The following is a 55,532-nucleotide window of genomic DNA, read 5'->3' as shown; positions in this document are numbered from 1 at the left end:
TAGTGCGTGGGCTCGCCGGGGGCGAGGAAGAACTTGGTGCGGTACGACTCGGCGTCGTCGACGGAGAGAGCGTGCAGCCGTTCGCCGTCCAGGGTGAGCACCCACGTGGACAGGAAGCGGGTGTCGAAGGAGAACAGCCCGGTGGGGAAGTCGTAGGACGGCTCGATGTCCCCACGGCGGTCGCTGACCAGGAAGGTGTTGCCGTCCAGAATGCTGACGAGTTCCTTCACCTGAGTCGTCCGGCTGCTCGACGGGCCGCCTCGCGGGGGTCGCGGGTGCCGGGCGGGTCCGGGAAGAACCTGCGGAAGGCGAGGAAGAGCACCACGTTCCCGCTGAACGTGCTCTCGTTGCGCAGCACCGCCGCGACCCCCTGGGCCTCGCCGGTGATCAGCCGGTCGAAGAGGGCGGCGCTGCTGGACCAGAGGGCGTCGGCCGGGCCACGCCCACGGCTGACCTGCACCGACCCGGGTCGCATCCGGACCAGCCAGTGTTCGGTCCGGTGGTCCTCGCCGAGGTCGATCTGGAGGGTGCCGTCGGCCAGGCCGCCCAGCACGTCAGGAGCGCGCGACGGCAGTGCCTCGAAGAACCTCTCCGCCGCCTCGGTCACATCCGAATCGTAGGCAGCTGTCCGAGATGTCGGGTCGGTATCGGAACTCCACTCGGACCGGCCCAGCGCCGCCGTGCGGTCAGTAGACGAGCGCCTGCGCGCCCTCGGCCAACGCCTCCTCGACGAAGACCGCGGCACCGGCGATCCGCACCCCGGGGAGCACGTCGTCCGGGCCGATCTCCCGTCGGGCCGCGCACTGCGTGCACGCGGTCACCCGGCCGCTGGTCAGGATGACGTGCAACAACTCGGCCAGGGGTGCGGAGTGCGGCAGGTCGAACTGCTGGGCGCGACCGGGCAGTGCGAACCAGGTCGACTCACCGGTCAGCCAGAGTGAGACGTCCACCCCCGCCGCGACCGCCGTTGCGGCGACGGTGAATGCCTGCGCGCACCGCTCCGGGGCGTCCGCCCCCGCGGTGGCCTTGACGACGAGAGTGCGGGCCATGGGCCCAGCATAGGATGGCCGGGATGGTTACCGAGATCGGGTTTGTCAGCCTGCTGGTCGCTGGCCTGGGCGGGCTCGCCGGTGGCCTGGTCTACCTTGCCGTACGCATTTCGAGAGGACGCTGGTGAGCGAGAACCCGCTGCAGCCGCCGTGGCTGAACGCGCCGCCGGTCGAGGAGTACCCGTTCGAGGAGAGTCACGACCTGCGGGTCGGGCCGAAGCTGCACCCCGCGCTGGATGCCCTGCTGCCGTACATCGGTCTGTGGCGTGGTCGGGGCAAGGGTGGCTTCCCCACCATCGAGGACTTCGACTACGCGCAGGAGATCCGGATCAGCCACGACGGCCGACCGTTCCTGCACTACGAGTCGCGCGCCTGGATCCTCGACGAGCAGAGCAAGCCGGTCCGTCCCGCCGGGCGCGAGGTCGGCTGGTGGCGGCCGGTGCTGGTGGATGGGCGGGCGACCGACGAGCTGGAGGCGCTGCTGACCACCCCGACCGGGGTGATGGAGCTGCACCTGGGCAAGCGCACCGGCACGCAGGTCGAGTTCGCCACCGACGCGGTGATCCGGACTCCGACCGCCAAGGAGGTCACCGGCGGGCACCGACTCTTCGGCATCGTCGAGGGCGCGCTGCTCTACGCCCAGGAGATGGCCGCGATGGGGCACGGGCTCAGCCCGCACCTGTCGGCGCGACTCGTCCGGGTCGGCGGCTGACCTCGACTGTCGGCGGCCGGCTAGACGGGGAAACCCAGCAGGGCCTGCAGTGCGGGGGTGCGCGGGCAGCGAGCCCGCCGCACCCCGTCCAGGGTGTGGACCTCGGCGGCTCCGCGCAGTGACGAGGTGAACCACACGCCGTCCGCCGCGTGGAGTTCGGCGGTGCTGACCATCCGCTCGGTGGCGCTCAGGCCCATTTCGCTCGCGTGGGCGAGCAGCCAGGCCGCTGTGGTGCCGGCGAGGATGCCGGTGCTGGCGGCCGGCACCGTGCAGAGCGCGTCGTCGGTGAGCCACACCACATTGGCGGTCGGGCCCTCCAGCGCGTACCCGTCGGAGGAGATCCACAGCACGTCGTCCACGCCGGCCCGGCGGGCCCAGCGGCGGGCGGCGCTGTTGACCGCGTACGACGTGGACTTGATGCCGGCGGGCAGCCAGCTCAGCTCACTCCGGGCGGCGGCGGGCAGCCCGAACGGCAGGGTGGCCACACCGATGCCGTCCCGCCGGGCGGCCCGGGAGGACGCCGGCACCTCGGCCAGCGTGGCGTAGACCGTGGGCGGGCCGCCGGTCTCCGGGCCTCGGGTGCAGACCAACCGAAGCGCGCCCTCCACCTGTGCTGGCCAGCCTGTTCGCACCTCGTCCAGCAGGTCGACGAGCTCGGCGGTGGGGGGCAGGGTCAGCTCGACGGCGGCCGCCGCCGTGGCCAGCCGGGCCAGGTGTTCGTCGCGCAGCCACGGCTGGCCGTCCCGCAGGTGCATGGTCTCGAAGAGCCCGTCGCCGTGCAGCACCCCGAGGTCGTCACCGCGGAGCACCGGGTCGCCGGGCGGCACCGGGCCGCGGCCCAGAACGGCGATCCGCGCGGTCGGGGCGGCCGCGACCTTCCCGACGGACGACCTCACCATGACCGTCGAGCGTAGCGGTGATCGATCGCGGTGCGGAGAACAGCCTGATGGCCGAACTATGATCGGACCGTGTCCGAATCCTCCCTCGCGGAAATGCTGCGGGCCCGTGGGCTGCGGCTGACGGCCCAGCGGCAGCTCGTCCTCCAGGCGGTGCTCGATCTGGGCCACGCCACCCCGGAGCAGGTGCACAACGCGGTCCGGGAGGTCGCCGCAGGCGTCAACATCACCACCATCTACCGCACGCTTGAGCTGCTGGAACGGCTCGGTCTGGTCACCCACACGCACCTGTCGCACGGCTCACCGACCTATCACGCCGCCGGTGAGCACCAACACGTCCACCTGGTCTGCCGGGAGTGCGGCGCGATCGACGAGATCGATCCCGAGCTGCTTCGTCCCCTCGCCGACCAGTTGGCCGCGCAGCGCGGGTTCCGGGTGGACATCGGGCACGTGTCACTCTTCGGCGTCTGCGCACGCTGCGAGAACGGGGACGAGAAATGATCGACATCGCGGGTGCGGTGGCCGTCGAGAGCATCGACGAGGCCAGCCGTGACCAACCGGATCCGGCGCACGTCGCGGCCGGCGTGCGGGGGGTTGCCGCGCACTACGGTGACCCGCTGCGTGAGCAGCGCACCCTCGACACCGCTGTCGGTCTGGTCGACCGGTCGCATCGCGGGGTCATCGCGGTGCCCGGGGAGGAACGGGCCGGCTGGCTGCACACGATCACCTCGCAGCACCTGACCGCGCTCTCCGCGGGCGAGGGCACCGAGTTGCTGGTGCTGTCGCCGCACGGCCACGTCGAGCAGCACGCCATGGTCGCCGAGGACGGCGAGACCGCGTGGCTGGACACCGAGCCCGGCGCGACGCAGGGCCTGCTGACCTACCTGGAGAAGATGCGGTTCTTCAGCAAGGTCGAACCACGCGACGCGACGGCCGAGCGCGCGCTGTTGTCGCTGGTCGGGCCGGCGGCCATGGAGGCGCTCGGCACGCTCGGCGTCACCGGCCTCGCCGCGCCGGACGTGGTCGCGGTGCCGGGTCCGAAGTTCCCGCACGGTGCCGTGCCACAGCGGGCGAGCATCCGGTACGACGTCCGACCGCTGCCGATCGGCGGCTGGGCCCGACGTGGTCCGCTCGGGGTGGACCTGCTGGTGCCCCGGTCGGCGATGGACCAGGTGGTGGCAGAGCTGCGCGGCGCCGGCGTGCCGGTCGCGGGGCTGTGGGCGTACGAGGCGATCCGGGTGGCCGCCCGGCAGCCTCGGGTCGGGGTGGACACCGACCACCGGACCATTCCGGCCGAGGTCGATCTGATCGCGCCGGCGGTGCACCTGGACAAGGGTTGCTACCGGGGCCAGGAGACGGTGGCGCGGGTGCACAACATGGGCCGGCCGCCGCGTCGGCTCGTACTGCTGCATCTGGACGGGGTGACCACCGACCAGCCGCCGGTGGCCGGTACGCCGGTGACCCTGGACGGCCGGGCGGTCGGCTTCGTCGGCACCGCCGTGTTGCACCACGAACTGGGTCAGGTCGCCCTCGCGGTGCTGAAGCGGAACGTCCCGGACGACGCCGCGTTGCGGATCGGCGAGACCGCGGCGGCGATCGACCCGTCCTGAGCGGGCCGTCTAGGATCGCCGGCATGACGACAGGGACGTTGATCACGGTGGCCCCGACCGGCGCTGAGTCGGCCAAGGCGGAGGTGCCGGCGCTGCCGGTGACCCTCGACGAGTTGCTGCTCACCGCCAAGGAGTGCGAGGCGCTCGGCGCCGCCGTGATCCACGTCCACATCCGCGACGACGAGGCCCGGCCGACGCTCGACCCGGTGCGTCTGGCCGACACGGTGGCGGCGCTGCGGGAGAGCACCGACCTGATCGTGCAGCTCTCCTCCGGCGGAGCGGTGACCGACCCGGAGGCCGCCCGGCTCGCCGTGCTCGACGCCCATCCGGACATGGCCTCCTGCACCATGGGCACTGTCAACTTCGGCGACGACGTCTTCCTCAACCGCTGGGAGTTCATCGTCGACCTGCACACCCGGATGCAGGAACGCGGGATCGTGCCGGAGTACGAGATCTTCGACCTGGGCCACCTGTCCGCGTTGCAGCGGTTGCTCGGCAAGTACGGGCTGCCGGCCGGCGGGCACGTGCACGTCGACTTCGTGATGGGCGTGCCGGGCGGGATGCCGGGCAACACCGAGACTCTGGTCGCGGCCCGCCGGATGCTGCGGGACCTGCCCGAGGGCACCACGTTCTCGGCCACCGGCGTCGGCCGGAGCACCATCGCGGTGCTGCTGGCCTCGCTGTCGACGGGCGGGCACCTGCGGGTCGGGATGGAGGACACCGTGACGTACGCGAAGGGTCGCCCGGTGGAGTCCAACATGCAGCTGGTCGCCCGGGCGGTGGGTTTCGCCCAGCTCGCTCAGCGTCCGCCGCTGACCACCACCGAGGCCCGCGCGATGCTCGGGTTGTAAGGCCGGGTCTGTCCCGCGCTCCTGTCACCCGGGCGGTGGACCTCCTGGTCACCCCGCCGCCGGGCACCCCCGGACCGTCGGTACCGTCCAGCGCGTGACGAAGACGTACGAGGGCGGCGCGCCGCTCGCCGAGGTGGTCCGGTCGGGGTTCGTGGAGGGTGCGCACCGCGGCTCGGTGGTGGTGTTGGATGCCGCCGGTGTCGCGGTGGCGTCCGCCGGGGACGTGAATTCGCCGATCTTCCCCCGCTCGGCCAGCAAGCCGATGCAGGCGATCGGGATGATCCGCGCCGGCCTGGCCCTGACCGACCCGGCCGACGTGGCGCTGGTCTCGGCGAGTCACGCGGGCGAGGAATTCCACCTGGCCCGGGTCGGTGCGCTGCTGGAGCGCGCAGGGCTGGACGCGTCGGCGCTGCACTGCCCGCCCGACCTGCCGGTGGGTGCCGCGGCCCGGGAGGCGGTGCTGCGCGCCGGTGGCGGCCCGAGCCGGGTGCAGATGAACTGCTCCGGCAAGCACAGCGGGATGCTGCTGACCTGCGAGGCCGCCGGTTGGCCCCGGGAGGGCTACTGGCGGCCCGAGCACCCGCTGCAGCAGCGGTTGCGGGCCGCCATCGAGGAGTTCACCGGCGAGCAGGCGGCGGCGGTGGGGGTCGACGGCTGCGGTGCCCCGGTGCTCGCGGTGTCGCTGACCGGCCTGGCCGGGGCGTACCTCCGGCTGGTTGACGCCGAGTCCGGCTCGGTGCCGCGCACGGTGGCCGACGCGATGCGGGCGCACCCGGAGATCGTGGGCGGAACCCAGGCGGACGACACCCGGCTGATGCGTGGTGTGCCGGGGCTGCTGGCCAAGGTTGGCGCCGAGGGTGTGATCGCCGTGGCGCTGCCGGGCGTCGGCGCCGTGGCACTGAAGATCGACGACGGCGCCGACCGGGCCCGAATGCCGGTACTGGTCTCCGCGCTGCGGCGGCTCGGCGTGGACGCCCCGGTGCTGACCGAGTACGCCGAGGTGCCGCTCTTCGGCGGCGGGGTCCCGGTCGGGGCGGTCCGTCCGCTCTGGTGATACCGCCGAAGCGCCGGCCCGGCCAACTCCGTAACGAGCGCTGTACCTCAGGGGTAGGAATATGACTCTGAGGTACAGCGCTCGTCGCGCGACGTAAGGCAACGTGCCTGGGCAGTACACCTAGCTCAGGAAGTCGAGCAACGCGGCGTTGACCGGCTCCGGACGCTCCAGCGGCAGCAGGTGGGCGGCGTCTGGCACGTCGGGCAGTCGTACCGCGCCGGGGACCTCGGCGGCGATCCGGTCGGCGAGTCGACTGATGTCCGGCACGTCGGCGGCGCCGGCGGTGACCAGGACAGGAATCTTCAGCTCGCTGAGACGGCCGATCGCCGGCGGCGTCAGCTCTCCCACCTCGACCGCGCCCAGCGCCAGCTCGGCGGCGAGGGCACGTTGGTCCATCTCCTGCGCGAACGCGACAAGCTCCGGGTCGACGTCCTCCGGCTGGCGTCCCGGGCCGACCACCCAGAACCGCACCTCACCGGCCGCTCCCGCGACGAAGTCGTCCGGGTCGACCTCTCCCACCAGGTCGTCCCAGAGGTCGTTCGCCTCGTCGGACCACTCGTTGCCGGAGACCGCCGTGTCGAACAGCGCGAGCGCGCTCACCCGGTCGGGGTGGGCCAGCGCGGTGTCGATGGCGACCGCCCCGCCGAAGGAGCAGCCGACGAGGGCGGCCCGGGGCAGGTCGAGCGCGTCCAGCAGTCCGGCCACGTCGTCGTGGTGCGTGAACGGTGCCGGGGGGAGTTCCGAGTCGCCGTAGCCGCGCAGGTCCGGGACGATCACCCGGTGTCGGGCGGCGAGCGCTGACACCTGCCCCCGCCACATCCGCCGGTCGGCGATTCCGGCGTGCAGCAGGACGACTGGCGAGCCGGTGCCGGCCTCGTCGTACGCGATGCTTGCTCCATTGACTGTGATCTTGTGCACGCTCGGACCGTACGGATCGGCCGAGCGGCGCGCAAACGCGATGCTGAGACCTTGCTAACTATGGTTAGCGTTCTGCTTGCAGGAGCTAGCGCGGGCGATTAGCGTCGCTGCCATGGCCACACCCAAGGACCTTCCCGACGTCGGCGGGTTCATCCGCGATCTGCGGCGCAACGCCAAGATCTCGCTACGGCAGCTCGCCGAGCAGGCGGGGGTCAGCAACCCGTACCTCAGCCAGATCGAGCGCGGCCTGCGCAAACCCAGCGCCGAGGTGCTCCAGCAACTGGCGAGCGCGCTGCGGGTCTCCACGCCGGCGATGTACCTGCGCGCCGGTCTGCTCGACGACAAGGAAGGCCACGGCGTGCTCGCCGCCATCGCCGTGGACGCCGACCTGACGATGGCGCAGAAGCAGTCGCTCAGTCAGATCTACGAGACGTTCCGCCGGGAGAACACCCGGCTGGCCGAGGCCCAGGCCGAAGCCGAGGCCCGCCAGACCGACCAGCCCGCAGATCAGCCCGCCAGCCAGGCCGCCGACCTGGCCAACGTGGCTGCCACCGGCCCCACCACCGCGGGCGGCACCCCGACCGAGGCCGTCCTCGAGTCGGTCGCCGTGACCGAGGCGGGCACCGCTCCCGCCCCGGGCAGCACCAGCATCCCCCAGAAGAAGAAGGCCGCCGAGGCGGCCGAAGAGGAGACGTCATGAGCGAGCCGAAGACCAACCGCATCCCCGCCCCGATCTACGCCGCAGCCGGCGCCGGTGAGCTGGCCATCGAGCAGCTGCGCAAGCTGCCGGCCGTGGTCGGCGTCCTCAGCACCCGAGTCGTCGCCGACCTGGGTGGTCGGGCCGTGCTGACCGGGTTCGAGCTGAAGCAGAAGGCCACCGAGACGCTGCGCACCGCCAACGAGACCGCCGACCTGGCGAAGTTGCGCGAGGTGGCCGACATCGACAAGCTGCGCGCCGCCGCGACCCGCAACGCCGCCCTGGTGGTCGCAGGCGCCCAGGTCGCCCAGGAGCGCGCGTTCGCCGCGTACGGCGCGCTGGTCGCCCGGGGCGAGCGGGTCGTCGGTGCCGGCGTGCTGGAGGCTGCCGAGACGGTGAACGCCGACATCGAGGCCACCGAGGCCGTGACGCCGGCCACCACTGCGGCTGTCACCACCCCCACCGCCGCGGCCCCGGCCGACGCGCCGACCCCGGCCGACGTGGCCGAGATCGCCGAGGCCAAGCCGGCCGCGGTCAAGAAGGTCGCCCGTGCGCCGAAGGCTGCCAAGCCGGTCGAGACCCCGTCGGCGAAGCTTCCCCGGGCCACCAAGCGGACCCGTCCGGCCGCCGAGTAACTCGTCGGGTCGACGACCCCGGCGGCGTCCTTGTCGGACGTAGCCGGGGTCGTGGACATAAACTTGCCGACATGGCCAACGCCGCGCCGATCTTCGCGTTCGAAGTCCGCTACGTGATCGAGCTGATTCTGCTCGTCTTCGCGCTGATCATCCAGGGTGTCGCGCTGGTGCACGCCGTCACGCAGCGCTCCGACGCCTTCCCCGCCATCGGCACGCTGCCCAAGGGCGGCTGGATCGCCATCCTGGCGGTCTGCCTCGTGCTCACCCTGCTCGGCTTCGGTCCGATCAGCCTCTTCGGACTGATCGGCATCGCCGCCGCGCTCATCTACCTGCTCGACGTCCGGGTCGGGCTCCGCGACCTGAGCGACGGCAAAGGGTTCTGGTGAGAGGTTTTCGCTGGCCGCCCCCACCCGACAGCGGGCCCCGCACCTGGGGGCCCGGGCCGGGTGGGCCGCGTACCGGCCGCCCGGCGCTGCCGGAACCGGAGACCGAGTTGGTCACCACCCCGCACGGCGTACGGCTGGAGCGGCTGGTCACCGGCACCGGTGACCCGGTCACCGTGTTCGCACACGGGCTGGGCCAGGGCATCGCCACCACCCGCCCGTTCGGCAGTGGGGTGAACGGCCGCAAGCTGTTCTTCCAGTTCCGTGGGCACGGCCGTTCCGACGCCCCGGACGGGCCGTGGGACTACCTGGACCTGGCCCGGGATCTGCGGGCGATCGCCGACCTCGGCGGCGCCAGCCGGGCGTTCGGCGCGAGCCTCGGCGCGGGTGCCCTCTGCCGACTCCTCGCGGAGAGCCCGGAGCGTTTCGACAAGCTGGTCTTCTTCCTGCCCGCGGTCCTCGACGAGCCACGCGGGCCGATCGCCCGGGAACGCGTCACCGACCTGCTGGAGGCGGTGGAGAGCGGGGTGGCCTCGGAGGTCGCCGACATCGTCACGCTGGAGCTGCCCCCGGCGGTGCGCAACACCCCGGCCGGCTGGGCGTACCTGCGACAACGGCTCGACCAACTGCTCCGCGACGGTTTGGCCGACGGGCTGGCCACGCTCACCGACCAGACACCGCTGCGCCAGATCGGTGACCTGACGGCGGTCACCGCGCCGGCCCTGGTGATCGGTTGCGCGGGCGACGACCTGCACCCGGTCGAGGTCGCCGAGCGGCTCGCCGTCGCGCTGCCCCAGGCCACCCTGCACGTGTACGACCGGCCCGGCGTGCTCTGGTCGGAACGCGCCGACCTGCGGGACCGCATCTCCGGCTTCCTGAACGAGTAACCTGCCCTGTCATGGGCGTCACACAACATGGCCGGACGCACCGGCTGGACCTTGCCGACCCGACAGTGCGCGAATGGACGTGCACGATCCTGCACGCCGATGCGGAGCAGGGCATCGTGCTGGACCGTTCGGCGTTCTACCCGGGCGGCGGTGGTCAACCACCCGACCATGGCGTGCTGCTCTGGCAGGGCGTGCAGACCCGGATCGTCGGCACCCGCAAGGGCGACGACCCGTACCTGATCCCCGCCGAGGGGGACCCGCTGCCGCCGGTCGGCACCGAGGTCGTCGGTGCGGTGGAGGACGAGCGCCGTACCCGGCTGATGCGTACCCACTCCGGGTTGCACGTGCTCTGCGGTGTGGTGTTCCGCGACTTCGGCGCGCTCGTCACCGGCGGCAACATGGAGCCGGGCGAGGCCCGGATGGACTTCAACCTCCCCGAGGTGCCCCCGGACTTCAAGGCCCGCATCGAGGAGCTGGTCAACGCCGAGGTGGCCGCCGACCGCTCGGTCGCCACCCGGGTGCTGCCGCGCACCGAGGCGCTGGCCCTGCCGGACATCATCCGCACCCAGTCCAACCTCATCCCGCCGGACGAGCAGGAGGTCCGGATCGTCGACATCGTCGGGCTGGACGTGCAGGCCGACGGCGGCACCCACGTCGCCTCCACCGCCCAGATCGGCAAGGTGCAGGTGGTCAAGGTCGAGAGCAAGGGCCGGGCCAACCGCCGGGTCCGGGTCCGACTGGTCGACTAGATCGAACAACGAATTCGGACGTCGGTTGTCAGGTATTCCTGACAACGTCGAAGGCATGACACAACCGCTCACAGGAAAGATCGCGCTCGTCGCCGGAGCCACCCGTGGTGCCGGCCGACAGATCGCCGTTCAGCTCGGCGCGGCCGGTGCCACTGTCTACGCCACCGGTCGCAGCACCCGGGCCGGCCGCTCCGAAATGGACCGGCCCGAGACCATCGAGGAGACCGCCGAGCTGGTCAGCGCGGCCGGCGGCACCGGCATCGGCGTTCAGGTCGACCACCTCGTGCCCGAGCAGGTCCGCGACCTGGTCGCACGGATCGACGCCGAGCAGGGCCGACTCGACGTGCTGGTGAACGACATCTGGGGCGGCGACCCGCTCGTCACCTGGGACAAGCCGGTCTGGGAGCAGCCGCTCGACGCCGGCTTCCGTACCCTGCGGCTGGCCGTCGACACGCACATCATCACCAGCCACTTCGCCCTGCCGCTGCTGATCCGCAAGCCCGGCGGACTGGTGGTGGAGATGGGCGACGGCACCAAGGCGTACAACGACGAGAACTACCGGCTGTCGGTCTTCTACGACCTGGCCAAGGTCTCCGTCAACCGGCTCGCCTTCAGCCAGGCGCACGAGCTGAAACCGCACGGCTGCACGGCCGTGGCGCTGACCCCCGGCTGGATCCGTTCCGAGGCGATGCTCGAGCACTTCGGCGTGACCGAGGAGAACTGGCGCGACGGCGCCGCCACCGACCCGAACTTCCTCATCTCGGAGACCCCGGCCTTCGTCGGCCGGGCGGTGGCCGCGCTCGCCGCCGACGAGGAGAAGGCCCGCTGGAGCGGCAAATCCGTCGACGCCGGCACGCTGTCCAAGGTGTACGGGTTCACCGATTTGGACGGCAGCCAACCCGAGGGCTTCCGCTACATCACCGAGGTGGTCGACGCGGGCAAGCCGGCGGACGTGACCGGCTACCGGTAGAGCGCCCCGAGCCGCTCGGCGCTCGCCGCGAACAACTGCCGTAGCTCCGGTGGGTCGAGGACCTCCACCTCGGGGCCGAGCCCCAGCAGTTGGTGGTACGCCACCGGGACCGACTCGACGGGCAGCCGCGCCACCACCCAGCCCTGCCCGTCGGGTTCGCCGGCGGCGGCGACCAGTTCGTCGTACACGAAGGGAGCATCGACCAGGTGCCGGAGCCGGCGCAGGCCGGCGGGGCTCAGCCGGACGGTGACCTCGGCCCGCAGCATGGTCCGCAGGAACGACCCGGCCTGCTCGCGCCAGTGCCCGGCCAGGTCGAAGCCCTCGTCGCGGTCGAAGTGCTCGTCGCCCACCTCGACCCCGGTGACCCGGTCCACCCGGTAGGTGCGCACGTTCTCGCCGACCCGGCCGACCAGATACCAGACACCGCTCTTGAGCACCAGGCCGTACGGCTGGACCCGGCGGGTCACCTCCCGGTCGCCGCGTCGGTAGCGCAGCTCCACCACCCGGTCGCCCCAGACCGCCCGGGCCAGCTCGGGCAGCCAGAGCGGTGCCGCGTTCTCCCGGAACCAGCCCGGCGCGTCCAGGTGGAACCGCTGCCCGGCACGGGCCGGCGCGTCGCGCAGGGCGGGTGGCAGCGCGGCGAGCACCTTCAGCTCGGCGGACGCGACCGCGTCGGCGAGCCCCATCTCGCCGGCCGGCCCGGGCAGCCCGGTGAGGAAGAGCGCCTCCGCCTCGTCCCTGGTCAGCCCGGTCAACCGGGTGCGGTACCCGCCGAGCAGGCGGTAACCGCCGGCCCGCCCCCGGTCGGCGTAGACCGGCACCCCCGCTGCGGAGAGCGCCAGGACGTCCCGGTAGACGGTCCGCTCGGAAACCTCCAACTCCCGGGCCAGCTCGCTCGCAGTCATCGACCCGCGCGACTGCAACAGCAACAGCAACGAGATCAGTCGGGACGCGCGCACCCGCCCATCCTGCCCGGTGCCGCTCACCGCCCGCCGGGGGTCAGCAACCCTCTGTCGTACGCGGTGGCCACCGCGGCGGCCCGGTCGTTGACCCCGAGCTTGGCGTACACGTGCAGCAGGTGCGTCTTGACGGTGGCCTCGCTGATGAACAGGCGGGTCGCCGCCTCCCGGTTGGAGGCACCCCGGGCCACCAGGGTGAGCACCTCCAACTCCCGTTGACTGAGCGGCTCCTCGGCGGGAGCGCGCAGCCGACCCATCAGCCGGCCGGCGACGCTCGGCGCGAGCACCGACTCACCCCGGGCCGCCGCCCGGACCGCGCGAACCAGATCCTCCCGAGGGGTGTCCTTGAGCAGGTAACCGGTCGCACCGGCCTCGATCGCGGGCAGCACGTCCGCGTCCGTGTCGTAGGTGGTCAGCACCAGCACCCGGGCGGCGCTGCCGGCGCGAGCCAGCCTGCCGATGGCGGTCACCCCGTCCATGCCGGGCATCCGCAGGTCCATCAGCACCACGTCCGGCCGCAGCGTCGCCACCAGGACCAACGCCTCCGCACCGTCCGCCGCCTCGCCCACCACCTCGAAATCGGGGTCGCCGGTGAACATCCCCCGCAGACCGTCCCGCACGACCGGATGGTCGTCGACGATCAGCAGTCGGACCGGGGCGGTCAACCGGCACCTCCGGGGAGCGCGGGGACGGACGCCGAGATCGCGGTGCCGCCTCCCGGCTCGGATTCGACTGCCAACTCGCCACCGACCCGGGTCACCCGCTGCCGCATGGCAGTCAGCCCGTACCCGCCGCCGGGCTCGCGGGGCGCCGGCCGGTCGGTGATGTCGAAGCCGGCCCCGTCGTCACGGACATCGAGCGTGACCACGTCCGCCATGTACGACAGGGTCAGCCCGACCCGCGACGCGGCGGCGTGCCGGGCCACGTTGGACAGCGCCTCCTGGGCGGCCCGCAGCAGGGTCACCTCCACCTCCGGGTGCAGCGGGCGGGGCATTCCGGTGGTGGCCACGTCGGCCCGTACACCGTTGAGGGCCGACCAGCGGCCGCCCAGCTCGACCAGTGCGTCGGGTAAGCGGGCCGTCTCCAACGGTTCCGGACGGACCGCCTGTACCGAGCGGCGGGCCTCGGTGAGGCTCTCCCGGGCCAGTGCGAGCGCGTTGTCGACGTGCCGGCGCCAGTCGGCGGACCGGTCGCGGCTCTGCTCGGCGGCCTCCAGTTGGGTGATGATGCCGGTCAACCCCTGCGCCAGGGTGTCGTGGATCTCCCGTGCCATCCGTTGCCGCTCGTCCAGCACGCCGGCCTCCCGGGCCTGGGTGAGCAGTTGGGCGTGCAGCCCGGCGTTCTCCCGGGCCGTCTCGGTGAGTTGGTGGTTGGCCTCGCCGAGTTCCGCCACCAACCGGCGGCGTTTGGCGTCCTCCTGTTCGGCGATCATCGCGAACCAGCTCACCGAGCCGGCCACCACCAGGTTGAACAGCACCAGCACCAGCCAGAGCGGCCAGTGCGACACCACCACCGACAGGCCTCCGCCCTGAGACGTGGCGACCAGGGCGGCCGTGGTGACCACGCCGGCGACCCGCCAGCGCCCGGGCAGCACCGGAAAGGCGTGGATGTAGCCGATCCAGGCGAAGAAGCCGTACCACGGACTGGCGGCCACCAGTGCGGCGGCGAACGTGAGCAGCCCGGCGTAGTAGACCGCCATCAGCCCACGCCGGCTCTGCCAGCCGGGGTGCAACGTGACGAACCAGGCGACCCAGCATCCGGCCGCCACGGCGACGGCGAGGGTGGGCAGCGCGCCGAGATGGTGGGGTGCCGGTGCGACGAGGGCCAGCAGGGTGCCCAGGGCCAGCCCGCCGAAGGGGAACACCCGGTAGAGGCTCGCCTCGCGTTCCCGCCAACTGGTCAGACGGTCGTGCCCACCGTTGCAGGTCATCGCATCTCCGCTCACTCCCAGCGGAACATTTTCGCCGCGCTGGCGCCGGCCGCCACGGCGATCACCGCCATTATCCCCAGGTGCAGCGGCCGCGGCGGGGTGCCGGTCCAGGCGTCGAGGAGCGCCTGCACCCCGGGCGGCGTGTAGTCGCCGATCCGCGCCACGACGTCCGGGAGCAGGAACCGGGGGAGGTAGACCCCGCCGAAGAACATGGTGACCAGGAACAGCGGCACGGCCAGGGCCTGTGCCGCCTTCGTCGTCCGGGCCACGGCGGCGACGAGCAGGCCGAGCGCCAGCAGCGCCGCCGTGCCGAGGACGAACGCCAGCGTGAAGCCGAGCGGGTGCCGGGGGAGCGGCACCCCGAACGCCAGCCGGGCGACGATGATGAGCAGCAGTGCGCTGGCCAGGATCCCGGCCAGGGCCAGCACCAGTTGGGCGGCGAGCAGGGCCGCCGGGTGCGCCGGGGTGGTCGACAGCCGGCGCAGCACGCCGCGTTCCCGGTAGGTGGCCAGCACGGCGGGCAGGGTGTTCACCCCGACCATGGCGAGGGTGACGACCAGCAGCGACGGGGCGAAGTAGCTGACGAAGGTCTGCCCGTCGAAGGTCGGATCCGGCTTACGTAGCGAGGGGACCAGCCCGAGCACCACCAGGATCAGTGTGGGCAGCCCGACGGTGACGAGCAGCGTCGGCAGGTCCCGCAGATAGAGCCGTGCCTCGACCTTCAGGATCTGGCGGAAGGCGTGCATGGTGGCTCCCTCTCAGTTGGCGGGCCGGTGCCCGGTCAGCTCGACGAAGGCGTCGTCGAGGGTGGACTGCTCCAGCCGCAGGTCCGCGGCGACGATCTGGTGACGAGCGAGCACCGAGGTGACCGCGTGCAGCAACTCGCCGGTGCCGGTCACCACCACCTGGCTGCCGGTGCGCTGCACGGCGGAGACCTCGGGCAGGTCGGTGAGGAGCCGGTCGTCGACCGGGGCCGAGGGCCGGAACCGAATCCGCTGCTCCGGGGCCACCGTCGACACCAGGCCCGCCGGGCTGTCCAGGGCGACCACCCGACCCCGGTCGATCACCGCGACCCGGTCGCAGAGCCGCTCGGCCTCCTCCATGAAGTGGGTGACCAGCACGACTGTCACCCCGCTGTCACGGACCTGTTCGATCAGACCCCAGGTGTCCCGGCGGGCCTGCGGGTCCAGCCCGGTGGTCAGCTCGTCGAGGATGGCGATCTCCGGGTTGCCGACCAGGGCGAGCGCGATGGAGAGCCGCTGCTTCTGACCGCCGGAGAGCTTCTTGTAAGAGGTGTTCCGCTTGTCGCCCAGGCCTAGCTTGTCGATCAGCTCGGCCGGGTCGGCCGGGTTCCGATAGAACGAGGCGTACAGCTCCAGCGCCTCCGCCACCCGCAACCGGTCCGGCAGTTGGCTCTCCTGGAGTTGCACCCCGACCCGCTGGCGCAGCTGGGCCGCGTCCCGGCGGGGGTCGAGCCCGAGGACCGACACCCCGCCCCCGTCGGGGACGCGTAGCCCGGCGACACACTCCACGGTGGTGGTCTTGCCGGCGCCGTTCGGACCGAGGACGCCGAAGATCTCCCCGGCCTCCACGGCGAGCGATACGTCGTCCACCGCCACCAGGTCGCCGTACCGTTTCTTCAGGTGGGTCACCTCGATGACCGGCATCGTGCCGCCTTCCGCCGCCGCTGACTTCGTACCCCTCAAGGGTTGTCGTGGTGACGCGGCGGCGAATCGACCGGTCGGCGACGGGTCCCGGCGTCCCCGGTGGATCGCTGCCGTCCGTCAACAGGTTGATGTGTACGCGGCGAGCCGCTGCTAGCGCTCCGCCCGGCGGATTCGATGACCGCTCGTTAGGCTGCTCGATCGTGGATGCCAGCAGAATCGCCAGCCCGGTGACCGGAGTCGTTGGACGCTTCCTCGCCGGGGCGGGGCTACTCCTGCGCGGGTTGGGCCTTTACGTCCGCAGCCCGGGGTTGATGCTGCTCGGCATCGTGCCGGCGCTGATCTCCGGCGCGCTCTTCCTGGCCGCGCTCGGCACGCTGGTGTACTTCGTGGACGATCTGGCCGCGCTGGTCACCCCGTTCGCCGACGACTGGTCGAGCACTGGCCGCAGCCTGGTCCGGGTGATCGCCGGGTTGGCCTTCCTGGGGCTGGGCGGCCTACTCGGGGTGCTCACCTTCACCGCTGTCACCCTGGTCATCGGCGACCCGTTCTACGAGAAGATCTCCGAGCAGGTCGAGCAGCGGTACGGCGGCACGCCGGGCGCGGTGGACGTGCCGTTCTGGTCGTCGCTGCGCCGCAGCCTCGCCGACTCGGTACGCCTGGTGGCGCTCACGGCGCTGGTCGGCATCCCGCTCTTCCTCGCCGGTTTCATCCCGGTGGTCGGCCAGACGGTCGTCCCGGTCATCGGGGCGGCCGTGGGCGGCTGGTTCCTCGCCGTGGAGCTGGTCGGTGCGCCGTTCTACCGTCGCGGGATGCGGCTGCCGCAGCGCCGGACAATCCTGAAGGCCGACCGGCCCACCGCGCTCGGCTTCGGCGTGGCCGTCTTCCTCTGCTTCCTGATTCCGCTCGGCGCCGTGCTGATAATGCCGGCCGCGGTCGCCGGTGCCACGCTGCTGGCCCGCCGCTCGATGGGCCAGTCGATCGACGGCCCACTGTCCGCGCCGCCCGGCGGCCCCTCCGTCGAAAGGAGCTAGCCGTAAAGATCACCCTGGTCGAGGGGGACATCACTGCCCAGCGGGTGGACGCCATCGTGAACGCCGCGAACTCGTCCCTGCTCGGCGGCGGCGGGGTCGACGGCGCCATCCATCGGCGCGGCGGGCCGGCGATCCTGGCCGAGTGCCGGGCGCTTCGGGCGTCCCGCTACGGCAAGGGCCTGCCCACCGGGCAGGCGGTGGCGACCACGGCCGGGGAACTGCCGGCCCGCTGGTTGATCCACACCGTTGGGCCGGTCTGGTCGGCCAGCGAGGACCGGTCGGCGCTGCTGCGCGACTGCTACGCCAACAGTCTCGCGGTAGCCGACGAGGTGGGCGCGAGCACGGTGGCCTTCCCGCTGATCTCCGCCGGCATCTACGGCTGGCCGGTCGACGACGCTGTCGGTCAGGCGCTGGCGGTGCTGCGCTCGACCACCCCCGCCACCGTCACCGAGGCCCGCCTGGTGCTCTTCGGCGCCGACACCCACGCGACGGCACGCCGGGTCTTCGACGACACCGTCGCGTAGGGGCATCTCCCCTTGATCATTTGATGGTGAGTAGTTGTCAGGAGCGGCTCTGAACTACTCATCATCAAGTGATCACCGCAAATCAGGCAGGTGCAGTCGGGACGGGTGCTAATCACGCGGCTTAAGGCGGTTACGGTCGCTCGGACAACTCCGCGACGAAGGCGCGCCAGGCTGCCGGCCCGAAGGTCAGGGTTCCGCCGTCACGGTCCTTGGTATCCCGGACCAGCACGCCGCCGGGCAGGTTGTCGGCGACCTCGACACAGTTGCCACCGTTCGTCCCGGACTTCGTCGACTTGCGCCAACGGGCGTCGGTCATGTCCTTGTCTTCGCCGCTTCCTTGATCAAATCTAGAGAGGGTCGGCGGGGGAGTGCGTCCCGAAGTACGGCCTCCCACGTCTTTTGGAGCGTAGCAATCTCGCCCGCGCCGCTAACGGTCTGCGATCGCACCTGGTAGTCCGTATGCCCGACGACCGTGTCGTCGGGCATCGTGGCGAGGATGAACCCGCCTTGAAGGCCAGGGTAGAGCCCCGCATCATCCGGCACGACATGGATTTGCACGTGCGGCAGCTCGGCGACGGCCGCGAGGTGTTCGAGCTGTTCACGTATTAGCGTGCGGTCGTCGTTCACCGTTCGCCGGAGCACTGCCGCATCAAGCACGATCACCAGGTGAGGCGGATCCTCGCGATCAAGTACCGCTTGCCGGTCCATTCGTGACCGGACCCGCCGCCTGGCTTCGTCAGTAGTGAGAAGCCCACCGGCTTGAAGTGTCGCCCGTGCATACGTCTCGGTCTGCAAAAGCCCCGGTACGGGACCGGTGAGGGTCGGATGACCGCCCGCCCTCGGCCGCACCTGCCGATGCGCCCCGCATGGCTGTGTCGCAACTGCGCCGCGCCCTGGCCCTGCGGTCCGGCTCAACTCGACCTTATTGCCGATTATTACGGTCACTCGATCGCTCTGGCGTTCTACCTAGCCTCGTCAATGCAAGAGGCCGTCGACGACATGTACGGCCTGGGCGGTCGCGCGGATCTCGCCGTGATGCACACCCGCTTTCTCGGGTGGCTGTCCCTGGCCCGCCGATCGCGCCGGGCCGATCGCTATTGAGGAACGGGTTCCTGGTGGACGTCCACCTTCGCCTCAAGGCTGACTGCTGATCACGTCAGCTCGGCCAGGCAGGACCACTGGGATGCCACCGGTCGGTAGCCCAGTCGGGCGTTGATTGCGAGCATCGGCCCGTTCGCCTCGTCGTTCGAGGTGTACGCGACGCGCACGCCGTTCGCGGCGGCCCGGTGCAGCGCCGCCTCCTTGGCCAGCCGGGCCAGCCCTCGGCCCCTGTACGCCGGGACGCTGCCGGTGTAGTCCGACCACATCCGGTCGCTGTCCCGCTTTACCAGGCTGAAGGCGACCACCACACCATCGACCTCGGCCGCCATGCTGGCCGCCTTGTCCAGCCCGAGGTTGTTCCACACGTCGTACTGCCAGCTCTGGTAGCTCTTCGCGTCGACCGGCACATCGCCCGGTTCGTCGACGGCCGAGGCCACGTCCGCCGCGTACAGAAGGTGCGGGTCCAGGTCGGCGATCGGACGCAGCCGCACACCCGGGGGCGGTTCCGGTAGCGCAGGTGCCGGATTCAGGTCGAGCGCCGAGTAGCGCACCTCCCGACTGGGCTCGTAGCCGTGCTGCCGGGCGTACGGCAGCGCATCGGGCTGTGCCATGGCACGCACCCGGCGGATTCCCAACGGGCGGAGGTAGTCGGTCGCGGCGGTCAGCAGGGCGGTGCCGATGCCGCGCCGCCGGTGCTCCGGGTGCACATGCAGCAGGTTGATGCCACCGAAGTTCGCCGCCGATGTCGAGCCGATGCGTTCGGCGGACACCCAACCGACCACCTGGTCGTCGACCTCAGCCACGAAAGCGGTCCAATCCTCCTCGGGTGGCGGCTCGGTGATCATTTTCCGGGTCGACTCGACGCCACGCACCAGATACGGGTAGACCATTGCCCGCAGCGCCACCACGGCTGGGGCGTCGTCGGGCTGCGCCACACGAATCCGCATGTCAGGCCTCCATCCGTACGGCGGCGACGGCCTCGACCTCGACGAGTTGGTCGGTGTAGCCGAGCACGGCCACGCCGAGCAGGGTGCTGGGCGGCTCGTGGTCGCCGAACGAGTCCCGTACCACCTCCCAGGCCTTGACGAGATCGGCCTGCTCGGACGACGCGACGTACACCGTGGTCTTGACCACGTCGGTCAGTCGGGCGCCGGCGGCCCCGAGGGCGGTCTCCAGGTTCGCCATCACCTGCCGGGCCTGCCCGGCGTGGTCGCCCGGCGCGACGGTCCGACCCTCCGCGTCGAGCGGGCAGGCGCCGGCGGTGAACACCAGCCGGGCGGGCGGCTCGACGGTGGCTGCGTACGCGTACTCGGCGAGATCGGAGAGGGCGGGCACGTGCAGCAGCGTGACGGGATCCGGCATGCCGGCGAGGCTAACGAGGATCGGGTGCCGGGGCGACGCATTAACCCGGCGGCGGCAGGCAGCGACTTCAGGGAAAGAGTGGCCTCCGAGGGCCGTGAGGGCATATTTCTCTGAAGTTGCGCGGATCTTGCGAGCGCGGCGCCGCGCCAGCTGGCGCCGCCGGTCAGCAGGCTGAAGGCGGGCCACCTTCCCGTCGCGTAGCCGCGATCCGTCCGCCTACCCAAACCACGCAAATCACCCACAAGCAGCCCGAGGCCGACTAACTTTCATAGTCGGTAAGAAACCTCTTTATCAACCACAAACCATGGGGAAAACATGAGAGCAGCACTCGTCAAACTCGTCGCCACCGGTGTGGCAGCCGGTGCGTTCCTGGCCGGGGCGGCGAGCGCCGCCCAGGCTCAGCCGATCCAGCCGCCCGCGCCGAGCACGATCGACATCAACCCCGGCAACGTCCCCACGACAGCGGCCGCCTTCACGCAGAACTGCGATCCGAACCTCGGCGGTGGGCCGTTCCCGGACCAGGACGTGTGGGTGTTCAACCTGCCAGGCAACCCGGAGACCTCCGGTCAGTTCGTCACGGTCACCGGCACCTGGAGCATCCCGAACGACGGCACCGTGACCCGGACGATCCCCACCGACGGCGGGGCGATCGTCAACAACATGGGCACCAGCAAGGCGTGGATCCGGCTGCCGGCCGGCTGGACGCTGACCGACGCCACCGCGGTGATCACCGGTACGGCAGAGTTCTTCGTGCTGACGCACACCTGTGCCGCCAGCGGTCAGCCGACCACGCCGCCGCCCACCACGCCGCCGCCCACCACGCCGCCGCCCACCACCCAGCCGCCCACCAGTGCGCCGCCCACGGCCACCCCGACGAAGAGCCACCTGCCGATCACCGGCACGTCGGCGAGCGACGGCCTGATCCCGATGGCCATCCTCGGTATCGGTGCGGTGGCGCTCGGCGCCACGCTGATCGCTGTGCGCCGCCGTCGGGACGCGGAGAGCTGACCGGCCAGCACGGGCATCGGACCTGGCACTGCTAGCGGGTCCCGGGGGCTCTCCTCGTCGAGGAGGGCCCCCGGCTACGCCGAGTCGCGCAGGATCAACTCGGTGGGGAGCATGACCGCCTGCTCGATGGTCTCCCCGGCGGCCAGCCGGAGCAGTTGGCGGGTCATCCGGCGGCCAAGCTCCACGATCGGCTGCCGGACGGTGGTCAGCGGCGGCTCGGTGTAGGCGGCGGTCTCGATGTCGTCGAAGCCGACCACAGCCACATCGTCCGGCACCCGCCGACCGGCCTCGCGCAGCGTCCGCAGGGCGGCGTGGGCCATCAGGTCGGAGGCGGCGAAGACGCCGTCGAGGTCGGGGTGCTCGGTGAGCAGGTGGCGCATCGCCGCCGACCCGGATTCCCGGGTGAAGTCACCGATGGCGATCAGCTCGGGCAGCCCCGCGTCGGCGACGGTGCTGCGGTAGCCGCTGAGCCGTTCGATCCCGGCGACCATGTCATGTGGCCCGGCGATTGTCGCGATCCGTCGACGACCGCTGTCGATCATGTGCCGGACGGCTGCGGTCACCCCGGCCACGTGGTCGACGTCGACGTACGGGACGGGCACGTCGCCGAGTGGTCGACCGCTGACCACCACCGGGATGCCGAGCCGGGCCAGCGTGCCGGGCAGCGGGTCGGCACCGTGCAGCGACGCGAAGAGCACGCCGTCGACGTGCCGGCCGGTGGTGTACCGCTCGACCCGCTGGTGCCCGGCCGGCGAGCCGGCGAGCATCAGCACCAGTTGCTTGTCGGCCGCCTCCAACTCCTGGCTGACGCCCCGGATGATGCCGGGGAAGACCTGGTCGTCGGAGAAGACCCGGGTGGCCGCCTCCGGCATGACCAGGGCGATCGAGTCGGTGCGCTGGGTGACCAGACTGCGGGCGGCCAGGTTGGGGACGTACCCCAACTCGGCGACCGCCCGGGTGACCGCCTCGCGGATCGGTTCGGCGACGGTGGTGGAGCCGTTGACCACCCGGGACACGGTGGCGCGGGACACCCCGGCCCGCGCTGCCACCGCTTCGAGCGTCGGCCGCTGCGCCGTCGTCATCGCGCCTTCCCCCCGCTCGTCACAGCCCGTTCCGGGAGATCACCTCCTGGTACCACCGGGCGCTGGCCTTCGGTGTGCGCCGCTGGGTCAGGTAGTCGACGTGCACGATCCCGAACCGCTTGCGGTAACCCTCCGCCCACTCGAAGTTGTCCAGGAATGACCATACGAGATAACCGCGCAGGTCCACGCCCCGGGAGATCGCTTCGTGCGCCGCACGGAGGTGCCCGTCGAGATAGGCGATGCGATCGGCGTCGATCACCTGCGCCGGACCGTCGGGCGAGTCGGCGCCGGGTTTGTCGGGGAACGCCGCACCGTTTTCGGTGATCAGCAGCGGCACCCCGGGGTAGTCTGCGGCGATCCGCTCCAGCAACCGGGTGAGCCCGGCCGGTTCGATCATCCAGCCCATGTCGGTGAGCGGCCCGGCCGGTGGCAGGAAGTGCACAGCGCCCTCGGTGCCCGGATAGGCGCCGTTGCCGGCGCCGTCGGGCCGACCGGCCACGTAACTCGGGGCGTAGTAGTTGATGCCGAGCAGGTCGATCGGGGCAGCGATCAGCTTCTCGTCGCCGTCGCGGATGAACGTCGGCTCGACGATCCGGGCCACGTGCTCGCGGACGTCGTCCGGGTAGCCCCCGGCCAGCAGCGGGTCGAGGAAGATCCGGTTGTGCAGGCCGTCGACCAGGCGGACCGCGGCGGCGTCGGCCGCGCTCTCCGGGTCGGCCGGGCGTACATCGGCCGGGTTGACGGTGACGCCCACGCTGCGCGCGCCGGCCGCGCGCAGCGCCCGCGCCGCCAGGCCGTGCCCCAACAGCAGATGGTGTACGGCGGTGAAGGCCGCCGCCGGATCCTGCTCGCCCGGCGCGTGCAGGCCGTTCGCGTAGCCGAGGTAGGCCGAACACCACGGCTCGTTGAGCGTGGTCCACACGTCGATCCGGTCGCCGAGGCGGGCGTACACCGCTGTGGCGTAGGTGGCGAAGTGCTCGGCGGTGTCCCGGTTGGTCCAGCCGCCCCGGTCACCGAGGGCCTGTGGCAGGTCCCAGTGGTAGAGGGTGACGATCGGGTCGATTCCCCGGTCGAGCAACGTGTCCGTGAGCCGGTCGTAGAAGTCCAGCCCACGGGGATTGGCCGGGCCGGTGCCGTCGGGCTGGATCCGCGGCCAGGCGACCGAGAACCGGTAGGCCCGCAGGCCCAGCTCGGCCATCAGCGCCACGTCGTCGGCGTACCGGTGGTAGTGGTCGCAGGCGACGTCGCCGGTGTGGCCCTGGTACACCTTGCCGGGCGTACGGCTGAAGGTGTCCCAGATGGACGGACCGCGACCGTCGTCGCGGGCCGCACCCTCGATCTGGTACGCGGCGGTGGCCGCCCCCCAGAGGAAGTGCTCGGGAAACCGGAGTGCGTTGCTGTGCCTGTCGGTTTGCTCGCTCCGCTCGTTCACGCCTTGACCGCACCTTCCATGATCCCGCCGATGATCTGCCGGCCGAACAACACGAAGACCAGTAGCAGGGGCAACGTCGCGATGGCCGTTCCGGTGAACACCTGCGACATGTCCTGGTAATACCCGTCCGACAGTGCTCGTAGGGACAGCTGCACTGTCGGATTCGCCGGATCGTTCAATACAGCGTACGGCCAGAGGAAGTCGTTCCAGGTGGTCATGAAGGTGAGCAGACCGAGGACGGCGGCGGCGGGACGCAGGGCGGGCACCACGACGTGCCACCAGGTCCGGGCGGTGCCACAGCCGTCCATCCGAGCGGCCTCGATCAGTTCGTCGCTGATGGCCTGGCCGGCGTACTGCCGCATCATGAACACACCGAACCCGGTGACCAGCACCGGGACGATCACGGCGGGCAGCCGGTCGTTCCAGTGCAGCTTCGTCATGAGCAGGTAGAGCGGGATCACGCCGAGCTGCGTCGGCACCATCATGGTCGCGATGATCACCAGCAGCAGGGCGTTACGGCCACGGAACCTGAGTTTGGCGAAGGCGAACCCGGCCAGGCTGGAGAAGAACACCACCGAGACCGTCACAGTGGTCGCGACGATCGCCGAGTTGATCAGGCCGGTCAGGAAGTACGCGTCGGTGTTGTCGAACAGGCGGGCGATGTTCGCGCCCAGGTTGCCGCCGGGGGTGACCGGGGGTGGCAGCTGACCCATCGCGTCGTTGCTGCGGCTGGCGACGACGAACATCCACCAGATCGGAAAGACCGACAGGCCGGCGGCGACGATCAGGGCAAGGTAGGTGAGCGGGCTGGCCCGCCAGAGCCGGCTCATCGGGTGGTTCCCTTCTTGGGGCGGTTCCCGCCGCCGAGTCGGCGCAGGATCAGCACGTTTACCGCCGCGACGATCGCGATGAGCGCGAAGAGCAGCCAGGCCACTGCCGAGCCGTACCCGAAGTTGTAGTGCGGGGCGAAGGCGTTCTCGAACATGTACATGGTCAGGGTCTGCGACTCGCGCAGCGGCCCGCCGCGGATCGGGTTGGTGCCGGAGTGGAACATCCGGGGCTCGGTGAAGAGTTGCAGGCCGCCGATGGTGGCGATGATGGCGCAGAAGATGATCGTCGGTTTGAGCAGCGGCACGGTGACCGACCAGAACTGTCGGGCCCGGCTGGCGCCGTCGATAGCCGCCGCCTCGTACAGGTCGCGGGGGATGGCCTGCATCGCGGCCAGCAGGATCAGCGCGTTGTAGCCGGTCCACCGCCAGTCGACCATGGCGGAGATGGCCACCCAGGAGGCCAGCCGGTTGGACTTCCACTCGATCGCGTCCATCCCGACCAGATCGAGCAGCCAGTTGATCATGCCGAACTCGCGACCGAAGAGCACGCCGAAGACGATCGCCACGGCGGCCGTGGAGGTGACGTTCGGGACGAGCACCGCCATCCGCCATCCGGTGCGGGCCCGCAGCCCCCGGTTGAGCAGGTTGGCCAGCCAGAGCGCGGCGAGCAGTTGCGGCACCGTGGAGATCACGAAGATGCCCAGCGTGTTGACCAGCGCGTGCCAGAAGTCGACGTCGGCGAGCAACCGGGTGTAGTTCTCCGCGCCGACGAACGGATGGTCGGTGCCGAGCAGGTCCCAGTCGTGCAGCGACACCCAGAAGGTGTACGCCAGTGGGTACGCCCCGAAGACGCCGAAGATCACGAAAAACGGGGCGATGTAGAGGTACGGCGAGAAGCGGGTGTCGAATCGGCTGAGCCGACCCGAGGACTGGCGGGGGTTACCGGTTGCCGGTGTGGCCGGCGGACGGGCGTCGAGCTGGACGGTCATGCCCGAGAACTCCTTTCCGTCGCGCGGGCGGGACCTCTGCTTCCGAGGCCCGCCCGCACGCATGCTCGGGCTACTTGGCGGCGGCCTTCTTCGCGTTGGTCACCGCGTCGGTCCAGCCCTGCGCGGGGCTGCGCTGACCCAGCTCCACGGTCCGTACGGCGTTCTCCACCTCGGTGCGGACGGCCTGGTTCTTCGGGCCCATGTAGACCGGCTTCAGGCTCTTCGCGCCGGTGCCGAAGATGGCCCCGACCGGTGCCCCCGAGAAGTACGCGTTGGTGGCGCCGGTGATCGCCGGGTCGTCGAGCGCCTGCGGCGACGAGGGCAGCGGGCCCTTGGCCTTGAACGCGCCGATCTGACCCTTGGCGCTGGTCAGGAACTTGGCCAGCTCGATCGCCTCGGCCTGGTGCTTGCTCTGCTTGGGCACGGCGAGGTGCGAGCCACCCCAGTTGCCGCCGTTGCCGGGCACCCGGGCGATGTCCCACTTGCCCTGGGCGTCAGTGCCGGCGTTGGCCTCGATGACTCCGGTCATCCACGCGGGGCAGGCGATGGTGGCGAACTTCGACTGTTTGAACGCGGAAACCCACTCCTCCGACCAGGAGCCGTACTTTCCGGAGAGGCCCGAGTCGATGATGTCCATTGTGGTGTCCCACGCCTACCGTACCGACGGGTTGCTGTCGACGACCAGCTTGTCGCTGGTGTCGTAGTAGCTGTAGCCGGTGGTGTTGCCGGCGGTCTGCAGCAGGATGGTGTTGAAGGTGTTTGTCGCCCCGTCGAGGAAGGACGCGCCGGTCTTCGCCGCGGTGAACCGCTCGCCGGTGGCGATGTAGTCCGGCCAGGTGGGCCAGAGCTTGGAGACCGCGTCCCGTTCGGTGGGTAGGCCGGCCTTCTGGAAGAGGTCCTTGCGGTAGCAGATGGCGATGCCGCCGACGTCGGTGTCGAGGCCGATGAGCTGCTTGCCGTCGGCGGTCAGACCGGCGTTCCACTTCCACTCCAGGAAGTTGCCCTTGAGGTCGGCAGCGCCGTGGTCCAGCAGGTTGACGAAGTTGCCGGGGTTGGCCTTGTACTCGACAAGCAGACCCTCCTCGATGGCCACCACGTCGCCGGCACCTCGGCCGGCGGCGAGCCACTGGGTCAGCTTCGGCGAGTACTCGTCAAGGTTGGTGCCGGTGCCGCGCTCGACGATCTTCACGCCGGGGTTCGCGGCCATGTACTCCTGGTAGAGCTGCTCGTAGCCGAACTGGCCGAAGACGTCGACGGTCAGGGTGATCGGTCCGTCGCCCGGCTCATCGCCACCGCCGCAGCCAGCGGTGACGAGCAGGGCGGTGGCGGCGGCGAGGGCCACCGCGGCGAGGCGGCGGCGCGGGAAGGCAGCCATGGGTTATCGACCTCTCTCAAGGCGGGTGGGTGATGGTGAATGGCTAAGAGAGCGCTCTCACGACAGGGTGGTGTGTCGCCAACCCACTGTCAAGAGAGCGCTCTCTCAGCGTTGTGTTCCCGTGATGAACGCTCGCCGGGGTGGCCGCGCCCGGCAGGCGGGGATGCCCCACCATCGACGAGGGCGCCACCCCCGCCGGGGTGACGCCCTCGTTCGTGGTGGGTCGGTTGGTCAGCCGGTGCGCAGACCGTCCAACAGGGCGCGGTCGCCGACGACGTCCAGCGTCTCGAAGCTCACCCGCCCCCAGAGCGCCAGCAGCAGGTCGCTCGCGGTGCCACTGACCTGGGCGCGGGCGTGGTGATCGTCGTGGTCGAAGATGGTCGCGGTGTCGAGCAGCGCCACCCCCTCGCCGCGCAACCGCAGATACCAGTCCTGGGCCGCGTCGGTCGCAGAGAGCTGCACCACCCCGTGCCAGTCACCCGGCACCTGCCGCCGACCCGCGGGCAGCCAGGTGTCCAGCACCTCGCTCACCCCGTCGGCCGCGAGCTTTGCCTCGACCGGGTCACCAGCAGCGATGGCGAGCTGGGCGTCCCAGCGGTGCACAGCCGTCTCGTGCGCCATCCGACGCGGCCAGAAACCGGCCTTCTTTGGCTGCGGGGCCCAGTTCCACGCCGGTGCCTCCGGGTCCAGCCCGTCGAAAAGTGTCATCACCCGGTCGTAGCCCTGCTGCCACAGCTGCAGCGCGTCCACGCCCGGGTCGGCCTCGAGCTTCTCCCGCCGAGGCGGTTGGCTGGTCTGGCCGGAACCGGCAAACGACGACACCCAGTGGTAGATCCCGGCCATGTGCAGTGTGAGGTCGTTGACCGTCCAGCCCGGACAGGACAGCACCGGTGTCTCCGGCGGCGCCTCGGCCAGCGCTGCCGCGAAAGCCGGACCCTCCGTCCGGAGCGCCCCGATCCAGAAATCCTTGCTGCCCTGCAGTCTGCTCATCGCCATCCTCCCGGGGGTGCCGGGCGACCAGTGGGTGCCACGGCTACTTGTCAGCCTAAGGTGAAGGGCGTGCCAGACGCCTCCGCCCAGCCGACAACCGACGCCGATCGTGCCATCCCCGGTCCACTCGCCGGCCACACCACCCTCCGAACGGGTGGGCCCGCCGAGCGGATCGTGGCCGCCGGCAGTGCCGACGAGCTCGTCCAAGCGGTGCGGACCGCGACAGAGCCGGTCCTGATCCTGGCCGGGGGCAGCAACGTGGTGATCGGCGACGCCGGCTTCCCCGGCACCGTCGTCCTGGTGCGCTCCCGTGGCGTGCGGGTCATCACCGAGGACGCCACCTCGGTCACCGTACGGGTCGACGCCGGCGAGCCGTGGGACGACCTCGTCGCGGCCACCGTCGGCAACGGCTGGGCCGGGCTGGAGTGCCTCTCCGGCATCCCCGGCTCGACAGGTGCCACCCCGATCCAGAACGTCGGCGCGTACGGTCAGGAGGTCGCCGAGACCATCACCGGCGTCGAGGTGTACGACCGGGTCGAGGGCACCCGCCAGGTCATCCCGGCCGCCGACTGCGGCTTCGCCTACCGGGGCAGCATCTTCAAGTACTCGGACCGCTGGCTGGTGCTCTCGGTCGACTTCCGGCTCACCCGGTCTCCGCTCTCCGGGCCGGTGCGCTACGCGGAGCTGGCCAGGGCCCTCGGCGTGGAGGTGGGCGACCAGGTGCCGCTGGCGGACGCCCGAGCGGTGGTGCTGCGGCTGCGTGCGGGCAAGGGGATGGTGCTCGACGCCAACGACCCGGACACTCGCTCGGTCGGCTCCTTCTTCACCAACCCGGTGCTCGACCGGGCGACCTACGAACAACTCCTGGAACGCTCCGCCGAGCTGGGCGACCCGCCCGCCTGGCCCGGGGCGGACGGCCTGGTCAAGGTGAGCGCCGCCTGGCTGATCGACAAGGCCGGCTTCGCCAAGGGGCACCCCGGCGAGGGTGGGGTGGCCATCTCCAGCAAGCACACCCTGGCGCTGACCAATCGCAGCGGCACCGCCCACACCGCTGACCTGCTCACCCTGGCCCGCACCATCCGCGACCAGGTCCACGCCCGCTTCGGCGTGACCCTGCACCCCGAACCAGTCCTCATCAACTGCACCCTCTAACCCGCCCTCCCGCGGCCCTTCCCGCGATCTTGCACCGTTTGTGGGGACATAACGGTTGCAAAGCGGTGCGTCGCCAACCCGAATACGCAAGATCGGTGTGCGGGACGTGCGAGGCGTGCCGCGCGCGCGTGCCGTGCGTGCGTGCGGGGCGTGCGGGTCAGGGGAGGGGCCAGGGGAGGGTTAGTTCGCCCTGGCGCCAGCGGGTGGGGTTGTTGAGGATGGGCCAGCCCGTTTCGCGGAGGCGGGTCACCGCGCGCAGCCAGCGTTGGCGGGGGCCGAAGGTGGCGTACGGGGCGGCTGACTGCCACGCGTCGTCCAGGGCGCGGATCAGCGCGTGCACCGGCTCACCGGGAACGTTGCGGTGGATCAGCGCCTTGGGCAGCCGCTCGGCCAACTCGGCGGGGCTGCCCAGCGTGGTGAGCTTCGCGGCCAGGGTCAGCGTCCGGGGCCCCTCGGCGTCGATCAGCAGCCAGCTGGCGAGTCGCCCCAGCTCGTCACAGGTGCCCTCGACGAGCGCTCCGCCGGGGGCGAGCGCGGCGGTCATCGTCTGCCAGGCCTCGGCCACTTCGCTCTCGCCGTACTGTCGCAGCACGTTGAACGCGCGGACCAGCACCGGCCGGAGCCCGGCCAACTCGAATCCACCCCGGGCGAACGTCAGCCCGGGTGGGTCGGCGGCCGGCGCAGCGGCGGCCACCCGGGCGGCGTCGATCTCCAACCCGACCAGCCGTACGTCCGGACGTACCCCGGCCGCCAGCCGAGCGCGCAACTCCACGGCGGTAACCGGGGTGGCGCCGTAGCCGAGGTCGACCACCAGGGGGTCGTCCGCCGCCAACAGCCGGTCGGCGCAGGTGGCGACGATCCAGTTGTCCACCCGACGGAGCCGGTTCGGGTTCGTCGTGCCGCGGGTGACCACGCCGAACGGCCGCCGCCGCGCCGCAGGGCTCATGTCGACCTCCCGGCCAATCTCCGTTCGCGACTGCGGGCTCGAAAACCCGGCCCACTCCTCGCTAGACCCGGTGCACCTTGTGCTGTGCGGCCTGCGCCCGTGGCCGGACCACCAGCCGGTCGATGTTGACGTGCTCGGGGCGGGTGGCGCACCAGGCGATGCAGTCGGCGACGTCCTCGGCGACCAGGGGCCCCGGCACCCCTGCGTAGACGGCGGCCGCCCGTTCCGCGTCGCCCTCGAAGCGCACCAGCCCGAACTCCTCGGTCTTCACCATGCCCGGGTCGATCTCGATGACTCGCAGCGGCCGGCCGCACAGCTCCAGGCGGAGCGTGCCGGCGATGGCGGTCTGCGCGTGCTTCGCGGCGGTGTAACCGCCCCCGCCCTCGTACACGGTCAGGCCGGCGGTGGAGGAGACCACCACGATGGTGCCGGAACCGGAGGCCTCCAGCGCCGGCAGCAGCGCCTGGGTGACCCGTAGGGTGCCGAGCACGTTCACGTCGTACATCCACTGCCAGTCGGCGACCGAGCCGGACTCCACCGGGTCCAGCCCGCGCGCTCCGCCGGCGTTGTTGACCAGCAGGGTGACCGGCCCGGGTGCCTGGGCGGCTGCCTCGGCCAGCCGCGCCACCGACTCGTCCGAGGTGATGTCGCAGGTCACGGCGGTGGCCTGCCCGCCGGCGGCGGTGATCTCGGCGACCAGCTCGGTGAGCCGTTCGGCCCGGCGGGCGGCGGCGAGCACGTGGAAGCCCTCGGCGGCGAGCCGGCGGGCGGTGGCCGCGCCGATCCCGCTGGATGCTCCGGTGACGATGGCGACTGAGGTCATCCCGACATTGTCACAGCGGCCGTACGACAGGCCCCGACCGGGCGTACGGCAGCGATTGGCGGGCGTTCGGTGATGAGGTCCGTCACGCCGGGGGGCCGCGCTGGGGAATTTCCAAAGCCCGATGGGGAAGATGACATCCGGCGTACAGGTTGACCGAGAAGCGCCGGTCGTGCGAGACGGCATCAACCGTGACGAAGGAGCGGATGTGGCGGAAATGCACACCGGTGTCGGGCGTCAGCGAGGTGCCCAACCGTGGCCCCGGCCTCGCCGTATCGCCACCCTGTCGGTACACACCTCCCCCCTGCACCAGCCCGGCACGGGTGATGCCGGCGGGATGAACGTCTACATCCTCGAAGTCGCCCGGCGTCTCGCCGAGGCCAACGTGGAGGTGGAGATCTTCACCCGGGCCACCTCCGGCGACCTCCCCCCGGTGGTCGAGATGGCGCCTGGCGTGCAGGTCCGACACATCACCTCCGGCCCTCTGGAGGGCCTCACCAAGGAGGAGCTGCCCGGTCAGCTCTGCGCCTTCACGGCCGGGGTGCTGCGCGCGGAGGCATCCCGCCCGCCCGGCCACTACGACCTGATCCACTCCCACTACTGGCTCTCCGGCCAGGTCGGTTGGCTGGCCAAGGAGCGCTGGGGGGTGCCGCTGGTGCACACCGCGCACACCCTGGCGAAGGTCAAGAACGCCCAGCTCGCGGCCGGTGACCGGCCGGAGCCGAAGGCCCGGGTCATCGGCGAGGAGCAGGTCGTCGCCGAGGCGGACCGGCTGGTCGCCAACACCCGGGTCGAGGCCAGCGACCTGCTCGACCGGTACGACGCCGACCCGGCCCGGGTGTCAGTGGTGCAGCCGGGCGTCGACCTGGCCCGGTTCCGGCCCGCGCCTGGCGACCGGCCCGCAGCCGCCCGCCAGGCCCGTCGCCGGCTGGGGCTTCCAGTCGACGGGTACGTGGTTGCCTTCATTGGTCGGATCCAGCCACTCAAGGCCCCCGACGTGCTGATCCGCGCGATCGCCGCGTTGCGCCAGCGGGACCCTGCGCTGGCCGACCAGGTGACAGTGGTCATCTGCGGCGGGCCCAGCGGCAGTGGGCTGGACCGGCCGACCGCCCTGATCGAGCTGGCCGCCAAGCTCGGGGTCAGTGACGGGGTGCGGTTCCTGCCACCGCTCACCGGGGACGACCTGCCGGCCCTGTACCGGGCGGCGGACCTGGTCGCGGTGCCGTCGCACAACGAATCGTTCGGGCTGGTCGCCCTGGAGGCGCAGGCCTGCGGCACGCCGGTGCTGGCCGCCGCCGTCGGAGGGCTGGTCACCGCCGTCCGGGATCAGGTCAGTGGCGTACTGATCGACGGGCACGATCCGATCGACTGGGCCCGGGCGCTGGGCACTCTGCTGCCCAACCGGGCGCTCCGGTCGGTGCTGGCCCGAGGCGCCGAGCAGCACGCCCGGCACTTCTCCTGGGACCGTACGGTCGCCGGTCTGCTCGGGGTCTACGGCGAGGCGATCGCCGGGCACCGTGCCCGGCTCGCAGCCGACCTGGCTTGTGACCCGGCGCTGTCCTGCTCCTGGTGACCTGGGGCGGCCGTCGTCACCCGGTGCGCAGGCCGAGTCGGTCGTAGAGTGGGTCCGGTGAGCCCGAAGAGCGATCTTGCGACCCTGATCGAGTCGGTCTGCGCCGAGCGGGACCTGGCCTGGGAGTCGACCGGCCCCGGCTCGTACGCGGTGACGCTGCCGGGCACCCACAAGCTCAAGACGATCTGCAACCTGATCGTCGGCGAGCACGCGCTGCGGATCGAGGCGTTCGTGATGCGCCAACCGGACGAGCGCCGCGAGGAGCTGTGGGCCTGGTTGTTGCAGCGCAACGCCCGGATGTACGGCGTCTCCTTCTCCACCGACGCGGTCGGCGACGTGTACCTGACCGGTCGGGTCAACCCGGCCGGCGTCGACGCCGACGAGTTGGACCGACTGTTCGGCGCCGTGCTCACGTACGCCGACGAGTCGTTCGACACGATGCTGGAGATCGGCTTCGGCAGTTCGATCCGACGCGAGTACGAGTGGCGGGTCAAGCGGGGCGAGTCGACAGCCAACCTGGCCGCCTTCGCCCACCTCTTCGAGCCCTCCGGCGCCGGCCCCGACCCAACCTGACCCCGCGCCCGCGCCCGGCGCCGGCGCCCCCGCCGCAAGATCGTGCTCGAACCTGGAAGTAGTGGTGTCGCCGACGCGGCGATGCCACTCGATCCTGGATCGAGCACGATCATGGTGAGCTGACTGTGGTTCGGAGTGCTCCTGACGGGTATGCCGCACCGCGCGGTGCGGCAAGGGACCCCCGCGCGCCGATGACGGAGTGCCAAGGAGCGGAGCGTCCCATGGCTCAGCGGAACAGCTCAGGTCGCGGCGCGACTGTGACCAGGACGAAGCGACAGGCCGGCAACCAGACGCCGGGTACGCCTGGAGTCTCCGAGTCGGAGATCTCCCGGATGCGGGTGGACGACATTCGCGGGCAGCTGCGCAAACGCGGGGTCTCCGGGATCTCCGCACTGCGCAAGCCCGACCTGGTGAAACAGTTGGTGCGCTCGATGCGGGCCGGCGCGGGTCGGAGCAGCACCGGCCCGTCGGGCCGGGCCACCGGCACCCGGGCGTCGGCGGGTCGCGCCGCCGCCACCAAGAAGTCGGCGGCCAGGCCGGCGTCGAGCCGCGCGAAGGCCGCGCCGGCGAACAAGAGCGCGCCCGCGAAGCGGGCCGCCGCAACGAAGGCGACCGCCACGCGGAAGTCGACGTCGGCGGCGAAGAGGGCGCCGGCTAAGAAGGCGACCGCCGCGAAGAAGACCACAGCGGCGACGTCGACGGCTGCCCGCAAGAGCACGGCCGCGAGCCGGACCACCGCCGCCCGTAAGACCACGGCGGCACGCAAGACCACGGCGGCCCGTAAAACCACGGCGGCACGCAAGACCACGGCGGCACGCAAGACCACGCCGGCTCGCAAGACCACGACGGCGCGTACGGCGCCCGCGCGGAAGGCGCCAGCGAAGAAGGCACCGGCCCGGCCGGCGGCGAAGCGCACGGCACCGGCCAAGAGCACGACAGCGAAGCGCACGGCACCGGCCAAGAGCACGGCGGCCAAGCGCACGACAGCGAAGCGCACGGCACCGGCCAAGAGCACGGCGGCGAAGCGCACGCTGACGCCGTCGGCTGGTGGCGGGACGATGGCCGGCGGGATCCGGACCGGGCGGGGTACGGGCCGGTCGGTCCGTAGCTCGCAGGTGATCTCGTCGCTCACGGACCGGCCGGAGCGGCCGGGGCGGAGTCTGATCACCGCGAACCATGAGGTGATCCAGCGCTGGGCCCGGGAGCGCGGGGCGAAGCCGGCGACCATCGCGGGCACCGAGCGGGATGGTCGGGCGGGGGTGTTGACCTTCAACATTCCCGGATACCGGGAAAGCAGCCGGATTCGCGAGATCACCTGGGATGAGTGGTTTCACACCTTTGACCTGCGCCGGCTGAACCTGATTTATCAGGAACAGTTGCGGGACGGTCGGCAGAGCAGCTTCTTCCGGACCGAGTCACCCGATCGGGAAGACGGTTGAGGTGTTTGCGGGAATGGCCGACGGGTAACCGGCTGTTGCCAACGGACGAGGCCGGAGCAGCGGATACTCGCCAGTTGTGACCGGCGAGACAGCCGTTCTGGGTTGAATCCAGAATCCGGGCGAACTAGCTTTATTGCACCGCGCCACGTTTGGAAACGTTCGGGGGAGCGGCGGATCGATCAGATCCGCGCACCAGACGAGGCGCGAGGGGACGGGTGGATTAACCGTTGGGGGACGGTTCCCACCTGTTTGGACCGGCGGCGTGAGCGGGCGATGCTTACGGGGGTGAGTGTTGCCCGCCGCCGCCGGCCCCGCCGGCGAGCGCCCACCATGTCCTGAGGGACGTGGTGGGCGTTTTGCGTTGTTCACCCGGTCAGTACGCGGTCCGCGGGGGTCGTCCGTTCCAGGTTGGCGACCCGGCGCAGCGCGGCGACGTGCCGCTCCCGGGGTGGTCCGGCGAGCAGGTGCCCGAGCGCGGCCAGCAGACCCAGCCCGGCCACGATCAGCCAGTGCCGGTCGCCGAGGTGCTGGAGGCTCACCCCGCCGAGGGTGGGCGCGACGAACGCCGCGGCCGGAAACGTCAGGTAGAAGACCGACTGGTAGCGCGCGCGTAGCTGCGGTGGTGCCAGGTCCGCGTTGATCTGCGCGTTGGGCGGGGCGGCGAGCATCGAGCCGACCGTCCAGATCACCGCGGCGCCCAGGTAGATGGCGAGTTCGTCGGCGATGGCGAGCGCCCCGAAGCCGAGGGCGAGCAGCGCTGTGGAGGCGGCCAGTACGACGTCCTTGCGGTGCCGGTCGATCAGCCGGGGCACGAACAGTTGGCCGACCACGATCAGCGCGCCGCCGAGCGCCACCACCAGCCCGTACGCTGATGGCCCCAGCCCGTCCGCGCGCATGGCCAGCGGCATGATGGTCGAGGTCTGCATGGTGAGTACGGCGAGCACGAACGTGAGCCCGACGAAGACCAGGAAGGTCCGGTCGGTGAGCGCGGTGTGCAGTCCTGGCCGGCGGGTCCGGACGGGCCTCGGCGCCGCGGGGGTGGCGGGCTGTGGGCCGGCCGCTGGCCGGGTCAGCCGGAGGGTTTCGGGCACCTTCCAGCCGATCACGGCGGCGGCGGTCAGGGTGGCGCCCGCGTCGACCAGGAACAGTGCGGTGAAGCTCGCTTCGGCCAGCACGCCGGCGAGCAGCGAGGCGACCGCCATGCCCAGGTTGAACGCCCAGAACTGAAGGTTGAACGCGCGTGAGCGGCGCTCGGCGGGCACCACGTCGACGATCGCCGCCACGAACGCCGGGCTGGGCATGGAGTGGACCACGCCGATCAGCGCGGAGAGCACCGCGATCAGCAGCAGGGGCCGAGTGAAGGCGAGCGCCACCATCAGGCCGACAGTGGCAAGGTGCGCGGCGAGCAGGGTTGCCCGCCGGCCCCACCGGTCGGCGAGCACCCCGCCGAGTAGTACGCCGGCAGCCCCGCCGGCCCCGTACGCGCCGACCACCGTGCCGGCCAGAGCTTCGCTCGCGCCGCGTACGTCGGTGAGGTAGAGCGAGAGGAACAGCATGGCGAACGCGCCGGCCCGGTTGATCAGCAGGCCGGCCCAGAGATACCAGAAGGTGGCAGGGAGTCCGCCTGCGGTGTCGTGCCACCAGCGCCGCAGGGCGTGCACCCGACCTCCCGACAGTTCAGATTGTTAACTGTTTCCCGTGCACAGTAGGAACTCCGGCTCCGCCGCGCCACTCATTACGCCTCGGCGGGCTGCGCCGTTCGGGAGGCGGTGGCCGGTGCCAGTGCCTCACCGGAGCGGCGCAGCGCTGCCGCCCGCCGTTCCCGGGCCGGCCCGGACACCAGGTGCGCCACGGCGGTCAGGAGGCCGAGTGCGGCGCAGCCGTACCAGAGCGCGTCGTTGCCCGCATGCTCGCGCACCAGGCCGCCGAGGATCGGCGCGCTGGCCCCGGCGATCTGCCAGGAGAGCGAGAACACGCCCTGGTAGCGACCGCGCAGCTCGGCCGGGGACAGTTCGGCGATGAGCGTGGAGTTGGAGGGCGAGTTCAGCATCTCGCCCACCGTCCAGATCAGCACGGTGAGCCCGTAGAACCAGGGGGTGCCGGCGAACGCGGTCAGCCCGAACCCCACGCCCATCACCACGGACGCCAGCGCGAGCACGTGGGAGCGGCTCCGGCCTCGGATCAGTCGGGGTACGAAGAGTTGGCCGACCACGATGAGGATGCCGTTGAGCGCGATCACCGAGCCGTAGGTGGCCGGGCTCAGACCGTCGTCGCCCATCGCGATGGGCAGCATCGAGATGTGCTGGAGGAACACCAGCGCGGCGAACAGGTTGAGTGCCACGAAGCCGAGGTAGACCCGGTCGGTGAGGATCGTACGCAGAGCGCCGCGTGGGGTTGCTTCTGCCACTGCGGCGGTGGCCGGGCCGGCCTGCCGGGTCTCCGGCACCTTGCTGAAGATGATCAGCGCGGTGATCAGCATGGTGGCCGCGTCGACCACGAACAGCAGCAGGTAGTCCGCCTGGGCGGCGAGGCCGGCGAGGACGGCGGCGCAGGCGAAGCCCAGGTTGATCGCCCAGTAGTTGAGCGAGAAGGCCCGCAGCCGGTCCTTCGCCGGCACCACGTCGATCATCATCGCCCCGAACGCGGGCCGGGCCGCCTCGGCGAACATGCCGAGCAGCAGCGCGCCCAGCGCCACCGCCCAGAGGTCCCGGGCCAGCCCGAGCGCGAGCATCATGGCCGCCGCGCCCACGTGGGCGGTGAGCAGTGTCGGTCGGCGACCCCACCGGTCGGCGAGGGTGCCGCCGGCGGTGGTGCCGAACGCCCCGCCGACGCCCCAGAGGCCGATCACCAGGCCGGCCTGCGAGGCCGAGAAGCCACGTTCCTGGGTCAGGTAGATGGCGAGGAAGACGAGGACGAACGAGCCGAGCCGGTTGATCAGGGTGCCGGACCACAGGTACCAGAAGGTGGTCGGTAAGCCGCCGGTGGTGTCCCGGAACCAGCTCCGCATCGTCCGCATAGGGCGCCCCGCTTGCAAGTAATGACCGATGTGACTGCCGTGCCTTACAACCCTAGTGGCGGGCGGATCCGCTGGTCATCCGCTTTTTCACGTGGTGGTCGTCACGACGGCTGCCCGCGTGTCCGCCAGGCCGTTGAGGCAGGATGATCGGCATGACTGCGAGCGAAGGGCCCACCGTCGGGACGCTGGTCCTGCTGCGACACGGTGAGAGCGACTGGAATGCCAAGAACCTCTTCACCGGCTGGGTGGACGTCGACCTGACCGAGAAGGGCGAGGGCGAGGCCCGGCGCGGCGGCGAGCTGCTGCGCGAGCACAGCCTGCTGCCGGACGTCGTGCACACCAGCGTGATGCGCCGTGCCATCCGCACCGCCGAGCTGGCGCTCAACGCCGCCGACCGGCACTGGATCGCCGTACGCCGGTCGTGGCGGCTCAACGAGCGGCACTACGGCGCCCTGCAGGGCAAGAACAAGAAGCAGACCCTCGACGAGTACGGCGAGGAGCAGTTCATGCTCTGGCGCCGGTCGTACGACACGCCGCCGCCGCCCATCGACGACAACGACGAGTGGTCGCAGGTGGGTGACCCGCGCTACGCGCTGCTGCCGACCGAGCTGATGCCGCGCACCGAGTGCCTCAAGGACGTCGTCGACCGGATGCTGCCCTACTGGTACGACTCGATCGTGCCGGACATCCTGGCCGGCCGGACGGTGCTGGTGGCCGCGCACGGCAACTCGCTGCGCGCCCTCGTCAAGCACCTCGACCAGATCTCCGACGAGGCGATCGCCAAGCTGAACATCCCGACGGGCATTCCGCTGCGCTACGACCTCGACCCGCAGCTGCGCCCGCTCACGTTGGGCGGCACCTACCTCGACCCGACCGCCGCGAAGGCAGCCGCCGCGGCGGTGGCCAACCAGGGGCGCTGAGCTACCAGCGAAAGGGGCCCCTCGTCACCGCTCTCCACGGTGACGAGGGGCCCCTTTTCGCGCCAGTCAGTTGCTGCTGGGCGTGCTCTGTCCGGTGATCAGGTAGATCACGTGCTCGCCGGCGTTGACGGCGTGGTCGGCGAAGCGCTCGTAGAAGCGGCCCAGCAGGGTGGCGTCGATCGCCGTCTCCACCCCGTACGGCCAGTCGTCGCCGAGCAGCACAGCGAACAGGTTCTTGTGCAGCTCGTCCATGGCGTCGTCGTCGCGGTCCAGCTCGCCGGCGAGGTCGGCGTCGGGCTTCGCCAGCACCGAACCGATCTTCACGGCCATCCGGTCGGCGATCTCGGACATCTCGGTGAAGACCGTCCGCAGCTCGGCCGGGACGGCGGGGGACGGGTGTCGGCGCAGCGCGGTCTTCGCCACGTGCTCGGCGAGGTCGCCCATCCGCTCCAGATCAGCGGCCACGTGCAGCGCGGTGATCATCGCCCGGAGGTCGGAGGCGACCGGCGCCTGTCGGGCGAGCAGGTCACAAACCCGCTCCTCGACGTGCCGGTAGAGGTCGTCGATCTCGGCGTCCCGCTCGATGACCGTCTCAGCGGCCTGCCGGTCGGCGGTGAGCAGGGCCCGGGTGGCCTGGCGCATGGCGGCGCGGACGCCCTCCGCCATGTCCACCAGCAGTTGGCTGACGATCTGGAGGTCGGCCCGGAACTCGTCGCGCATCATCACGTCCTGTGGTCGGTCGCCGCCGACGGGTGCCGGCGCAGGGGGGTTGAGCAGGTGCGACGCCAACGGTAGGGCGCGCGGACGGATCCCGGATGAACCACGGTGAACGACGCCAGACGTGGGGGTGAACACTTCCGGAAGTGAGGGTAGTTCGTCCCGGTCTGTGTGGTAGCCAGGTTAACAATGACCCTACGATCGCCGGGTGGAGTGGGCGGTGGCGGTCGTGGTGGCCCTGGCGTTGGTGGCCGGGATGGCCGCCGGTCTGCTGCTGCCCCGGTTCCTGCCGAGGCGGGACGGTCACTCCACGTCGACGGGGAGCGTCAGCTTCCTCTGGAACAGGGGGAGGCCCGCGATAGCCGACGAGCAGCAGGCCGGGCTCGGCCGCCGGACGATTGACTCGCTCCGGGCCGGTGTCGTGGTACTGGACAACGACGACGTCCCCGTGTTGATCAACCCGGCCGCCCGCGCGATGGGGCTGCTGCGTACCGGCAGCACACCCGGCTCAATCGCCGCGCACCCGCTGATCCGTACCCTTGCCGGCCAGGTGCGACGCACAGGCGTGCGGCGCGAGATCGAGCTTGACCTGCCCCGGGGTCGCGACAGCGCGGGGGAGAACCCGCTCGGCGTGCACCTGCGGGCGATGGGTCTCGGCAACGGCTTCATCGCGGTCGAGGCGGTCGACGTGACCGAGTCACACCGGCTGACCCGGGTGCGACGCGACTTCGTGGCCAACGTGAGCCACGAGCTGAAGACCCCGATCGGGGCCCTGCAACTGCTCGCCGAGGCGCTGCTGGACGCGACCGAGCCGGCCGACGCCGCGACGCCCGACCTCTCCGAGGACCTGGTGGCCGCCCGCCGGTTCGCCGAACGCATCCAGCACGAGTCGACCCGGCTGGGTCGGCTGGTGCAGGAGTTGCTGGAGCTGACCCGATTGCAGGGGGCCGAGCCGCAGCCGCCACCGGAGCCGGTCGCGCTGGACTGGGTGATCGCCGAGGTGGTCGACCGGACCCGCACCACGGCCTCCGCCCGGGGGGTCGCGGTGACCGTGGACGGTGAGCGTGGCCTCACCGCGTACGGCAGCGACTCCCAACTCGCCACGGCGGTGGCGAACCTGGTGGAGAACGCCATCAACTACTCGGGCGAGGACACCACGGTCCGGGTGACCCTGCGCGGCGACGACGAGCACGTCGAGGTCGCCGTCGCCGACCAGGGCATCGGTATCGCCCCCACCGACGTGGACCGGATCTTCGAGCGGTTCTACCGGGCCGACCAGGCCCGCTCGCGTGCCACCGGCGGCACCGGGCTCGGCCTGGCGATCGTGAAACACATTGCGAGCAACCATGGCGGACGGGTCGAGGTGTCGAGCACTCTTGGTGGTGGATCGACGTTCACCCTCCGGCTGCCCGCCAGCCCACCGGACGACCTCCTGGCGACACTGCCGCCGGTTGGGATCGAGTCCGGTCCGACTGGGCTACGGCAGGTCTGACAGCAAATGGAAAGGAAATCCCCGTTGAGCCGCGTTCTCGTGGTCGAGGACGAGGAGTCGTTCTCCGACGCCTTGTCGTACATGCTCCGTAAGGAGGGCTTTGAGGTTTCGGTCGCCGCGACCGGCACCGACGCCCTCACCGAGTTCGACCGGACCGGCGCCGACATCGTGCTGCTCGACCTGATGTTGCCCGAGATGTCGGGGACCGAGGTCTGCCGGCAGTTGCGGCAGCGCTCCGCGGTGCCGATCATCATGGTCACCGCCCGGGACAGCGAGATCGACAAGGTGGTCGGGCTGGAGATCGGTGCCGACGACTACGTCACCAAGCCGTACTCGCCGCGGGAGCTGGTCGCCCGGATCCGGGCGGTGCTGCGCCGGCAGAGCCCGGAGGTGGCCGAGGCGGGTGCGCCGACGCTGGCCGCCGGCCCGGTGCGGATGGACATCGAGCGGCACGTGGTGACCGTCGACGGCGGGGCCGTACAGCTGCCGCTGAAGGAATTCGAGCTGCTGGAGCTGCTGCTGCGCAACGCGGGCCGGGTGCTCACCCGTGGCCAGCTCATCGACCGGGTCTGGGGTGCCGACTACGTCGGTGACACCAAGACGCTGGACGTGCACGTCAAGCGGCTCCGCTCCAAGATCGAGCCGGAGCCGTCGGCGCCGCGCTTCATCGTGACCGTCCGGGGCCTGGGCTACAAGTTCGAGCCGTGATCGGCGTAACCGAAGGGGGTCTGCGCTCGGCGCAGGCCCCCTTCGGCCTGAGCGGGCCTGGCTAGACCTCGTCGGCGGGGTGCGGGGCGATCATGCCCTGCCTCGTCCTGGTCGCGCACAGCTCGGCCAGCCGCTCGTACGCGGGTGCGCCGATCAGCGCGGTCAGCTCCGGCCCGTACGACAGGTACATCGGCTCGGTGCCGACGTGCGCGTCCGTCGAGGAGGTGCACCACCAGTCCAGGTCGTGCCCGCCGGCTCCCCAACCCCGCCGGTCGAACTCGGACAGCGTGGAGACCAGCACCTTGCTGTTGTCCGGTCGCTTCACCCAGTCCTGATCGCGGCGGATCGGCAACTGCCAACAGACGTCCGGCTTGTATTCCAACGGGTGCACCCCGTCGCGCAGCGCCTGGGCGTGCAGAGCACAACCGCCCCCGCCGGCGAAGTCGGCGTCGTTGAGGAACACGCACGGACCCTCGGCGCCCTGGGTGGCGGTGCGGCGGGCCGGGTTCTTGCCGTCGATGGTGTCCTCGTCGGTCCAGTTCTTGAAGCCGCGCCGAAAATGCTGCCAGGTCGACGGGGTGAGCCGGCGGACGGCGTTGCGAACCCGCTTCTCGTCGTCCGAGTCGGTGAAGAACGCCCCGTGCGAGCAGCAACCGTCGGCGGCGCGGCCGGCGATGATGCCGTGGCAGCCCTTGCCGAAGATGCAGGTCCAGCGGGAGAGCAACCAGGTCAGGTCGGCCCGGATCAGGTGCGTCTCGTCGGCCGGGTCGGTGAACTCGATCCACTCCCGAGGGAAGTCCAGAGGCACCTCGCGGCTGCGCGGGTCACCAGGGTCGTCCACCAGCACACGGAGCTCCATCGTCACTCGACCCAGCGTACGCGCGGTGCCGTCCGCAGGCCGGTGAGCCGCGCAAACGTGTTGCGCCTAGGGTCTTCACCATGCGACTGGGTGTCCTCGACGTCGGATCCAACACTGTGCATCTCCTTGTGGTGGATGCGCACCACGGCGCGCACCCGTGGCCGGCGCACTCCGAGAAGGTGGTGCTCCGGCTGGCCGAGCAGATCGGCCCGGACGGCGCGCTGACCGAGGCGGCCGCCGACGGCCTGGTCAAGGCGGTGGGCATGGCCAAGGCTGCGGCCGCCGGGTTGGAGGCCGACGACCTGATCGCGTTCGCCACGTCCGCGGTGCGCGACGCCACCAACGCGGCCGAGGTGCTGGCCCGGGTCCGGGACGAGACCGGCGTACGCCTGGCGGTGCTCTCCGGCGCGGACGAGGCGCGGTCGACGTTCCTGGCCGTGCGGCGGTGGTTCGGCTGGTCGGCGGGCCGGCTGCTGGTGCTGGACATCGGTGGCGGCTCGTTGGAGATCGCCGCCGGCATCGACGAGGATCCGGACGTCGCTGTCTCCCTGCCGCTCGGGGCCGGTCGGCTGACCCGCGAGCGGCTGCGGGTCGATCCGGCCAGTGCGGCCCCGCCGTCGGCGGAGGCCGTCGACAAGCTGCGGGAGTACGTGGACGGCCGGCTGGACAAGGTCGTCGACCAGATCACCCAGGTCGGCTGGGACCGTACGGCGGCCACCTCGAAGACGTTCCGCACGCTGGCCCGACTGGCCGGGGCGGCCCCGTCCGGCGCCGGGCTGTGGGCGCGACGCAGCCTGACCCGGGCCGGCCTGCGGCAGGTCATCGGCTTCATCCGGCACATCCCGCCGGCGCAGTTGATGGAACTGGAGGGGGTCAGCACCGGTCGGGCCCACCAGTTGCTGGCCGGTGCCGTGGTCGCCGAGGCGGTGATGCGCCGCCTGGATCTGGACTCGCTGGACATCTGCCCGTGGGCGCTGCGGGAGGGCGTCATCCTCCGCCGGCTCGATCAACTCGAGCCGATCTGATCCAACGGCCGTTTTCAGCCGTTTTGCCGGCGCTCGTCACGATGCCCCCGGCGCTGCCAAGCTACGCTGACTGATGTGACTTCCCGCGTTCCCGTCCTCCTGTCCAGCTCGTCGGTCTTTCCCGAACCGACCGCGGCGGCGTTCCAGCTGGCTGCGGCGCTCGGCTACGACGGCGTCGAGGTGATGGTCTGGACCGACGTGGTCAGCCAGGACGCGGGCGCGCTGCGCGGCCTCTCCACGCACTACGACGTCCCGGTGCTCTCGGTGCACGCGCCCTGCCTGCTGGTCACCCAGCGGGTGTGGAGCCCGGACCCGTGGGAGCGCCTGCGCAAGGCCGCCGAGCTGGCCGAGACGCTTGGCGCGCCGACAGTCGTGGTGCACCCACCGTTCACCTGGCAGCGCGACTACGCGCGCAACTTCGCCGAGGGCCTGGCCACCGTCGCGGACCGGTTCCCCGGGCTGCGCTTCGCGGTGGAGAACATGTACCCGGTGCGGATGGCGGGTCGACAGTTCGTCCCGTACGTGCCCGGCTGGGATCCGACCGACGCCGGCTACCCGTCGTACACCCTGGATCTGTCGCACTGTGCGGCCTCGCACAGCGACCCACTGGAGATGGCCGACCGGATGGGCGCCGGGCTGGCGCACGTGCACCTCGGTGACGGCACCGGCGAGGGCCGCGACGAGCACCTGGTGCCCGGGCGGGGCACCCAGCCCTGCGGGGAGCTGCTCTCCTCGCTGGCCGGCCGGGGTTTCACCGGGGCGGTGGCGGTGGAGGTCGCCACCCGGGGCGCGAAGAGCCGCGCGGTGCGCGAGGCGGACCTGCGCGCCGCGCTGGAGTTCGCCCGCCAGCACCTGACCGCGTCGTCACCCGTCGACGCCTGAGCCGTCCGCGCCGACGGGCGGCGGCGGTGTCAGCTGACCGGTGAGAGGGAATCGGCGGTGGAGGTCGGCTGTTGGGCGACAGTCACCTGCTCGCCGACTGCCGCCCGCTTGCGAGCGCGGTGCGCGGCGACGTGCGAGCGGGTGGCGCAGCGCTCCGAGCAGAACCGCCGGCAGCAGTTGGACGACGTGTCCAGGTAGACGTTGCCGCACCGCTCGTCGGCGCAAACCCCGAACCGGGCGCTGCCGTATTCGCACAGCCAGACCGACAGCCCCCAGACCGCGCCGGCCAGGTATTCGGCACTGACCGAGGCACCCCGACTGGTGACGTGCATGTGCCAGTCGCTGGAGTCGTGCCCGGAGATGCGCGGCTGCACCGGGAACGCCTCAAGCAGCGCGTTCAGCTCGGTGACCGCCTGGGCGTCCCGCCCCGAGGTGCCGTACTCGAAGACGTCGCGCAACCGCTTCTGCGCCCGGCGGAAGATCGCCACGTCCCGGTCCGCGACCTCGTCGCGCATCCAGGCGTTCTCGTCGGGGAAGAGGGCCCGCAGGTCGTCGAGGTCGTCCAGGCGGGCGTTGACCAGGTCAACGCCGGTCCGGGCGTACGCGTCGAAGTTCACACCCCAACGGTAGACGACTCAGCGGGTGCGCGGCGCGTCGATGTAGTGCGGCAGGAACCGCGCGTAGCCGTCGGTGATCAGACTCGCGCTCTCCCGCACCCCCACGCCGGCCGATTCGCCGTCGACGATCCAGCTGCCCAGCACCATCCGGTTGCCGGCGAACTGCGGCAACGCCCGGAACTCCTGGTAACACCATCCCTCGTCGCCGTAGATCCCCGGGTTGGTGATCTCCTCATCGGCGGTGACGATGCGTACCGAACCGCCCTCGCGGCCGAGCAGTGGCTTGGCGACGTACTCCGGCATGCCGCGCGGAGAGTCGAGGTACGCCGGGAGCAGGTACTCGTGGCCGGGGTACAGCTCCCAGAGGACCGCGAGCAGCGCCTTGTTGGAGAGCAGCAGTTTCCAGGCCGGCTCGATCCAGGTGGTCGGGGTGCCCGGGGCCAGGGCCGCAGGGCCGTACGGCTCGGCCAGCATCCACTCCCACGGGTAGAGCTTGAAGCAGGTGGTCACCGGGTGGTCGTCGGCGTCGACGAAGCGCCGGCCGTCCCAGCCGATGTCCTGGATGGGCTGGAGCTCGACGCTCAGGCCGGCCTGCCGGGCGGTCTCGGCGAGGTAGCCGGCGGTCATGTGGTCCTCGCCGGACTCCTCCTCGTTCGACCAGAGCACATGCACCCGGGGGTCGTGCAACCCGGCCCCGATCTTGGCCCAGGCGCCGACCAGCCGCTCGTGCAGGCTGTTCCACTGGTCCAGCTCCGGCCGGGTCTGCTCCAGCCAGTACCACTGGATGATGCTCGCCTCGACCAGCGCGGTGGGGGTGTCCGCGTTGTATTCCAACATCTTCGGGGGCCAGTTGCCGTCGTACGCGAGGTCGAAGCGCCCGTAGAGGGTCGGTGGCGCCTCGCGCAGCGATCGGGCCACCGCCTCGGCCGCCCACTCCGGGATGCCGAACTCGGCGTACCGGCGCTGCGCCACCACGTGCTCGGCGGCGGCCACCGACATCCGGTGCAGCTCCTCGGTGGCCTCCTCCAGCCGCAGCACCTCGTCCAGGTCGAAGGCGTACGCGGCGGTCTCGTCCCAGTACGACATGATCCCGCCGTCGGGCAGTTCGGTGTCGACGTAGACCAGCCCCTGCGACCGGATGGTGGCGTCCCAGTCGGGGCGTGGCGTGACCGTCTCGCGGCGCACGTCAGCCGCCGCAGGCGGCGAGGTGGGTGCCGAACCCGCCGCGCTCGGGCAGGGCCGCTGTGGTCGGCTCCGGGGTGGTGCGACCGGCGGCCGGGTCGCTCACCCGCATCGCCAGCGCGACGGTGTCGCCGCCGCCGACCGGCCCGAGGGCGCAGTCGTCGTCATCGTCGTCGTCCGAGGTCATGTTGCAGCCGGAGAGGGCAAGCGCGAGAGCGGTGAGCGCGCCGAGTTGCACGGAGGCCGACCGGAGCCGGCGGCGGGGGCGGGGGCGTTGGTCCACGGCATCGTTGTAGCCGATGGACGCCACCGCCGCCGCCCCGCCCCCAGGTCGAGGTGCCCCGGCCGCCCCTCGGCGAGGGCCCTGGCAGGGGCGTTACGCTCGGCTCATGCTCCGTTCCGTCATCCTCGCCGCCTCCCGGTCATCCCAGGTCGAGCGGCTCGCCGCGACCGCCCCGTACACCCGGGACGTCGTCCGCCGGTTCGTCGCCGGCGCCGCCACCGACGACGCGTTGCGCGCGACCCGCGGGCTCGTCGACGACGGCCTCGCGGTCACCCTCGACCACCTCGGTGAGGACACCGTCACCCCCGAGCAGGCCACCGCCACCCGGGACGAATACCTGAAACTGCTGAAGATGCTCGGCGCCGCGGGGTTGACCCCGGCCGCCGAGGTGAGCGTGAAGCTCTCCGCCCTCGGCCAGATGTTCGACGAGCAGTTGGCGTACGACAACGCGCGGGCGATCTGCGCGGCGGCCGACGCGGCGGGCACCACCGTCACCCTGGACATGGAGGACCACACCACCACCGACTCGACGCTGGAGGTGCTGAGCCGGCTGCGCAAGGATTTCCCGTCGACCGGCGCGGTGCTCCAGGCGTACCTGCGCCGGACCGAGTCGGACTGCCGGGAGCTCTCCTCGGCCGGGTCGCGGGTGCGGCTGTGCAAGGGCGCCTACAAGGAGCCGGAGTCGGTGGCGTACCAGTCGGCCCGTGAGGTGGACAAGTCGTACGTGCGCTGCATGAACATTCTGATGTCCGGCGACGGGTACCCGATGCTGGCCACCCACGACCCGCGGATGATCGCCATCGGTGAGGACCGGGCGCGGTGGTTCGACCGGGGGCCGGAGCGCTTCGAGTTCCAGATGCTCTACGGCATCCGCCCCGAGGAGCAGGCCCGGCTGGCCGGCGAGGGCTACGCCGTGCGCACCTACGTCCCGTACGGCGACGAGTGGTACGGCTACCTGATGCGCCGGCTCGCCGAGCGCCCCGCCAACCTGGTCTTCTTCGGCCGCGCCCTGATCTCCAAGAAGTAACTCCTCCGACTCGGCCGACGGGCCGGCGGCGACCCCTCGGGTCACCGCCGGCCTTTTTCGGTTATCCGACTTGCCACCGTTGGCTAAGTGGCTTAGCTTTAAAGCTATGACAGCTAGCCAGGTGCGGCGGGACGGCGGACACATCGCGTACGAGGCGCAGGGCGACGGCCCGTTGGTCGTCCTCGTGCACGGCATGGGGGAGAACAGGGCGAGCTTCCGACACCTCGTGCCACTGCTGGTGGCCGCCGGGCACCGGGTCGCCTCGGTCGACGTCCGGGGGCACGGGGAGTCCAGCGCCGGCTGGCCCACGTACGCCCCGGCGGAGGTCGGCGCGGACCTGCTGGCCGTGGTCCGCGACCTCAATGCCGGTCCGGCCGTGCTGGTCGGCAGCTCGTCCGCAGCGGCGGCTGTGGTCTTCGCCGCCACCGACGCGCCCGAGCTGGTCACCGGCATCGTGCAGATCGGCGCGTTCGTCGGTCAGCCGAAGCTCAACCCGCTGCTGCGGATGGCGATGTGGTCAGTGCTGCACAGCCCCCGACTGTTCGGGATGTTCCACAAAACCCTGTTCCCGGTGCACCGGCCCGCCGACGACGCGGCCTACCGCCGCTCGATGGTCGCCAACCTGCGCGAGCCCGGCCGGATGGCCGCCACCCGCGGCGTGATCGCATCGGCCGAGCCGCACTGGACCGCCCGCGCCCCGCAGGTGCGGCAACCGGTGCTGGTGCTGATGGGGTCAAAGGACCCGGACTTCCCCGACCCGGGCGCCGAGGCGCGGGCCGCCCGGCGGCTCTTCGGCACCGCCGAGGCCCGGATGATCGAGGAGTCCGGCCACTACCCACACGCCGACCAGCCACAGCGCACCGCTGAGCAGTTGCTCGGCTTCCTGGCGGTGTGCGCCGGTGCCTAGGGTCGGCCTCAACCAGCAGACCGTCGTACGGGAGGCCGCCCGGCTGGCCGACGAGGTCGGCTTCCAGCAGCTCACCCTCGCCGCGCTCGCCAGCCGGCTCGGGGTGGCGCTGCCCAGCCTCTACAAGCATGTGCGAGGCGCGGACGCGTTGGCCCAGAAGCTGGCCGCCCTGGCCACCGCCGAACTGGCCACCGCGATGACCACCGCCGCCGTCGGCCGCTCCGGTGGCGACGCGCTCCGGGCCTTGGCGGACGCCTACCGTGGCTACGCCCTCCGGCACCCCGGCCGCTACCCGGCCACGCAGCGGGTGCCCGACCCGGCCGACCCGGAGCACGTCGAGGCGGGCGAACGCGCGGTCGGCGCCGTCTTCGCCGTGCTGCGCGGATACGGGCTCACCGGTGACGACGCGGTGGACGCGACCCGCGCGCTGCGCAGCGCGCTGCACGGCTTCGTGACCCTGGAGGCCGCGGGCGGCTTCGGCCTGCCCCGCGACGTCGACCGCTCGTACCACCAGTTGGTCGCGAGCATGGACATCTCGTTCCGCTGCTGGCCGGGCACCGGCGGGTGAGCGGGCGGCCGGTCCGGGGCGGCCTCGCCGCGTTCAGGGATTGGTCGTACCCTTCGGCGGGTGAATGACGAGGTGCAGCAGCCAGCACCACGGCGGCTCTGGCCGCTGTGGACAGTGCTCGTGGTGGTCGTCCTGCTGCTGGGCTGCGGCCTGCCGGCGGCCCTCGTCGTCGGGGTGATCCGGGAGACAGGCACACGTTCCACGGTCAGCCGGGTCGGTGCCTCGGCGGCCGACGACCCGGCCACCGCAGCGGCCCGCGGGCTGTCCGACCGGATCACCGCCCAGCTCCACCGGCAGTCCGCGGCGCTCCTTGGCGGTGACCGCGCCGGGTTCCTCGCCGTCGCCGATCCCGCCGCCCACAACGAACTGCGCCGACGCTTCGCCGCCCTCCGCGAACTCAAGGTGACCGGCTGGCGAGCCGAGCCGAGTGGCCTGCCCGTGCCGATCATCGGCAAGCCCGGCGAGTGGCGGCTGCTGGTGCGTTTCCAGTACTGCTTCGTCACGCCGAACTGCCGGCCCAGCCCTGTTTTGATCGGTACCCGGTGGCGGGAGAACGGCGACCAGCCCCTGATGGTCGCGATGGAGGAATCCAAGTCGGTGGAAACCGGCACCCGGCCGTGGGAGATCAGCGACCTGGCGGTCGCCATCGGCGCGCGGACCATCGTCGCCACCACCCCGGCACTGCGCGGCAAACTGCCTGGCCTGCTCGCGCAGGCCGAGGCGGCGGCCAAGGTCGCCGACGGGTACGCGGTGACCGGATCACCGCCGGACCGGTACCGGATCTTCTACGCCGGGCGCACCGAGTGGCAGCGCTGGTACGGCGGCGAGCGCCCAGAATGGACCGGCGGCTACGCGGTGACGGTGGGCGGCGGCCACCACGAGGTGGTGCTCAACGCCGAAGGGCTCACCAACAGCGGCACCGACGACCTGCTCCGACACGAGCTGACCCACGCCGCGTCGCTACCGGAGCGCGGCTACCCGGGCAAGCTCACCTGGTGGTTGGTGGAGGGCCTGGCCGAGTTCGCCGGTGCCGGCGGCCAGGCGGTCGACCGGTACGAGGGGATCGCCGACGTCCGCAAGATGGTCCGGGGCGGCTGGGACGGCAAGTTGGAGGGCGTCAACCCCGCCGACGACGCCTCCGCCGAACGGGTCGCCGCCAGCTACGGCATCGGCTACCTGGCCGTTCGGCACCTCGTCGACAGGTACGGGCCGCTGCGGCTGCTGACCTTCTTCAAGACAGTGGTGCACGACGGCCGGACCATCGACGCGGCCTCCGAGAAGGCGTTCGGTGAGCAGTGGTCGACGCTGCACGACGAGTGCGTGGCGTACGTCCGCGCCACCGCCGGCTGAGCCGCCGGTTCGTACGCCGACGGCGGTGGGCCGGGCGGATGCCCGACCCACCGCCGTTGTTCACCAGCCGGTGGCGATCGACGACCGGGTGCCGAGGCTGCCGTTCGCGGCCCCCGGGTACATCCACAGAGTGCCCGCGGAGTCCCTGGCGAGGATGTCCGGCTTGCCGTCCCCGTTGAAGTCGGTCAGCCCGAACGAGGTGAAGGACGCCCAACCGATGCCGACCTGGGTGATCGCCCTCGACTGGAGGTCGTACACCCGCAGGAGGCCGGTGTCGATCTCCCGCCCGTACAGCTCCGGCGTGGTGTCACCCACCACGTCGGCCACACCGAACCCGGCGTACTGGCCGTCCCAGCCGTCGCCGACGTCGATCCGGGTCTGCCGGCCGCCGGCCAGGTCACCCGGGTAGACCCACATGTCGTTGGTCGGGCCCGCGGTGTGAATGTCCTGGTAACCGTCCTTGTTGAAGTCGCCCAGCCCGAACGGGCGGTAGGTGCACCACCCGATGCCGTAGGACGTGGGCGTGGGGCTCAGATCGTCGGCGGTGCCCAGGAACACCTGTAGGTCGCAGGTGACGTTGTCCCGGACAACGACATCCTGGTAGCCGTCGTGGTCCATGTCCGCGATGCCGAAAGAGGTGAACTGGCTCCACCCCGAGGAGATCAGCCGGGGTGCGGTGAGTTGGTTGTTCACCTTGCGGTATCGCCACAAGCTGCCGATGGTGTCCGTCGCGTAGACGTCGGTCTGCTTCGTGCCGGTGCCCGGTGGTGTCCAGGTGGTGGCACCTACCGAGGTGAGCGAGCCGCTCTTCGTGACGTTTGTCGCCCCGACCTGGGTGGGGGTGAGTGCCCGCTTCCACACCTGCAGGTTGCTGAGCATCCCGGAGTAGTGCGCCGTCGGCGCGCCCTGGTACTTGTAGCGGCCCACCACGAACTTGCCGGTGCTCGGCCACGTGGGCGTGGCTTCGTACGTCGCGCTCCCCTTGATCACCCCATTGACGTAGAGCACGATCGTGCGGGTCTCGGCGTTGTAGGTGCCGACCAGGTGCGTCCAGACCCCCAGCGCCGTACCGGCCGGCGCCACCACCTGGGCGTACGACCAACCGCTGTCGGCGTTGCCCAGTCCGAACCGCCAGGTGTTGTCACTCTGGTTGTTCCAGAGCAGGAAGCGCGACGCGTTCGCGCCGTCCTCGCTGGCGATGACACCACCGGCGGCCGTGGGCTTGGCCCAGACCGAGATGCTGAACGACTTGGTGGTGTCGATCAATGGCTCGTTGACCGTCAGCGCACCCTGCTTCGAGGTGTCGACGACGGTGCCGGTCTTGTCGACATTGAGGAACAGGGCCGGGCTGAAGAGTTCGCCGCCCCGCCAGTAGGCGTTGCCGCCCTCCACGGTGAGGGACTTGCCGCCGGAGACGTCCTTCGCGCTGGTGACCGCGGTGTCCGACAGGTCGTCGAACTGCCACGTGTGATCCGAGGTGATGAGCGTCTGCTTCGGCTGGGCGGTGATGGTGGCGCTGCTGGTCTGCAGGTTCGTCACCGTCCAGAGTGAGCTGACCGCGCCGGCACTGACGGCCCACAGATCCGGGATGCCGTCGGTGTTCGCGTCAGCAGCCCGCAGGGTCAGAGACGCGCCGGTGTACCAACCAGAGCTACGCAGAACCCGCGAGGAGGTGTACGAGAACTGACCGGTGTCCGGGTTGAATGCGATGTCGGACCACAGGTACAACGCTCCGGTGCTCCGGTTCCACAGGAACATCGAGGTCCCCGTGCTCGTCTGGGCGGTGGTGATGGTCCAGTTGTTCCAGTCGGCGCCGCCGGTAGGGGTCAGCGCGCCTGTGGATGTGGTACCGAGAAAGCCTCCGGAGGCCTCGCCGAAGCTGGGGTAGTAGGTCAGTTGGTACCCGGTGCTGCTGTCGCCGCTGGTTCCGATCATGTCCGGGAAGTCGTAGCCGAGCCCTCGGCCGTCCCCCGCATTCGCGAGCTGGATCGGCCGACGTCCGTATTCGTCAAGGAGCACATCGGCGTTGACATTGAACTGAGACAGGCCATCCTCGGGGGTCAGCGACGAGCCGTCACCGTTGCCGGCGATGACACCTGCGGTGCCGTTGGCCGGATAATAGATCAGTACATCCTGGAAACCACTTCCGGTGAAGCGTCCCGTGATCACCTGTGAACCGTCGTAGTCACTGGGGGAGTAGTTGCCGCTGAAGCCGTTCCCACGGTTGCCGATGTTGGTCACACCGGGATTGAGGGCGGCAGAACCGTTGTTCTCGGCCAGCCAAAGTCCTGGCTTCAGGTTGTGGGTCGATCCGGGAACGATCAGATCGGCACGGCCGTCGCCATTCATGTCGCCGTCGGCGGCCGGCGTGCTCGGCCGGGCCGAGTTGAAGATCTTCGGCGTCGTGTCGCCGAAGTTCTTCCCTCCAGCGGTGACGCTTGTGACCGCGATGGTGTTGGTGAAGCGGGTGGGAGTTACCGAGAACTCGGCGTTGCCGGTCGCATCGGCTTGCACATTCACGGGTGGTGCAGCGTTGAGTTGGTACACGTAGCTTGTCGGCCGCGTACCCGTTGCGGGCGCCATGACCTTGACGACGGCAGGCTTGCCGATGGTGCTGGTCACCGGCTCTTCCACCGTGGGCGGGGCAGCCCTGGTGGCGTCGAACACGAACTTGCACGTGGTAGACCAGGCGCTGGCGGTCCTGAAATCGGTGACCTGAACCTTCCAGGCGAAAGTCGTCGGTACGCCGTTACTTGTGGAGGTGACTCCAGCGGCCGCGGCGAGGGTCGCGCGCGGTGCGATCTGCACTGCCGTGCTGCCTGAGGAGTACGTCAAGCTGTTGGGATCGGCGGGGATGAGGCTCGTCTGGGCTGCGTCAGAATCTTTCCATAGCTTAAAGGTGACACCCAGAGTGCCTTTGTTGGGATCGGAAACTGGCGCGTACAACGTGACGTCGGTGTCACCGACCACCGTCGGGCTGGTAGCGCCGCAGGACGTCGTCGGTGCGGTCCTGAGGCCGGTGGGTGCCGAGGGCGCGTGGTTGTAGGTGATGGTCAGCGTCGGGCTGGTCTCCAGAAATTCCTTCCAGCTCTCGGAGTCACTGCCTTCGTTGGCCGCGATCATTCGTAGGGTCCGGGTGGACCTCTTGTTGGTGACATCGGTCTTTATCTGGCCGGTGATGTCGAAGGAGACAGCGGCCGCGCCGCATCCGCTGTAGCCGTAGGCGAAACTCTTGGAGGCCGCGAGGGGGCCGTTGCTCTGGTCTTCCCAGTAGTCCCAGGTGGCATTCGACGTGGACAGTGTCGCGCCGGGAGCGTAGACGTTGACGGTCTTGTCGGTGCAGCTCCACGACCTGGTGTTCGTGATCTTGAAGTACGCGTTCGCGATCTCGGCGTTGGCGAGGGTGCTGTAGGGCACCCCGAAGTTGATCAGTGTGTTCGAGCGCTGGCTACCGGAGTTTCCGACCTGCATTCGCCCGATCGGGTCGGGGGTGTTCTTCCAGTAGTTGGTGGACTGGTGCTGGTAGGAGATGCTGGCCCAGCCCGACATGGCCGGCCCGGCCGACGACCAGTTGAAGGTCGGATCGATGAAGACCGGATAGACGGTCTTGGTGTCATCGAGCAGCGAGCGGTTCGGTGTCAGGCGCAGTTTCCCGGCGCTCATCTGCACGCCGATCGGGGCGCTCCTTGCGCCCCGGCCTGGGGCGGCAGAGGCGGCGGTCCGTCCGGTCGAGTCGGCTTGGACGGTGGCCGCACTCGTGGAATCCCACATCGCAGGGGCCGGCGCGGTGAGCACCGTTTGCCCGGCGCGATCGCGGCCAGCTATGTTGCCGGCGGCATCGGCACTGAGCGTGACGCCCGTGGTCGTGGTGGCCAGGTCGAGGGTGGCCAGCTTCGGGTTGGCGGCCGCCTGCCGGCTCTTGACCACGAAGACGTGCGAGAACGATCCTTCGCCGCCGACCCGGACGGTCAGGTCGACACCTGGAAGGACCTCCGAGTAGGTCGCGGTCGCGCCGGACAGCGTTGGCGTGGGCAGGGCCATCGGCGCCGTGATGGCCATCGCCCGCTCGCCACTGGTCATTCGAGCAAGGGGCTCGGTGCCACCGGCGGACAGCCGGATGGGGTTGGTGGTGGTCTTCGCGGTGATGCTGCCGTCGCTATGCCGGACCAGGGTCGGGTCGAGCGGCTTCCATTCACCGTTCACTCGCGTGCGGGTTGGCACCGCGGTCTGGGTCAGCTCGACCAAGCCGTCTGGTCGGGCAGTGTAGGTCGCCGTCGAGGTTCCGGCGCCGGTTGCCTCGACGGGCTTGCCGGTCCGCCTTGCCTGAGACTTTGCCTCGTCCACGCTGAGTGTGTCGATGGCTGGCTTCGCAGCCGGCTTAGCCGGTGCCGCGACGGCTGGTGAGACGGTCAGTTGTGTGGTGCCGATGGCGATGAGTACGCCGGTGGCGACGCCCGCCGCGAGAAGCCGCAGATGCGGTCTTCCTTGCGGTAAGCCGAATGTGGGCATGGCGAAGTTACTCCCCCGTGTTCATCCGGCGGAGCGGAGTGCATCCGTCGGGCGGCAACAGTGAAGCAGCCCGCCCGGTCCTCGTGGAACATCGATCGTCACACCAAGTTGTCCCTTTCGGACTTACTGCTACGGGTTTGATCCTGTGATCTGCACCCTTCGTTATCGTGTCGTGACCTCGGTGGCGACCGATCATGAAACATTGTTCGCGCCACGGGGGTGCGCGTTCTGTCACCCTGCGTGGCTTCCATGTTTCTCGCAGAGGTGAGGTTCGAATGCACGAACACGGGGGCTTACGCCTGCTGTCCCGTCCCAGACGCGCGGTCGCGGTTGTCGTGGCTGCGTCGCTGGTGGCGGGCTTGTTGTCGGGTTCGCCAGCGGTGGCGAAGCCGAAGGGTGTGGAGTTGGCGAAGGCGCCGGCGACGTCGCCGGGGCAGTCGGTCAAGGGTGTGAAGCCGCTGCCGACGAAGTTCGTGGCGCCGCCCGATGATGCGAAGTCGAGTTTCAAACCGACGCGGACGGCGTGGCCGAAGGCGGCCTCTGCCGAGGTTGACCTGCCAGCTGCCTCGGAGGCTGGGGCGCGGGTTGCGGCGCAGACAAAGACGCGTCTGGCGGGTATGCCGGTCTGGGCGCAGCCGGTGACAGGAAAGACTGCTCCGCGCAGCCTGAAGGTGAAGGTCGCCGATCGCAAGGTGGCCGAGGCCGCCGGGGTGGACGGTGTGCTGCTGTCTGTCGACTCGGGCGCTGGCGCGGGTTCGGTGCGGGTTGGTGTGGATTACGCGGGGTTCGCGGAGGCGTTCGGCGGTAACTACGGGTCGCGGTTGCGGTTGGTGCGCTTGCCGGCGTGTGCGTTGACGACGCCGACGCGTAGTGAGTGTCGGGTGGCGTCGCCGTTGGTGTCGTCGAACGACGCCGGGGCGAAGTCGGTGTCGGCTGAGGTGCCGATGGCGGCGGACGCGCATGCCCGGGCGGCCGGCGGCGTGACCGTGTTGGCGGCGGTCGCGGCGGCGGGTGAGGAGGGTGGCAAGGGAGGCACGTACGCGGCGACGGACTTGAAGCCGTCGGGGTCGTGGACAGGTGGTGGGAGTACGGGTTCGTTCACGTATTCGTATCCGGTGACGGTGCCGCCGGCGGCGTCGGATCTGGTGCCGACGGTGGCGTTGTCGTACGACTCGGGCAGTGTGGATGGGCAGACGGCGTCGACGAACGCGCAGTCGTCGTGGGTGGGCGATGGGTGGTCCACGCCGCGGTCGTATGTGGAGCAGACGTTCGCCTC

Annotated in this window: 57 protein-coding genes and 4 pseudogenes (1 of these 61 running past the window's edge); 30 read left to right on the top strand and 31 right to left on the bottom strand. The window is 70.9% G+C overall.

What is annotated here, in order from left to right; translation table 11 throughout:
• The 3 genes from ABZU74_RS06795 to ABZU74_RS06785 form a co-directional block, all read right to left on the bottom strand.
• A protein-coding gene (locus ABZU74_RS06795) for a glycogen debranching N-terminal domain-containing protein (protein WP_355419257.1) crosses the window boundary here: on the bottom strand, positions 1-230 show its 5' end (the start). It extends 1,825 nt beyond the left edge of the window; 230 of the gene's 2,055 nt are visible here — the first part of the coding sequence; its start codon is at positions 228-230; its stop codon lies off the left edge, out of view.
• On the bottom strand, positions 227-607 hold the full coding sequence (locus ABZU74_RS06790; protein ID WP_355419255.1) for an SCP2 sterol-binding domain-containing protein: 381 nt from the start codon (positions 605-607) through the stop codon (positions 227-229). The genes ABZU74_RS06795 and ABZU74_RS06790 overlap by 4 nt, the downstream gene beginning before the upstream one ends.
• A 79-nt stretch (positions 608-686) precedes the next feature.
• Positions 687-1,049 (bottom strand): DsrE family protein, encoded by a 363-nt coding sequence (locus ABZU74_RS06785; protein WP_196919971.1) that lies wholly within the window; start codon positions 1,047-1,049, stop codon positions 687-689.
• Between the two features lie 23 nt (positions 1,050-1,072).
• Between ABZU74_RS06785 and mtfM the strand changes: the two genes are divergently transcribed.
• Together mtfM and ABZU74_RS06775 are read left to right on the top strand one after the other, a co-directional pair.
• Entirely contained in the window at positions 1,073-1,177 is a 105-nt protein-coding gene (gene mtfM / locus ABZU74_RS06780; protein ID WP_030327764.1) for a small membrane protein MtfM, read from the top strand.
• Complete coding sequence (locus tag ABZU74_RS06775; protein WP_355419739.1) at positions 1,171-1,761, top strand: FABP family protein; 591 nt, start codon at positions 1,171-1,173, stop codon at positions 1,759-1,761. The genes mtfM and ABZU74_RS06775 overlap by 7 nt, the downstream gene beginning before the upstream one ends.
• Before the next feature lie 20 nt (positions 1,762-1,781).
• On the opposite strand, the gene ABZU74_RS06770 is transcribed toward ABZU74_RS06775, so the two are convergent.
• The gene (locus tag ABZU74_RS06770; RefSeq protein ID WP_355419253.1) at positions 1,782-2,660 is read right to left on the bottom strand and encodes an aminotransferase class IV; all 879 of its coding nucleotides are present in this window, start codon (positions 2,658-2,660) and stop codon (positions 1,782-1,784) included.
• 69 nt (positions 2,661-2,729) lie between these two features.
• Between ABZU74_RS06770 and ABZU74_RS06765 the strand changes: the two genes are divergently transcribed.
• The 4 genes from ABZU74_RS06765 (at position 2,730) to ABZU74_RS06750 (ending at position 6,172) form a co-directional block, all read left to right on the top strand.
• Positions 2,730-3,158, top strand: coding sequence for a Fur family transcriptional regulator (locus ABZU74_RS06765; protein ID WP_355419251.1), 429 nt, complete (start codon positions 2,730-2,732; stop codon positions 3,156-3,158).
• Positions 3,155-4,267, top strand: a complete 1,113-nt coding sequence (locus ABZU74_RS06760) for a folate-binding protein (protein WP_355419249.1) — start codon at positions 3,155-3,157, stop codon at positions 4,265-4,267. The genes ABZU74_RS06765 and ABZU74_RS06760 overlap by 4 nt, the downstream gene beginning before the upstream one ends.
• A 23-nt stretch (positions 4,268-4,290) precedes the next feature.
• Entirely contained in the window at positions 4,291-5,118 is an 828-nt protein-coding gene (locus tag ABZU74_RS06755) for a 3-keto-5-aminohexanoate cleavage protein (protein WP_355419247.1), read from the top strand.
• Positions 5,119-5,212: 94 nt separating this feature from the next.
• On the top strand, positions 5,213-6,172 hold the full coding sequence (locus ABZU74_RS06750; RefSeq protein ID WP_355419245.1) for an asparaginase: 960 nt from the start codon (positions 5,213-5,215) through the stop codon (positions 6,170-6,172).
• Between the two features lie 120 nt (positions 6,173-6,292).
• On the opposite strand, the gene ABZU74_RS06745 is transcribed toward ABZU74_RS06750, so the two are convergent.
• On the bottom strand, positions 6,293-7,090 hold the full coding sequence (locus tag ABZU74_RS06745) for an alpha/beta hydrolase (protein ID WP_355419243.1): 798 nt from the start codon (positions 7,088-7,090) through the stop codon (positions 6,293-6,295).
• A 112-nt stretch (positions 7,091-7,202) separates the two neighbouring features.
• On the opposite strand from ABZU74_RS06745, the pseudogene ABZU74_RS06740 reads away from it, so the two are divergent.
• The 6 genes and pseudogenes from ABZU74_RS06740 to ABZU74_RS06715 all read left to right on the top strand — a co-directional run.
• Positions 7,203-7,673, top strand: a pseudogene (locus ABZU74_RS06740) (helix-turn-helix transcriptional regulator); the annotation flags it as partial.
• A 113-nt stretch (positions 7,674-7,786) separates the two neighbouring features.
• Positions 7,787-8,422, top strand: a complete 636-nt coding sequence (locus tag ABZU74_RS06735; RefSeq protein WP_355419241.1) for a hypothetical protein — start codon at positions 7,787-7,789, stop codon at positions 8,420-8,422.
• 71 nt (positions 8,423-8,493) lie between these two features.
• Positions 8,494-8,808, top strand: a complete 315-nt coding sequence (locus ABZU74_RS06730; RefSeq protein WP_030327754.1) for a DUF2516 family protein — start codon at positions 8,494-8,496, stop codon at positions 8,806-8,808.
• On the top strand, positions 8,805-9,692 hold the full coding sequence (locus ABZU74_RS06725; protein ID WP_355419239.1) for an alpha/beta hydrolase: 888 nt from the start codon (positions 8,805-8,807) through the stop codon (positions 9,690-9,692). The genes ABZU74_RS06730 and ABZU74_RS06725 overlap by 4 nt, the downstream gene beginning before the upstream one ends.
• A gap of 11 nt (positions 9,693-9,703) precedes the next feature.
• Positions 9,704-10,441 (top strand): alanyl-tRNA editing protein, encoded by a 738-nt coding sequence (locus tag ABZU74_RS06720; RefSeq protein WP_355419237.1) that lies wholly within the window; start codon positions 9,704-9,706, stop codon positions 10,439-10,441.
• A 55-nt stretch (positions 10,442-10,496) separates the two neighbouring features.
• Complete coding sequence (locus tag ABZU74_RS06715) at positions 10,497-11,411, top strand: SDR family oxidoreductase (protein ID WP_355419235.1); 915 nt, start codon at positions 10,497-10,499, stop codon at positions 11,409-11,411.
• On the opposite strand, the gene ABZU74_RS06710 is transcribed toward ABZU74_RS06715, so the two are convergent.
• From ABZU74_RS06710 to ABZU74_RS06690, 5 genes are read right to left on the bottom strand one after another with little or no spacing between them, the layout of a single operon-like run.
• Positions 11,402-12,370, bottom strand: coding sequence for a YafY family protein (locus tag ABZU74_RS06710; protein WP_355419233.1), 969 nt, complete (start codon positions 12,368-12,370; stop codon positions 11,402-11,404). The two genes, ABZU74_RS06715 and ABZU74_RS06710, sit on opposite strands and share 10 nt — an antisense overlap.
• Positions 12,371-12,393: 23 nt before the next feature.
• Positions 12,394-13,035 carry a response regulator transcription factor gene (locus tag ABZU74_RS06705; RefSeq protein ID WP_355419231.1) on the bottom strand — a complete coding sequence of 214 codons (642 nt, stop codon included), beginning with the start codon at positions 13,033-13,035 and terminating at the stop codon, positions 12,394-12,396.
• Complete coding sequence (locus ABZU74_RS06700; protein WP_355419229.1) at positions 13,032-14,300, bottom strand: sensor histidine kinase; 1,269 nt, start codon at positions 14,298-14,300, stop codon at positions 13,032-13,034. Before ABZU74_RS06700 ends, ABZU74_RS06705 begins: the two co-directional genes overlap by 4 nt.
• Before the next feature lie 11 nt (positions 14,301-14,311).
• Entirely contained in the window at positions 14,312-15,046 is a 735-nt protein-coding gene (locus ABZU74_RS06695; protein ID WP_355419227.1) for an ABC transporter permease, read from the bottom strand.
• Positions 15,047-15,058: 12 nt separating this feature from the next.
• Positions 15,059-15,967: an ABC transporter ATP-binding protein gene (locus tag ABZU74_RS06690; protein ID WP_355419225.1), complete on the bottom strand. Its 909-nt coding sequence runs from the start codon at positions 15,965-15,967 to the stop codon at positions 15,059-15,061.
• Positions 15,968-16,167: 200 nt separating this feature from the next.
• On the opposite strand from ABZU74_RS06690, the gene ABZU74_RS06685 reads away from it, so the two are divergent.
• Together ABZU74_RS06685 and ABZU74_RS06680 are read left to right on the top strand one after the other, a co-directional pair.
• Entirely contained in the window at positions 16,168-16,998 is an 831-nt protein-coding gene (locus ABZU74_RS06685; RefSeq protein WP_355419223.1) for an EI24 domain-containing protein, read from the top strand.
• Between the two features lie 8 nt (positions 16,999-17,006).
• A complete protein-coding gene (locus ABZU74_RS06680; protein WP_355419737.1) occupies positions 17,007-17,522 on the top strand; it encodes an O-acetyl-ADP-ribose deacetylase in 516 nt (171 codons plus the stop codon).
• 130 nt (positions 17,523-17,652) lie between these two features.
• Here the strand turns inward: ABZU74_RS06680 and ABZU74_RS06675 are convergent, their stop codons facing one another.
• Entirely contained in the window at positions 17,653-17,838 is a 186-nt protein-coding gene (locus tag ABZU74_RS06675; RefSeq protein ID WP_355419221.1) for a DUF397 domain-containing protein, read from the bottom strand.
• Positions 17,835-18,371 (bottom strand): DUF5753 domain-containing protein, encoded by a 537-nt coding sequence (locus ABZU74_RS06670; RefSeq protein ID WP_355419219.1) that lies wholly within the window; start codon positions 18,369-18,371, stop codon positions 17,835-17,837. Before ABZU74_RS06670 ends, ABZU74_RS06675 begins: the two co-directional genes overlap by 4 nt.
• Between ABZU74_RS06670 and ABZU74_RS06665 the strand changes: the two genes are divergently transcribed.
• On the top strand, positions 18,348-18,623 hold the full coding sequence (locus ABZU74_RS06665; RefSeq protein ID WP_355419217.1) for a hypothetical protein: 276 nt from the start codon (positions 18,348-18,350) through the stop codon (positions 18,621-18,623). The two genes, ABZU74_RS06670 and ABZU74_RS06665, sit on opposite strands and share 24 nt — an antisense overlap.
• A gap of 50 nt (positions 18,624-18,673) precedes the next feature.
• On the opposite strand, the gene ABZU74_RS06660 is transcribed toward ABZU74_RS06665, so the two are convergent.
• Together ABZU74_RS06660 and ABZU74_RS06655 are read right to left on the bottom strand one after the other, a co-directional pair.
• Entirely contained in the window at positions 18,674-19,570 is an 897-nt protein-coding gene (locus tag ABZU74_RS06660; RefSeq protein WP_355419215.1) for a GNAT family N-acetyltransferase, read from the bottom strand.
• A gap of 1 nt (position 19,571) precedes the next feature.
• Positions 19,572-19,985: a RidA family protein gene (locus tag ABZU74_RS06655; RefSeq protein ID WP_355419213.1), complete on the bottom strand. Its 414-nt coding sequence runs from the start codon at positions 19,983-19,985 to the stop codon at positions 19,572-19,574.
• Between the two features lie 315 nt (positions 19,986-20,300).
• Between ABZU74_RS06655 and ABZU74_RS06650 the strand changes: the two genes are divergently transcribed.
• On the top strand, positions 20,301-20,993 hold the full coding sequence (locus tag ABZU74_RS06650; RefSeq protein ID WP_355419211.1) for a hypothetical protein: 693 nt from the start codon (positions 20,301-20,303) through the stop codon (positions 20,991-20,993).
• Between the two features lie 74 nt (positions 20,994-21,067).
• On the opposite strand, the gene ABZU74_RS06645 is transcribed toward ABZU74_RS06650, so the two are convergent.
• From ABZU74_RS06645 to ABZU74_RS06620, 6 genes and pseudogenes are all read right to left on the bottom strand, one after another.
• On the bottom strand, positions 21,068-22,075 hold the full coding sequence (locus tag ABZU74_RS06645; RefSeq protein ID WP_355419209.1) for a LacI family DNA-binding transcriptional regulator: 1,008 nt from the start codon (positions 22,073-22,075) through the stop codon (positions 21,068-21,070).
• A 19-nt stretch (positions 22,076-22,094) separates the two neighbouring features.
• Entirely contained in the window at positions 22,095-23,507 is a 1,413-nt protein-coding gene (locus ABZU74_RS06640) for a GH1 family beta-glucosidase (protein ID WP_355419207.1), read from the bottom strand.
• Complete coding sequence (locus ABZU74_RS06635) at positions 23,504-24,337, bottom strand: carbohydrate ABC transporter permease (protein WP_355419205.1); 834 nt, start codon at positions 24,335-24,337, stop codon at positions 23,504-23,506. The genes ABZU74_RS06640 and ABZU74_RS06635 overlap by 4 nt, the downstream gene beginning before the upstream one ends.
• Positions 24,334-25,326 carry a sugar ABC transporter permease gene (locus tag ABZU74_RS06630; protein WP_355419203.1) on the bottom strand — a complete coding sequence of 331 codons (993 nt, stop codon included), beginning with the start codon at positions 25,324-25,326 and terminating at the stop codon, positions 24,334-24,336. The genes ABZU74_RS06635 and ABZU74_RS06630 overlap by 4 nt, the downstream gene beginning before the upstream one ends.
• Positions 25,327-25,396: 70 nt before the next feature.
• Positions 25,397-26,701, bottom strand: a pseudogene (locus ABZU74_RS06625) (extracellular solute-binding protein).
• 231 nt (positions 26,702-26,932) lie between these two features.
• Positions 26,933-27,691, bottom strand: a complete 759-nt coding sequence (locus tag ABZU74_RS06620; protein ID WP_355419201.1) for a maleylpyruvate isomerase family mycothiol-dependent enzyme — start codon at positions 27,689-27,691, stop codon at positions 26,933-26,935.
• A 69-nt stretch (positions 27,692-27,760) separates the two neighbouring features.
• Here ABZU74_RS06620 and ABZU74_RS06615 point away from each other — a divergent pair, with 69 nt between their 5' ends.
• On the top strand, positions 27,761-28,843 hold the full coding sequence (locus ABZU74_RS06615; protein ID WP_355419199.1) for a UDP-N-acetylmuramate dehydrogenase: 1,083 nt from the start codon (positions 27,761-27,763) through the stop codon (positions 28,841-28,843).
• A gap of 157 nt (positions 28,844-29,000) precedes the next feature.
• Here the strand turns inward: ABZU74_RS06615 and ABZU74_RS06610 are convergent, their stop codons facing one another.
• Together ABZU74_RS06610 and ABZU74_RS06605 are read right to left on the bottom strand one after the other, a co-directional pair.
• A complete protein-coding gene (locus ABZU74_RS06610) occupies positions 29,001-29,789 on the bottom strand; it encodes a class I SAM-dependent methyltransferase (protein ID WP_355419197.1) in 789 nt (262 codons plus the stop codon).
• Between the two features lie 61 nt (positions 29,790-29,850).
• Complete coding sequence (locus tag ABZU74_RS06605) at positions 29,851-30,612, bottom strand: SDR family oxidoreductase (protein ID WP_355419195.1); 762 nt, start codon at positions 30,610-30,612, stop codon at positions 29,851-29,853.
• Positions 30,613-30,712: 100 nt separating this feature from the next.
• On the opposite strand from ABZU74_RS06605, the gene mshA reads away from it, so the two are divergent.
• Both mshA and ABZU74_RS06595 read left to right on the top strand, forming a co-directional pair.
• Positions 30,713-32,182, top strand: a complete 1,470-nt coding sequence (mshA, locus tag ABZU74_RS06600) for a D-inositol-3-phosphate glycosyltransferase (protein ID WP_355419735.1) — start codon at positions 30,713-30,715, stop codon at positions 32,180-32,182.
• Between the two features lie 57 nt (positions 32,183-32,239).
• Positions 32,240-32,755, top strand: coding sequence for a YbjN domain-containing protein (locus ABZU74_RS06595; protein WP_112605262.1), 516 nt, complete (start codon positions 32,240-32,242; stop codon positions 32,753-32,755).
• Between the two features lie 226 nt (positions 32,756-32,981).
• On the opposite strand, the gene ABZU74_RS06590 is transcribed toward ABZU74_RS06595, so the two are convergent.
• Complete coding sequence (locus ABZU74_RS06590) at positions 32,982-33,887, bottom strand: hypothetical protein (RefSeq protein ID WP_355419776.1); 906 nt, start codon at positions 33,885-33,887, stop codon at positions 32,982-32,984.
• Between ABZU74_RS06590 and ABZU74_RS06585 the strand changes: the two are divergent.
• A pseudogene (locus ABZU74_RS06585) lies at positions 33,826-34,194 on the top strand (hypothetical protein); the annotation flags it as partial. The gene ABZU74_RS06590 and the pseudogene ABZU74_RS06585 sit on opposite strands and share 62 nt — an antisense overlap.
• A gap of 365 nt (positions 34,195-34,559) precedes the next feature.
• On the opposite strand, the gene ABZU74_RS06580 reads toward ABZU74_RS06585, so the two are convergent.
• The gene (locus ABZU74_RS06580; RefSeq protein WP_355419193.1) at positions 34,560-35,855 is read right to left on the bottom strand and encodes an MFS transporter; all 1,296 of its coding nucleotides are present in this window, start codon (positions 35,853-35,855) and stop codon (positions 34,560-34,562) included.
• Between the two features lie 74 nt (positions 35,856-35,929).
• Positions 35,930-37,210, bottom strand: coding sequence for an MFS transporter (locus ABZU74_RS06575; RefSeq protein WP_355419191.1), 1,281 nt, complete (start codon positions 37,208-37,210; stop codon positions 35,930-35,932).
• A gap of 152 nt (positions 37,211-37,362) precedes the next feature.
• Here ABZU74_RS06575 and ABZU74_RS06570 point away from each other — a divergent pair, with 152 nt between their 5' ends.
• On the top strand, positions 37,363-38,130 hold the full coding sequence (locus tag ABZU74_RS06570) for a phosphoglyceromutase (protein ID WP_124773790.1): 768 nt from the start codon (positions 37,363-37,365) through the stop codon (positions 38,128-38,130).
• 66 nt (positions 38,131-38,196) lie between these two features.
• Here the strand turns inward: ABZU74_RS06570 and phoU are convergent, their stop codons facing one another.
• On the bottom strand, positions 38,197-38,850 hold the full coding sequence (phoU, locus tag ABZU74_RS06565) for a phosphate signaling complex protein PhoU (protein WP_355419189.1): 654 nt from the start codon (positions 38,848-38,850) through the stop codon (positions 38,197-38,199).
• A 205-nt stretch (positions 38,851-39,055) separates the two neighbouring features.
• Between phoU and ABZU74_RS06560 the strand changes: the two genes are divergently transcribed.
• Both ABZU74_RS06560 and ABZU74_RS06555 read left to right on the top strand, forming a co-directional pair.
• A complete protein-coding gene (locus ABZU74_RS06560; protein ID WP_355419187.1) occupies positions 39,056-40,339 on the top strand; it encodes an ATP-binding protein in 1,284 nt (427 codons plus the stop codon).
• A gap of 24 nt (positions 40,340-40,363) precedes the next feature.
• Positions 40,364-41,047: a response regulator transcription factor gene (locus ABZU74_RS06555; RefSeq protein ID WP_030329696.1), complete on the top strand. Its 684-nt coding sequence runs from the start codon at positions 40,364-40,366 to the stop codon at positions 41,045-41,047.
• A gap of 61 nt (positions 41,048-41,108) precedes the next feature.
• Here ABZU74_RS06555 and ABZU74_RS06550 read toward each other — a convergent pair whose 3' ends face one another.
• Complete coding sequence (locus tag ABZU74_RS06550; RefSeq protein ID WP_355419733.1) at positions 41,109-41,906, bottom strand: hypothetical protein; 798 nt, start codon at positions 41,904-41,906, stop codon at positions 41,109-41,111.
• 80 nt (positions 41,907-41,986) lie between these two features.
• Here ABZU74_RS06550 and ABZU74_RS06545 point away from each other — a divergent pair, with 80 nt between their 5' ends.
• Together ABZU74_RS06545 and ABZU74_RS06540 are read left to right on the top strand one after the other, a co-directional pair.
• Positions 41,987-42,931, top strand: coding sequence for a Ppx/GppA phosphatase family protein (locus ABZU74_RS06545; RefSeq protein WP_355419185.1), 945 nt, complete (start codon positions 41,987-41,989; stop codon positions 42,929-42,931).
• Positions 42,932-43,006: 75 nt separating this feature from the next.
• Positions 43,007-43,813 (top strand): sugar phosphate isomerase/epimerase, encoded by an 807-nt coding sequence (locus tag ABZU74_RS06540; protein ID WP_355419183.1) that lies wholly within the window; start codon positions 43,007-43,009, stop codon positions 43,811-43,813.
• Positions 43,814-43,842: 29 nt separating this feature from the next.
• Here the strand turns inward: ABZU74_RS06540 and ABZU74_RS06535 are convergent, their stop codons facing one another.
• From ABZU74_RS06535 to ABZU74_RS06525, 3 genes are read right to left on the bottom strand one after another with little or no spacing between them, the layout of a single operon-like run.
• Positions 43,843-44,430, bottom strand: coding sequence for a CGNR zinc finger domain-containing protein (locus ABZU74_RS06535; protein ID WP_355419181.1), 588 nt, complete (start codon positions 44,428-44,430; stop codon positions 43,843-43,845).
• A gap of 18 nt (positions 44,431-44,448) precedes the next feature.
• Positions 44,449-45,615, bottom strand: coding sequence for a glutathionylspermidine synthase family protein (locus ABZU74_RS06530; RefSeq protein ID WP_355419179.1), 1,167 nt, complete (start codon positions 45,613-45,615; stop codon positions 44,449-44,451).
• 1 nt (position 45,616) lies between these two features.
• Positions 45,617-45,922: a hypothetical protein gene (locus tag ABZU74_RS06525; protein ID WP_355419177.1), complete on the bottom strand. Its 306-nt coding sequence runs from the start codon at positions 45,920-45,922 to the stop codon at positions 45,617-45,619.
• Between the two features lie 79 nt (positions 45,923-46,001).
• Here ABZU74_RS06525 and ABZU74_RS06520 point away from each other — a divergent pair, with 79 nt between their 5' ends.
• The 4 genes from ABZU74_RS06520 to ABZU74_RS06505 all read left to right on the top strand — a co-directional run bounded on the left by ABZU74_RS06520 (position 46,002) and on the right by ABZU74_RS06505 (position 49,747).
• Positions 46,002-46,922: a proline dehydrogenase family protein gene (locus tag ABZU74_RS06520; RefSeq protein ID WP_355419175.1), complete on the top strand. Its 921-nt coding sequence runs from the start codon at positions 46,002-46,004 to the stop codon at positions 46,920-46,922.
• 106 nt (positions 46,923-47,028) lie between these two features.
• A complete protein-coding gene (locus ABZU74_RS06515) occupies positions 47,029-47,829 on the top strand; it encodes an alpha/beta hydrolase (RefSeq protein ID WP_355419173.1) in 801 nt (266 codons plus the stop codon).
• Positions 47,822-48,397, top strand: coding sequence for a WHG domain-containing protein (locus ABZU74_RS06510; RefSeq protein WP_355419171.1), 576 nt, complete (start codon positions 47,822-47,824; stop codon positions 48,395-48,397). Before ABZU74_RS06515 ends, ABZU74_RS06510 begins: the two co-directional genes overlap by 8 nt.
• 60 nt (positions 48,398-48,457) lie before the next feature.
• The gene (locus tag ABZU74_RS06505) at positions 48,458-49,747 is read left to right on the top strand and encodes a hypothetical protein (RefSeq protein WP_355419169.1); all 1,290 of its coding nucleotides are present in this window, start codon (positions 48,458-48,460) and stop codon (positions 49,745-49,747) included.
• A 60-nt stretch (positions 49,748-49,807) separates the two neighbouring features.
• On the opposite strand, the gene ABZU74_RS06500 is transcribed toward ABZU74_RS06505, so the two are convergent.
• A complete protein-coding gene (locus tag ABZU74_RS06500; RefSeq protein ID WP_355419167.1) occupies positions 49,808-53,950 on the bottom strand; it encodes a LamG-like jellyroll fold domain-containing protein in 4,143 nt (1,380 codons plus the stop codon).
• 581 nt (positions 53,951-54,531) lie between these two features.
• On the opposite strand from ABZU74_RS06500, the pseudogene ABZU74_RS06495 reads away from it, so the two are divergent.
• Positions 54,532-55,532 (top strand): annotated as a pseudogene (locus ABZU74_RS06495) (sugar-binding protein); the annotation flags it as partial.

Source organism: Micromonospora sp. NPDC005171, from assembly GCF_040608575.1.
Lineage (GTDB): Bacteria > Actinomycetota > Actinomycetes > Mycobacteriales > Micromonosporaceae > Micromonospora.
This window is presented reverse-complemented; position numbering and strand designations above follow the sequence as displayed.

Coding starts and splice junctions, on each gene's coding strand:
- ABZU74_RS06785 (WP_196919971.1), bottom strand. CDS start 1,049: ATGGCCCGCACTCTCGTCGTCAAGGCCACCGCGGGGGCGGACGCCCCG.
- mtfM (WP_030327764.1), top strand. CDS start 1,073: ATGGTTACCGAGATCGGGTTTGTCAGCCTGCTGGTCGCTGGCCTGGGC.
- ABZU74_RS06770 (WP_355419253.1), bottom strand. CDS start 2,660: ATGGTGAGGTCGTCCGTCGGGAAGGTCGCGGCCGCCCCGACCGCGCGG.
- ABZU74_RS06760 (WP_355419249.1), top strand. CDS start 3,155: ATGATCGACATCGCGGGTGCGGTGGCCGTCGAGAGCATCGACGAGGCC.
- ABZU74_RS06755 (WP_355419247.1), top strand. CDS start 4,291: ATGACGACAGGGACGTTGATCACGGTGGCCCCGACCGGCGCTGAGTCG.
- ABZU74_RS06735 (WP_355419241.1), top strand. CDS start 7,787: ATGAGCGAGCCGAAGACCAACCGCATCCCCGCCCCGATCTACGCCGCA.
- ABZU74_RS06730 (WP_030327754.1), top strand. CDS start 8,494: ATGGCCAACGCCGCGCCGATCTTCGCGTTCGAAGTCCGCTACGTGATC.
- ABZU74_RS06720 (WP_355419237.1), top strand. CDS start 9,704: ATGGGCGTCACACAACATGGCCGGACGCACCGGCTGGACCTTGCCGAC.
- ABZU74_RS06715 (WP_355419235.1), top strand. CDS start 10,497: ATGACACAACCGCTCACAGGAAAGATCGCGCTCGTCGCCGGAGCCACC.
- ABZU74_RS06700 (WP_355419229.1), bottom strand. CDS start 14,300: ATGACCTGCAACGGTGGGCACGACCGTCTGACCAGTTGGCGGGAACGC.
- ABZU74_RS06695 (WP_355419227.1), bottom strand. CDS start 15,046: ATGCACGCCTTCCGCCAGATCCTGAAGGTCGAGGCACGGCTCTATCTG.
- ABZU74_RS06690 (WP_355419225.1), bottom strand. CDS start 15,967: ATGCCGGTCATCGAGGTGACCCACCTGAAGAAACGGTACGGCGACCTG.
- ABZU74_RS06675 (WP_355419221.1), bottom strand. CDS start 17,838: ATGACCGACGCCCGTTGGCGCAAGTCGACGAAGTCCGGGACGAACGGT.
- ABZU74_RS06665 (WP_355419217.1), top strand. CDS start 18,348: ATGACCGCCCGCCCTCGGCCGCACCTGCCGATGCGCCCCGCATGGCTG.
- ABZU74_RS06660 (WP_355419215.1), bottom strand. CDS start 19,570: ATGCGGATTCGTGTGGCGCAGCCCGACGACGCCCCAGCCGTGGTGGCG.
- ABZU74_RS06655 (WP_355419213.1), bottom strand. CDS start 19,985: ATGCCGGATCCCGTCACGCTGCTGCACGTGCCCGCCCTCTCCGATCTC.
- ABZU74_RS06650 (WP_355419211.1), top strand. CDS start 20,301: ATGAGAGCAGCACTCGTCAAACTCGTCGCCACCGGTGTGGCAGCCGGT.
- ABZU74_RS06645 (WP_355419209.1), bottom strand. CDS start 22,075: ATGACGACGGCGCAGCGGCCGACGCTCGAAGCGGTGGCAGCGCGGGCC.
- ABZU74_RS06635 (WP_355419205.1), bottom strand. CDS start 24,337: ATGAGCCGGCTCTGGCGGGCCAGCCCGCTCACCTACCTTGCCCTGATC.
- ABZU74_RS06630 (WP_355419203.1), bottom strand. CDS start 25,326: ATGACCGTCCAGCTCGACGCCCGTCCGCCGGCCACACCGGCAACCGGT.
- ABZU74_RS06620 (WP_355419201.1), bottom strand. CDS start 27,691: ATGAGCAGACTGCAGGGCAGCAAGGATTTCTGGATCGGGGCGCTCCGG.
- ABZU74_RS06610 (WP_355419197.1), bottom strand. CDS start 29,789: ATGAGCCCTGCGGCGCGGCGGCGGCCGTTCGGCGTGGTCACCCGCGGC.
- ABZU74_RS06605 (WP_355419195.1), bottom strand. CDS start 30,612: ATGACCTCAGTCGCCATCGTCACCGGAGCATCCAGCGGGATCGGCGCG.
- ABZU74_RS06575 (WP_355419191.1), bottom strand. CDS start 37,210: ATGCGGACGATGCGGAGCTGGTTCCGGGACACCACCGGCGGCTTACCG.
- ABZU74_RS06570 (WP_124773790.1), top strand. CDS start 37,363: ATGACTGCGAGCGAAGGGCCCACCGTCGGGACGCTGGTCCTGCTGCGA.
- phoU (WP_355419189.1), bottom strand. CDS start 38,850: ATGCGCGACGAGTTCCGGGCCGACCTCCAGATCGTCAGCCAACTGCTG.
- ABZU74_RS06550 (WP_355419733.1), bottom strand. CDS start 41,906: ATGGAGCTCCGTGTGCTGGTGGACGACCCTGGTGACCCGCGCAGCCGC.
- ABZU74_RS06545 (WP_355419185.1), top strand. CDS start 41,987: ATGCGACTGGGTGTCCTCGACGTCGGATCCAACACTGTGCATCTCCTT.
- ABZU74_RS06520 (WP_355419175.1), top strand. CDS start 46,002: ATGCTCCGTTCCGTCATCCTCGCCGCCTCCCGGTCATCCCAGGTCGAG.
- ABZU74_RS06515 (WP_355419173.1), top strand. CDS start 47,029: ATGACAGCTAGCCAGGTGCGGCGGGACGGCGGACACATCGCGTACGAG.